Origin of the sequence: Microbispora bryophytorum (assembly GCF_006874465.1) — a bacterium.
In the GTDB taxonomy this organism is placed as follows: Bacteria; Actinomycetota; Actinomycetes; order Streptosporangiales; family Streptosporangiaceae; genus Microbispora; species Microbispora bryophytorum.
Genome location: NZ_VIRL01000018.1, coordinates 115,344 through 171,177, shown reverse-complemented (window position 1 = coordinate 171,177; position 55,834 = coordinate 115,344). Strand labels below are relative to the sequence as shown.

Here is a 55,834-nt window from a genome sequence, read left to right as displayed (position 1 = left end):
CGACCACGAGGGCCTCTTCGGCTCGGCCTGGGACGCGCTGTGGGGCGGCGCGCTCGTGCTGCTGATCACCGCCGTGCTCACGTTCTCCATGCGCGGCCGAGCCAAGGGCGCCTGACCCTGGCTAGGCCGCTCGCTCCGCCGCGCTGCGGCAGACGCAGAACTCGTTGCCCTCGGGGTCGAGGAGGGTGACCCAGCCGGCGCCGTCCGGCGTCCGGTGGTCCTCGTACGACGTGGCCCCGAGGGCGAGCAGCCGCTCCACCTCCTGGTCACGGGTGCCGTCACCCGAGGGGACGACGTCGAAGTGCAGGCGGTTCTTGACCGTCTTGCCGTCGGGCACCCGGATGAAAAGCAGGTGCGGCGGGCCGCCCGGGCGGTCCAGCACGACCTCGTCGTCCTCCGGCTCGGAGTCGACGAGCGGCCAGCCCAGGGCCTCGCTCCACCACTGGGCCAGCTCGTACGGCTGGGCGCAGTCGATCGTCATCGTGCTGATCTCAATCATGCGCCCAGCCAAGCGCGACACCGGAAAATGTGTCAAGCCGGTTACGTCGCCGTCCGCCGCGGCCGCAGGGACTGGACGAGGCCCACCGCGGACACGACGGCCCAGACCCCCTCCAGCAGCAGGAATCCCCAGTCGTCGTCCGCGTACGCGAGCCACGCGAGCACCGCGGAGCCGACGAGGTTGAGCGTGAGATAGACCTTCGAGCGGTTGTCCAGGACGTTCATCTGGGAGAGCAGGAACGCGCCGAGGATGAGCACGGCGCCGACGATCTGCAGGGCTTGGTCCATGTCCTTCCGCCCACCGTCTTCGCTGGTCCGGGTACGGCGGGCACCTCGTCCGGGAAGACCGCGGATCGCGGCCTTCTCACAACGGGACCATACCTGTTGTGCGCCACCAAACCGCGCGATCTGTGGCGCAGACCATGGATACCGCCGGTTACTCGCGGGTAGCATACGTTTAGAGTTACCGACCAGTACGTTAACCCCGGGTTCGGTTCTAGGAGCGCACACAGATGGGTCACTACAAGAGCAACCTCCGCGACCTGGAGTTCAACCTCTTCGAGGTGTTCGGGCGCAAGGAGATCCTCGGCACCGGCCCGTTCGCCGAGGTGGACGAGGACACCGCGCGAAGCGTGCTGGAAGAGGTGAACCGGCTCGCCACCGGTCCCATCGCCGACTCGTTCGAGGACGCCGACCGCCACCCGCCCGTCTTCGACCCCGCCACCCACAGCGTGACCATGCCGGAGAGTTTCAAGCGCTCCTACCAGGCCTGGGTGGACGCCGAGTGGTGGCGCCTGGAGCTGCAGCCGGAGCTCGGCGGCACACTCGCCCCGCGCAGCCTGGTGTGGGCCATGGCCGAGATGGTGCTCGGCGCCAACCCCGCCGTGTGGATGTTCGCCTGCGGCCCGGCCTTCGCCCACCTGCTGTTCGAGCTCGGCACCCCGGAGCAGAAGCGGTTCGCCGAGATGGCCGTCGAGCGGCGCTGGGGCGCGACCATGGTGCTGACCGAGCCCGACGCCGGCTCCGACGTCGGCGCCGGCCGGACCAAGGCGATCCAGCAGCCCGACGGCACCTGGCACATCGAGGGCGTCAAGCGCTTCATCACCAGCGCCGAGCACGACATGGCCGAGAACATCTTCCACCTCGTGCTCGCCCGGCCCGAGGGGGCCAAGCCCGGCACCAAGGGCCTGTCGATGTTCCTCGTGCCGAAATACCTGGTGGACGTGGAGACCGGCGAGCTGGGCGAGCGCAACGGCGTGTACGTCACCAACGTCGAGAAGAAGATGGGCCTGAAGGTCTCCACGACCTGCGAGCTCACCCTCGGCGAGAAGCACCCGGCCATCGGTTACCTCGTCGGCGACGCGCACGACGGGATCCGGCAGATGTTCATGGTGATCGAGCACGCCCGCATGATGGTGGGCGCCAAGGCCATCGCCACGCTGTCCACCGGCTATCTCAACGCGCTGGACTACGCGAAGAACCGCCTCCAGGGCGCCGACCTCACCCGCTCGGGCGACAAGACCGCCCCGCGCGTGGCGATCACCCACCACCCCGACGTGCGCCGCGAGCTCATGCTGCAGAAGTCGTACACCGAGGCGATGCGGGCGCTGGTCATCTACACGGCGACGATCCAGGACCAGATCCAGATCGCGGAGTTCGAGGGCCGCCGCGACCAGGCCGCCGAGGCGCTCAACGACCTGCTGCTCCCGCTGGTCAAAGGCGTCGGCTCCGAGCGGTCGTACGAGCTGCTGGCCCGTTCGCTGCAGACGCTCGGCGGCTCGGGCTTCCTACAGGACTACCCGATCGAGCAGTACATCCGCGACTCGAAGATCGACTCGCTGTACGAGGGCACGACCGCGATCCAGGGCCAGGACCTGTTCTTCCGCAAGGTCCTGAGGAACCAGGGCGCCGCCCTGGGGTCGCTGCTCGGCGAGATCAGGACGTTCGCCGGCTCCGAGGCGGGCAACGGGCGGCTGAAGGTCGAGCGCGGCCTGCTCGACGAGGCGGCCAGCGAGGTCAAGGCCATGGCCGACACGATGGCCGGCTGGGCGATCGCCTCCATGGAGACGCCGCAGGAGGTCTACAAGGTCGGCCTCAACACCACCCGGTTCCTCATGGCTCTGGGCGACCTGGTGCTGGGCTGGCTGCTGCTGCGCCAAGCCGAGATCGCGCTGAACGCCCTTTCCGCCTCGGAGGAGGACAATGCGTTCTACACGGGCAAGGTCGCGGCGGCCTCGTTCTTCGCCCAGACCGTGCTGCCCCGCCTGGCCGCCGAGCGCCGCGTGCTCGCCGCCACCGGCCAGGACCTCATGGAGCTGCCCGAAAACTCCTTCTAACCCCGGCCGTGATCTTGGAGTTTGTCGCAGTGACCCGCTCCCACCTGGGCAAGTACCGTCGGTGATCATGCAGAGTTTCCGTCAGCACCACGCACCACCTGCGAGTTCCGTCTGCGTGATCTTTCAATCGCAAGATCACGAATGATGTACGAGCAGGTCGCGGGCGTGCAGCGGGGATTACTGCATGATCACAGACGGTATCGCCCGAGGCCGAAGGCTTATGTGCGACAAACTACAAGATCACGCGGGGAGGTTAGGCGGGGGCGGGCGCGGGCGCGGCGGAGCGGCGTTCGAGGGTGGCCGAGAGGACGGCGAGCACGAGCGCGGAGGCGGCGAGGAGGGCGCCCACCCAGTTGGGCGCGGTGTAGCCCAGGCCCGCCGCGATGACGAGGCCGCCGAGCCAGGAGCTCAGGGCGTTGCCGAGGTTGAAGGCGCCAATGTTGACCGCCGAGGCCAGCGTCGGCGCGCCGTGGGCGAGATCGAGCACGCGCTTCTGCAGCGGCGGCACGGTGGCGAAGCCGAGCGCCCCCACCAGGGCGACGGTCACCGGGGCGAGGATCTTGCTGTGCGCGGTCAGCGTGAAGGCGGCGAGGACGACCGCGAGGGCGCCCAGCGAGACGTACAGCATCGGCATCAGCGCGCGGTCGGCGAACCTTCCCCCGATGAGATTGCCGGCCACCATGCCGAGACCGAAGAGGACCAGCAGCCAGGTCACCGCCCCTTCCGGGTAGCCCGTGACCCGGACCATCATCGGCGCGATGTACGTGATGGCCGCGAAGACGCCGCCGAACCCGAGCACGGTCATGCCCATCGCGAGCAACACCTGGACGTCGCGGAGTGCGGCCACTTCGTGACGCAGGCGCACGCCCGCGGGCCGCGGCATCTCGGGCACGAGCACGACGATGCCGATCAGGCCGACGACGCCGAGCCCGGCGACGATGGCGAAGGTCGTCCGCCAGCCGGCGACCTGGCCGACCAGGGTGCCCAGGGGTACGCCGACGACGTTGGCCACGGTCAGACCGGTGAACATCAGGGCGATCGCGCCGGCCCTCCGGTGCGGGGCGACCAGTTCGGCCGCGACCACGGAGCCGATGCCGAAGAACGCGCCGTGCGCGAGCGAGGCGATCACCCGGCCGGCCAGCATCACCCCGAAGCCCGGCGCGAGGGCCGAGAGCAGGTTGCCGGCGACGAACAGCGCCATCAGCAGCATCAGCACGCGCTTGCGGGACATGACCGTCCCCAGCACGGTCATCGGCGGGGCCCCGACCACCACGCCCAGGGCGTACCCGGTGACGAGCAGACCGACGGTCGGGATGGAGACGCCGAGGTCGGACGCCACCTGCGGGAGCAACCCCGTGATCACGAATTCGGTGGTCCCGATCCCGAAGGCCCCGATGGCGAGGGCTACGAGTGCGAGCGGCATGAACGTCCCCCAGCGATTGCACGAGCGAGTAACACGCGCCGACAATAGTTGCAGACGCTTTATATTTGCAAGCGCGGGCAATTGCAGGGGTGGAGTATCCTCGACTGAATCACACGCGAACGGAGGGAGAGCCGATGACGGCCACGGATCCTGCCCTCACCGCTCTCGCACAGGGCTGGTGCGCCCTCTCCCTGTTGCACGAGAAGATCGAGGCGCACATCGAGCGCGCCCTGCAGAGCGAGCACGGCCTGAGCGTGCGGGAGTACTCCTTGCTGGAGACGCTCAGCCGGCAGCACGACGGCCCCGGCGGACACCTGCAGATGAAGCAGGTCGCCGACGCCGTCGTGCTCAGCCAGAGCGCGACGACGCGCCTGGTGACCCGGCTCGAAGAGCGGGGACTGCTCACCCGCTACCTGTGCCCCACCGACCGTCGCGGGATCTACACGGACGTCAGCCCCGCGGGCCTGGCGCTGCTCGCCGAGGCCCGGCCCACGAACGACGCCGCCCTGCGGGAAGCCCTCGACCAGGCAGCCCGGAACCCCCGGCTTGCCCCTCTGGTCGAAGCGGTCGAATCACTGCACGTGCAGGGGTGACCCCGGACGCCCGCCGAGGGCGAGCAGGCACGCCTGCGCGCCCCTAGAGGACGTACTGCACCGCCGCGCGGTCGGCGAGGATCGGCGCGATGCACTCCTCGATCACCGCCAGGTGGGCCGGGTGGTCGCGGTAGACGACGTAGTCCTCGGGGGAGTCGAATTCGGCGACCACGGCGAAGGAGTAGTTGTCCTCGTTGACGCCCGCGTCGTGACCGATCCGGTAGGAGCGCACCTCGGGGATGGCATCCGGCAGCCCGCTCAGCCGCCTTGCCACCTCGGCCCGCTGCTCCTCGGTGGCGTCCTCGGTCCACTGCAGCAGCACGACGTGGCGGAACATGCACTCCCCCTGGGATGAGACGCACGCGGCCGGGCGGCCGCGTTCTTCGCGGCGCCCATCCTCTCATCATCGATGACGGAGGCGTAGGCGCGGTGGGTGTTCAGGTGCCGGCCATCAGCCGGAGCCCGCGTCAATCACCGGGCGGGTGGACCGACCGGCGAGCACTCCGGCCCTGCCACTGCTCCACGACCTGCCGGAACGCCGCGCTCACGAGGGACAGAAGTTCGGCGGAGGACTCGAAGCGGGCGCCCGCCAGGGTCGCGGCCCCGAGGATGTCGGCTCCGCGCTGGGATGCGGCCGCCAGGGCCTCGTTCATCCGCAGGGACGCGAGGATCGACCGGAGCCAGATCTCGTCGTCGATGACGTAGCGTTCGCGCCGCGCCCCGGGAACCCGTTCCCGCCTGAGCATCCCCTGCTGTTCGAGGAAGGCGACGGCGTGCGAGATCGAGGCAGGGCTGACGTGAAGCCGCTGGACCAGGTCGGCGGCGGTGAGAGTGCCGGAGTCCGTGACGTACAGGCAGGCCAGCACCCTGGCCTCCATCCGGGGCAGCCCCTGCTGAACGAGGAGGGCGATGAAGGACTCCGTGAAGTCCTGCACCGCCTGGGGGTCACGCCCATGGCCGCCGTCCGGGATCGGCGGCGCCGGAGGCCGAGCCCGCTTGTGCCGTCGCGCGCGGTGCCGCGTGGCCTCGTGCGCCCGCTCCGCCCCGTAATCGTCGGGTCCGCCGTTGCGAGTGACCTCTCGCATGACGGTCGAGGCGGGCCGCCCCAGACGCCGGCCGATCTCTGCGTATCCGAGCCCCTCGGCCAGCCCCGCGGCGATGTGCTGACGGTCCTCGTCGGTGAGTCTGCCTCCGGGCATCGGTGCTCGTCTCCTGTCTGCCGACGTGCGCGGAGCTCGGCGCCCGCGTGCCGCACAGTATGCATTCACTCGGAGGCCATTGCAATGCGCGCCCGACCGCTCGTTGCGTTCAGCCTCATAGTCATTGCAATATGTACTCTAAGAGCGCATTACGACGGGACATCCTGACTCTCTTAATTATTGACCAAACAGTGAATGCAATGTAGCGTCGCAGACGTTCAGAGATTCCCGAACACTTGCGGGTGCCGGTGGCAGCGCAGAGGGAGCCTCGATGGCAGATCGACCACGTGTATGAGGAGATTCAGGATGGAAATCGGCGACAGCGGCTTCTCCGCGACCGGGCTGCGCAGGGTCCGCGAGGTGCTGACGCGGTATGTGGAGTCGGGGCGGATTCCCGGGCTGGTCGCCCTGGTCAGCCGGGGCGACCAGACGCACGCCGTAGCGATCGGGACGATGCGTCATGACGGTGGCGCGCCGATGCGCCGGGACACGATCTTCCGGATGGCCTCGACCTCCAAGCCGGTCTCGGTCGCAGCGGCGATGGTCCTGCTGGACGAGTGCAGGCTGCGACTGGACGACCCGGTGGATCCGTGGCTGCCTGAACTGGCCGGCCGCCGGGTGCTGAAGCGGATCGACGGCCCGCTGGACGACACCGTGCCGGCGCGGCGGCCGATCACCGTGCGGGACGTGCTGACCTCCACGTTCGGGCTCGGCATGGACATGACCTCACTCGGCACCCCGATCATGAACGCGGTCTTCGAGCAGGGGCTCACGCCCAACCTGCCGGTGCCGATGCCCGAGCAGGACGAGTGGATGCGCCGCCTCGGCGAGCTCCCGCTGATGTACCAGCCCGGAGAGCGCTGGCAGTACCACATCAGCAGCGACCTGCTCGGCGTGCTGGTGTCCAGGGTCACCGGCCAGTCGTTCGAGGAGTTCCTGCGCGAGCGCATCTTCGATCCGCTGGGGATGACCGACACCGGTTTCCACGTGCCCGCCGACAAGATCGACCGGCTGCCGGCCCTCTACGCCCCCGACCCGCGGACCGGCGAGTTCCTCGTGTGGGACGAGGCCAAGGGCGGACGGTGGAGCGAGCCTCCGGCGTTCCAGGGTGGGGGCGGCGGGCTGGTCTCCACCGTCGACGACTACCACGCCTACTTCCAGATGCTGCTCAACGGCGGGACGCACCAGGGGAAGCGCATCTTGTCCCGGCCCGCCGTCGAGCTGATGACCACCAACCGTCTCACGCCCGAGCAGAACGCCGCCCGCACCGCCATGGCCGTCGACAACGTCCACATTTCGCACGGCCAAGGACAGCACGGCGGCTGGGGCTTCGGGATGGCGGTGCGCACCTACCGCGGCGACTACGCCCCCGTCGGCCAGTTCGGCTGGGACGGCGGAAGCGGCACCGCGGCCTACGCCGACCCGGCCAACCAGCTCACCGGACTCCTGCTCACCCAGGTCGGCGCGTCCACCCCGGACTCGATGCAGCTCGTCCACGACTTCTGGACCACGCTCTACCAGGCGATCGACGACTGACACCGGGCCCGCGTCCCGGCAGACCCGCCCTCAGCCCCCCTCAGCCCCTCAGCCCCCTCATGCCCGCCCCAAGCCCTTTCCCGGGCATCGGCGGGCCCCTTCCCCCATCCGTGCATCAGATGTAAAGGACCACGCGACCATGTCCGTCACCCTCACCGACCAGGACAAGATCACCCTGCGGACCGCCGCCTACGGCGCCGTCTCGCTGCTGGCCGCCGCCGGCGCCACCGGCTCGCCCCACAAGGTCGCCACCCAGGGCTCCATCGCCCTGGCCTCCGCGACCGGCCTCGTCGGGCACGTGCTCGCCGACAAGTCGACGGGTATGGACCTGAGCGGCAAGTCCGTCGCCGAACTCGCCGACCGTGTGCTGCCGGCCCTGACGGCGTCCGTGCACCTGCTCAAGCGGCAGGGGCCGGCCGAGGCCGACAACTTCCGCAGCACCGTCCTCGTCGCCGTCGAAGCGGCCGCCCGGGCCCAGAAGGGCGAGCCCGGCCCCACCATGGCCGACATGGCCCGCAAGATCACCGAAGCTCTCGACGCCGCCTGACGGGAGGTCCCGGGGTCCTCCCCGGACCCGGGACGCGGCGACGGCCGGCCCGCCCGCCGATGCCCGGCGTCCGGCCGTCGCCCGCGCTCAGTCAGGTCCTCACAGCCAGTGCCACTCGATGGAGGCCCGTCTGCGCCGGTCGGCGAGCCACTCGCCGAAGGCGGTCTCCCCCGCCGCGGCCAGCGTCTCCGGGTCGTCCCGCCCCGCCCGGCGCTCCAGCACGATCCCGGTCAGATAGCCGTCGCCGAGGGGCTCGCCGTCCTCCAGCGTCTCGTTCATCAGCAGGCACTGCTCGACGATCTCGTCGTGGACGTCGCGATCGCCGTACGGCCGCCTGGGCAGCAGCATGAGCGCCTCGGCGACGCGCAGGCGCACGCGGTCGACCGTGAGGACCGCGGCGAACGCCGTCACCGGCACGGCGGTCATGCCGCCGCCCAGGCGGCGGCGTCTCTGACCAGCGGCCCGGCGCGCTTCTCCACCGGCGCCGGCGCGCCGTCCGGATCGACCTCCGGGAGGAGGTGCTCGCCTCCGAAGGTCGCGGTCACCCGTGACCTGGCGGCGGACTCACCAGTGCCGCACCAGGTCACAGGCACGCCCCGGCGCTCGATCTCCGGAAGGACACGGCGCACGGTGGTGTCCTCCCGGTCGCTCAGTATGAGGATCACACGCGAACGGTAGAAAGCCGAGCTTGCGCCTCACTGGTTCGGATCTTGCATCCGACTTGAGTGGTCCCCGCTCAGCTCCAGGCGAGCATGCGGAGAGGGTCTTCCAGCATGGCGCCCACGTCGCGCAGGACGTACGACCCCAGCTCGCCGTCGACCACGCGGTGGTCGAACGACAGCGCCAGGGTGGTGACCTTGCGGACCGCGAGCTGCCCGTCGACCACCCAGGGCATGTCCCTGATCTGGCCCACGGCGAGGATCGCCACCTCCCCGGGGTTGAGGATCGGCGTGCCGGCGTCGACGCCGAAGACGCCCACGTTGGTGATCGTGATCGTGCCGCCGCTCAGCTCGGCGGGCTGGCACTTGCCGGCCCGCGCCCGCTCGGTGAGCTCGCCCAGTGCCCTGGCGAGCTCGGGCAGCGACATCACGTCGGCGTCCTTGACGTTCGGCACGATCAAGCCGCGATCGGTGGCGGCGGCGATGCCGAGGTTCACGTAGTGCTTGACCACGATCTCCTCGCCGGTCCACGTGGCGTTGGCCATCGGGTGCCGTTTCACCGCGGTGATCAGGGCCTTCGCCACGAGAAGCAGCGGGGAGACCTTGACCTCGGCGAACTCGGGCAGCGTACGCAGCCGCCGGACCGCCTCCATCGTCTCGGTCACGTCGACCTGCAGCCACTCGGTCACGTGCGGGGCCGAGAACGCGCTGGTCACCATCGCCTGCGCGGTCGCCTTCCTGACCCCCTTGACCGGGATGCGCTCCTCCCGCGCCCCGGATTCCCGCCGCGCCGCGGCCGGAACAGGCGCGGGCGCCGCGACCGCGGTCTCCACGTCGGCCCGGGTGATCGATCCCTGGGGGCCGGTGCCGGTGAGGGTCGTCAGGTCGACGCCCAGGTCCTTGGCGAGCTTGCGGACCGGCGGCTTGGCCAGGGCGCGCGCCCGTGTGGACACGGCGGAGCCGTTGTCCTGCGTCGCAGGAACATCTTCCGCCGCACGAACACCTGCGTCGACACCCCGTGCCGCACCGGCCGGAACAGAAGCGGCCGGCGCGGAAACTACCGAAGCAGAAGCGGCCGGTTTGCGGGGACGGCGGCGGGTGGCGCTCGTCTTGACGCCGTAGCCGACCAGCACCGGCTGGCGCTGCTCCTTCGCCGGAGCGCCGTTGCGCGCGTCCGGCACCATGTCGTCCGCCAGCGCCTCCCGGCCCGCGACGGCGCCACCACCACCCGCGCCGTCACCGCCCGCGCCGTCCTCGACCGCGATGATCGGGGCGCCGACGTCGACGGTCTGACCCTCGCCGGCCATCAGGGCGGAGACGGTGCCCTCGTAGGGGCACGGCAGCTCGACGACGGCCTTGGCCGTCTCGATCTCGACGATCGTCTGGTTGATCTTCACCGAGTCGCCCGGGGCCACGTGCCACCTGACGATCTCGGCCTCGGTCAGCCCCTCGCCCACGTCGGGGAGTCTGAACTCACGGAGCATGAGAAGTCCCTCCCCCTCAGTACGCGAACGAGCGGTCCACGGCGTCGAGCACGCGGTCCAGGTCGGGCAGGTAGTGGTCCTCCAGCCGCGACGGCGGGTAGGGCGTGGAGAACCCGCCGACCCGCAGCACGGGCGCCTCCAGACTGTAGAAGCAGCGCTCGGTGATCCGCGCCGCCAGCTCGGCCCCGAAGCCGGTGAAGACGGGGGCCTCGTGGGCGACGACGCACCGCCCGGTCCGCGTCACGGACTCGGTCAGGACGTCCACGTCGAGAGGGTTAAGCGAGCGCAGGTCGATGACCTCGATGTCCCGCCCGTCCTCCTCCGCCGCCGCGGCGGCCTCCAGGCAGGTCTTCACCATCGGCCCGTACGCGATCAGCGTGATGTCGCGGCCCTGCCGTACGGTGCGGGCGCGGTCGAGCGCCAGGCCGGGGGCGGCGAGGTCGATGTCGGCCTTGTCCCAGTAACGGCGCTTGGGCTCGAAGAAGATGATCGGGTCGTCGCAGCGGACGGCGTCCTGGATCATCGTGTAGGCGTCCACCGGGTTGGAGCACGCCACCACCCGCAGGCCCGCCGTGTGGGTGAAGTACGCCTCGGGCGACTCCGAGTGGTGCTCGACCGCCCCGATGCCGCCGCCAAAGGGGATGCGTACGACGACCGGCAGCTTGAGCGTGCCGAGCGACCGCAGCGGCATCTTGGCCAGCTGGGTGATGATCTGGTCGGCGGCCGGGAACACGAACCCGTCGAACTGGATCTCGCAGACCGGCCGGTAGCCGCGCAGGGCCAGGCCGATCGCCGTCCCGATGATGCCCGACTCGGCGAGCGGCGTGTCGATCACGCGGTCCTCGCCGAAGTCCTTCTGCAGGCCGTCGGTGACACGGAAGACGCCGCCGAGCTTGCCGACGTCCTCTCCCATCACGAGCACCTTGGGGTCGTCCTCCATCGAGCGGCGGAGGCCCTCGTTCAATGCCTTGGCGAGAGTGAGTGTGGTCATCGTTCGAACCCCGCCAGGTAGGTCAGGTACTGCTCGCGTTCCTCGTCGAGGAGTGCATGGGCTCCGGCGTACACGTGATCAAAGATAGCCCGGGGTGGTGGGTCGGGCAGCGCCAGGCACCGGCTTCGCACGTCCTTGCCGAGCGCGTCGGCCTCGGCGTCGATCTTCTCGAAGAACTCCTGGTCGGCGAGCTGGTTCTTGAACAGGTACGCCTTGACCCGCTCGATGGGGTCCTTCAGCTTCCACGCCTCCAGCTCGTGGGCGAGCCGGTAGCGGGTGGGGTCGTCGGAGGTGGTGTGCGCGCCCATCCGGTAGGTGAACGCCTCGATCAGCGTCGGCCCCTGCCCGTCGCGGGCGTTCTGCAGCGCGCGACGGGTCGCGGCGAGGCAGGCGAACACGTCGTTGCCGTCCACGCGGATCCCGGGGAAGCCGAAGCCGGACGCCCTCTTGTAGAGCGGGATCTTCGACTGCTTCTCCAGCGGCTCGGAGATGGCCCACTGGTTGTTCTGGCAGAAGAACACGATGGGGGCGTTGAACACCGAGGCCCAGATGAAGGCCTCGTTCACGTCGCCCTGGGAGGTCGCGCCGTCGCCGAAGTAGACGATGGTGGCCGCCTCGGCGCCGTCGCGCTGGATGCCCATGGCGTAGCCGACCGCGTGCAGGGCCTGGGAGCCGATGACGATCGTGTAGAGGTGGAAGTTGTGCTCCGCCGGGTCCCACCCGCCGTTGCTCACGCCGCGGAACAGGCCGAGCAGCTTGACCGGGTCGACGTCGCGGCACCAGGCCACGCCGTGCTCTCGGTAGGTGGGGAAGGCCATGTCGGCGTCGGTGAGCGCCCGGCCTGAGCCGATCTGGGCCGCCTCCTGCCCGAGCAGGGACGCCCAGATGCCGAGCTCTCCCTGTCGCTGGAGCGCGACGGCCTCCAGGTCAACGCGGCGGACGAGGACCAGGTCACGGTAGAGGGAGCGGACCTCCTCGGCGGTCAGCTCGATGTCGTAGTCGGGATGCTCGACCCGCTCCCCTTCCGGGGTGAGCAGTTGGACGAGTTCCGGGGGTGCGTCTACACCACGAGGGGCGTCGGCTGTCACGTGCCACTCCTGTGCGTGTCGGGCCCCCGCGGGTGGGGTCACCCCCGCAGGACGGCCGGGTCGTCGGGCGTACGGCCGCTGGGGTGGGCGACCGGGCGCATATGTGGACATCGTGGCAGAAGTCACGCCCCTTGGCGCAAGGCCCCGCCCGCCCGTCCATACCTCTTCCGATTCCCGGACTGTGCGACGCCACACCCGGGCGCCGCGTCCCGGGAGCGGCGGGACACCCGCCCGGCGCGGCATCCCGGCCCGTCGGGGACGAGCCGGCGAGGCGGCACTAGGCTTGGCCCAAACGGACCCCCGAACGGGCGGACCTCCCCGAATCGGCGGGCCCTCATTCGAATTGGAGGAACATCGTGGCGCGCGTCATCGTCGACGTCATGCTCAAGCCGGAGATCCTCGACCCGCAGGGCCAGGCGATCGCCCGGGCGCTGCCGCGACTCGGCTTCGCCGGGGTCTCCGGGGTACGGCAGGGCAAGCGGTTCGAGCTGGAGTTGGACGGCCCGGCCGACGAGGCCGCACTTTCGGATGTCCGAAAGATGGCCGAAACCCTGCTCGCGAACACGGTCATCGAGGACTTCACGATCCGCGTCGAGGGGTGAAGTGGCGCATTTCACACCACTGTTTCCGCGGCTTGTCTACCCCTAATCAGGCATCGGTCCGTCTCGAACCCACCTATCCCGTGCGTCCTGAATAACGCGGACGTGATTTTGCGGTTAGCCCTGATTCATCGGGGAAGCCTACCTTGGTGACCTTCGACACCGGGGAGGGGTCCGGTGGATATTGAGTTTTCACTGGCGATGCCACGGGATGCCATCGGCATCCCGATGGTCCGTCGAGTGGTGGGCGACGCGCTGCGGTCTCTCGGGGTGACCGAAGAGTGCGTGTCCGACATACTCCTGGCGACTTCCGAGGCGTGCGCCAACGCGGTGCGCCACGGTGGTCCAGCCAACCGCTACGAGGTCATGGCGACCATAGGCAACGGCCGCTGCGAGCTGCGCGTCGCCGACGAAGGCGAGGGGCTGCACATGATTCCCCGCCAGTACCCGCCGGCGGAGACCGAGAACGGCCGGGGCATTCTGATAATGCGCGCCGTCGTGGACGATCTGTCGTTCGACATCACGCCCGGGCGCGGCACGACCGTGCGCCTGAGCAAGGAACTCGACTGGGACGAGGACTCCATCGCCCGTCACCTCACTCTCGACCGTCATCTCGCCGGGGTCTGAGCACCCCGGCTCCGCACCACGCCGGGCTCGGGGAGCCCGGCGTGACGTGTGATCGGAAGTGAGCCTCCGCAGGGGATCCGGTTTGGCGGCTCCGATACCCTGTGGTGTACCGCCACAGACCGCCGTCCGGCCAGATGACGGTGGCGTACGGCTTGGCGGGGACCCTTGGAGGGAAAACTGTCATGAGCGCTGCCCGGGTGGGCGTCGTCACCTTCCCCGGAACACTCGACGACCAGGACGCCGCGCGAGCCGTACGGCTGGCCGGAGCGGAGGCGGTGCCCCTGTGGCACGCCGACCACGACCTCAAGGGAGTCGACGCCGTCTTCCTTCCCGGTGGGTTCTCCTACGGCGACTATCTTCGCTGCGGGGCGATCTCCCGGTTCTCCCCTCTCATGACCGAGCTGATCCCGGCCGCCCGGTCCGGGCTGCCCGTGCTCGGCACCTGCAACGGCTTCCAGATCCTCTGCGAGGCGCACCTGCTGCCGGGCGCGCTGACCCGCAACGAGGGCCTCCACTACATCTGCCGCGACCAGCGCATCCGCGTGGAGAGCACGCGTACGGCGTGGACGGCGGACTTCGCGGACGGCCAGGAGATCGTGCTGCCGATCAAGCACGGCGAGGGCCGTTACGTGGCCGACGCGGAAACACTCGCGGCGCTGGAGAGCGAGGGCCGGGTGGTCTTCCGCTACGCGGGCGGCAACCCCAACGGCTCGCTCAACGACATCGCGGGGATCACCAACGAGGCCGGGAACGTCGTCGGCCTCATGCCCCACCCCGAGCACGCGGTCGAGGACCTGACCGGCGCGCCGAGCGTGGACGGCCGGCACTTCTTCACCTCTATCTTGAAGCGGCTGGTGAACGCGTGATGGGGAGCGGTGAGCGACCTATGAACACCGACAGTGTGAGCCGTGCGCTGGAGACGCCGGACGAGCGCCAGCCGTACGCCGAGCTGGGCATGAAGGACGACGAGTACCAGCGCGTACGCGACATCCTCGGCCGCCGCCCGACCGGCTCCGAGCTGGCGATCTACTCGGTCATGTGGAGCGAGCACTGCTCCTACAAGTCGTCGAAGGTGCACCTGCGGCAGTTCGGGACCAAGGCGCCCGAGTCGGAGGCCCTGCTCGTCGGCATGGGTGAGAACGCCGGCGTGGTCGACATCGGCGACGGCTGGGCCGCCACCTTCAAGATCGAGTCGCACAACCACCCGTCGTACGTCGAGCCGCACCAGGGCGCCGCGACCGGCGTCGGCGGCATCGTGCGCGACATCATGTCGATGGGCGCCCGGCCGGTCGCGGTCATGGACGCGCTGCGCTTCGGCGGGGCCGACCAGCCCGACACGCGCCGGGTGCTGCCCGGGGTGGTCGAGGGCATCAGCCACTACGGCAACTGCCTCGGCCTGCCGAACATCGGCGGGGAGGTCGTCTTCGACCCCTGCTACATCGGCAACCCGCTGGTCAACGCCCTGTGCGTCGGCCTGTTGCGCAAGGACCAGATCAAGCTCGCCACCGCGCCCGGCCCCGGCAACAAGGTCGTGCTCTTCGGCGCCAGGACCGGCGCGGACGGCATCGGCGGCGCCTCGGTGCTGGCCTCGGCCACCTTCGAGGACGAGTCGCAGGCCAAGCGGCCCGCCGTGCAGGTCGGCGACCCGTTCATGGAGAAGCTGCTGATCGAGTGCTGCCTGGAGCTCTACCAGGCGGACGTGGTCGTCGGCATCCAGGACCTCGGCGCGGCCGGGGTGTCCTGCGCCACGACCGAGCTGGCCGCCAAGGGCACCGGCGGCATGGAGGTGAACCTCAACCTCGTCCCGCTGCGCGATCCCACGCTGCGGCCCGAGGAGATCCTCATGAGCGAGTCGCAGGAGCGCATGATGGCGGTCGTCACCCCCGACGACATCCCCGCCTTCATGGCCGTCTGCGACAAGTGGGACGTGCCGGCGACCGTGATCGGCGAGGTCACCGACACCGGCAGGCTCGTCATGACGTGGGACGGCGAGGTCATCGTCGACATCCCGCCGGGCACGGCCGCCGACGAGGGCCCGGTCTACGAGCGCCCGTTCCACGAGCCCGCCGGGCAGGCGGCGCTCAACGCCGACGGTCCCGAGCGCCTGCCGAGGCCCGAGGACCTGCGGGAGACCCTGCTCACCCTGCTCGGCTCGCCCAACCTCGGGTCCAAGGAGTGGGTGACCTCCCAGTACGACCGGTATGTACGGGGCAACACGGTCCTGGCCCAGCCCGCCGACGCCGGCATGCTGCGCATCTCCGAGGTCATGCCGGGCGCGCAGGAGACCACCCGGGGCATCGCGCTCGCCACCGACGGCAACGGCCGCTACGCGAAGCTCGACCCGTACACGGGGGCCCAGCTCGCGCTGGCGGAGGCGTACCGCAACGTGGCGGTGACCGGCGCGACGCCGCTCGCCGTCACCAACTGCCTCAACTTCGGCTCGCCCGAGGACCCCGAGGTCATGTGGCAGTTCTCCGAGGCCGTACGCGGGCTCGCCGACGCCTGCCGGACCCTGGGGGTGCCGGTGACCGGCGGCAACGTGTCCTTCTACAACCAGACGGGCTCGACCGCGATCAACCCGACGCCGGTGATCGGCGTGCTCGGCGTGATCGACGACGTGGCGCAGCGGGTCAGGTCCGGCTTCACGGCCGCGGGCCTGCGGGTCCTCCTGCTGGGCGAGACCCGCGAGGAGTTCGGCGGCTCGGAGTGGGCGCACGTCGTCCACGGCCACCTGGGCGGCCTGCCGCCGCAGGCGGACCTGGAGGCCGAGCGCGGCCTGGCCGCGGTGCTGACCGAGGCGGCGGCTCGCGGGCTGCTGGAGGGCTCCCACGACCTGTCCGACGGCGGCCTCGCGGTCGCCCTGGCGGAGTCGTGCCTGGCTCAGGGCGTCGGCTGCACGGTGACCCTGCCCGGCGAGGACGCCTTCGTCGAGTTGTTCAGCGAGTCGGCCGCGCGGGCGCTGGTGTGCGTGCGGCCCGAGGCGTTCGACGCCTTCGCCGACCTGTGCGTCCGCCACGAGGTGCCCTGCTCCGGGCTCGGCCTCACCGGCGGCTCCGCGCTCACGGTCGAGGGCGTCCTCGACGTCCCGGTGGAGGAGCTTCGCGAGGTGCACACCTCCGCGCTTCCGCGCGTCTTCGGCTGATTCCGATCGAGTGCAGGCCCTTCCGGACGGATCGTCCGGAAGGGCCTTCCTCGTGCGGGACGTCAGACGGCGTTGACGTGGCAGGTGGCGGTCGTCGTCTTGGTCGGGTCGCTCTCGGAGGTGGCCGTGAGCTTCACCGTGGCGTGCCGGCTGCCGCCCGCGGACTGCTGGGCGAAGACGGTGACGGTCTTCTTGCCGCCGAAGTCGACGGCCGCGAGGGCGTTGGGCGTGATCGTGGTCCAGCCGTTCCCTTCGGCCTCGGCCTTCAGCCGGTAGACGTCACCGTTAAGGTACGTCCTGACGTCCTCGGGGTGCTGCCCCTGAACGGAGGCGGCCTTGCCGGTGTTGGACAGCGGGAAGCTGCACATCGACACGCCCTTCTGCGCGGCGGGGACGCCCGCGCCCGGGAGCAGCTTCACGCCCCGCTTCTGCGGGCCCGCGCCGTCGAGGGACTTGATCGCCACCGTGTACGACAGGATCCCCTTGGCGTCGCGCTGCACGTCGGTAACGTAGAAGTGCAGGCGGTTGGCCTGGTCCACGTACTCGTACTCGCTGCCCGAGTCGGTGCCCGCGTGGAAGAGGGCGTCGGCGAGCTGCCGGTAGTCGCCGATCGTGATCGGGACCTCGGTGCTGTCGGGCAGCACGTAGTCGGTCATGTCGATGTCCTGCGGGTTGGCGTCGATCACCCACTCGAACGGCGCCCGGTCCTGGTCCTTGGTCTTGGCCAGGAGCACGCCGGAGTCGGGAGTGAAGGAGTCGCTGCCGATCCGGTCGACGACCTCCACGGTGTAGTTGTCGTAGCCGCCGCCGTCGCAGAGCGGGTCGGTCCGCTGGTTGCACGACCCGGTGGACTTGTCTCCGGTGTCGAAGGAGACGTTGACGCCCGTCAGGCCGTTCTTGCCCGGCTGGATCTCGCGCGCGGTCACCTTGGCGACGACCATGCCGGAGTCGCGCAGCGCCTCACGCGACAGGCGCAGGATGTTCTGCTCGTCCACCATGTTCAGCTTGATCTTGTTGCGCAGCATGTGCTGGGCGCCCATCGAGGCTCCCGCCGTCGGCGGAATCAGCCAGCGGCTGTGCGGGCCGCCGGGACCGTTGAAGCTGCCGCGGCTGAGCATCTCCCAGATGCCGGTGTAGGACCGGACCGGCGGGTTGCCGTACGGGTTGTTGTAGTTGTCCAGGACGCCCAGGATGTGGCTGAACTCGTGGGCGAAGACCCCCTGGCCGGAGCTCTCGGCCTGGACGGAGTCGACGCCGATGTTCGCGTTGGGCCAGAACGTCGAGCCGGCGGCCCAGGACGTCCAGTCCACGTAGCGGGTCTTGGACCAGTTGGGCAGGCCCGGGTCCGGCGGGCCGAAGTCGTCGGTGACGTCCTCCTTGGTGGGGAACTTCATCATGCCGAACTCCTGCCAGGTCGACGACTCGTCCTGGCCGGCGCTCAGGTAGAAGACGAAGTCGAACTGGGAGGCGACGTCCTGGCCGACGTCGGCGAGCCAGGCGGCCTTGCCGTCCGTGCGCAGGTTCCTGTTGCAGTTGTCCCCCGCCGGGCAGGCGTCGCGCTGGTACTCCATCGCGTACTCGTGCGACTTGCCCGGCATGGTGTAGGGGCCGAACGCGGTGAGGTCGACGCCGTACCGGCCGCCGGAGTCCTCCATCCAGTACTCGTGCAGGGTGTGGCCCTGGTTGAGCTGGCCGGGGGTGTTGAGGAAGTCCTGGTAGAACTTGGCGACCTGGTCACGGGGGATGTCGTGGGCCTGGGAGCTGGGGTTGCCGAAGACGGTCGAGTTCTGCGGCTGGGTGACCACGAACGGCTGGTTGGGGTAGTCCACCAGCACGAGCGCGCCCTTGAAGGTGCGCGCCGAGCCCTTCACGGCGGGGTTCGCCCAGTCGGTGCCCGGGATCTTCTTGTAGTCCGTCCACGTCATGTGGTCGGGGTTCTTCCAGTTCTGCGGGTCGATCGGCGCGACGACCCGCGACGCGCGGCCACGCAGGGCCTGCGCCTCGTCCGGCTGGTCGCGCTGCCAGGGCTGGACCTGGGGCCAGTGGTCACGACGCCAGGGCAGATCGGGGTCTCCGCCGGGGGCCGCGGAGGCGGGGGCCGCCGTCAGCGCGAGCGGGACGAGCGCGATGGCCGCCACCATGCCCGGGAACAGCGTTTTTGAGAGTTTCACGAATTATGACGCTATAGAGACTATTGAGGGAGATCATCGGTCACTTGTAGGGAAGACTGACGGGCCCGTCTCCTACAGGTGTCGAAGCGTCCAGGTGGAGGGCGAGTGGTGGATTTGCAGCGCATCGTGGACGACCTCGCCCTTCGTCTCGAAAGACCCCTCCTGCTTGAGGACGGCCGCCAGCGCGTCGTCGCCTACAGCGAGCAGGACGGGCCGATGGACGACGTCCGCCGCCACTCGATCCTGCGCCGCCACACCACCCCCGACGTGCGCGACTTCCTGCGCGCCGCGGGCATCCACGAGGCGACCGAGCCGCTGCGCACGCCCGGCGCCCCGGAGCTGGGGCTGCTGCCGCGGATCTGCGTCCCCGTACGGCACGACGGCCTGCCGCTCGGCTTCCTGTGGTTCATCGACACGGCTCCGGCCATGACCGAGCCGGAGATCGCGGCCGCGGCGGAGGCCGCGCCCACCCTCGCCCTGACCCTGTTCCACGAGAGCCTGGCCTCCGAACTCGCCTCGCGCCGCGAGCTGGAGGCCGTCACCGGACTGCTGCTCCGCGAGCCCGACGCCGACAGGACCCTGATCGAGGCGGGCGCGTTCCCTGACGGCGCGCCCGTGACCGTGGCGGTCGCCAGGCCGGTCGGCGGCGGGTCCGACGAGACCCTGCGGCTGACGATGGAGCGCGGGCTGCTGGCCCTGCGGCGGCGCCTGGCCAGGCACCATCCCCTGCACCTGGTGCGCTACGACCACGCCGTGCTGCTCACCGCGGGCACCCGCGCCTTCGCCGAGGAGATGCACGCGGCCCTCGGGACGCCGGTCCTGGTCGGGATCGGCTCGCCGCGCCCCTCGCTCTCCCGCACGGCCGAGTCGTACGAGGAGGCGCTGCACGCCGCCGAGGTCATCGCGAAGGTGCCGGAGTTCGGGCGCTCGGCGGAGTGGAGCCGCCTCGGCGCCTATCGCATGCTGTCCGGAGTGCCGCACGGCAACCTCCATCCGGGGCTGGCACGGCTGCTGGACGAGGCCCAGCACCAGCCGCTGCTGGAGACCCTGGAGATCTACCTCGACCTCGCCGGCAACGCCCAGGCCGTCTCCCGCCGCCTGCGCCTGCACCGTACGTCGCTCTACTATCGCCTCCGCCGGGTCGAGGAGCTGGCGGAGACCGACCTCAGGGACGGCGAGGAGCGGCTGAGCCTGCATCTCAGTCTCAAGCTCGCCCGCCTCTCCGGCCGCTACAGCCCCTCCCCCCTCCCCGCCGAGACCGAAAGCACGTGAAGTGGCCCGGCACCAAGGTCACCAAGGTCCGCATTCGGAGGGTCGATCCTGACCGGGAACCGCCGGAACGAAGGCCCTTCCGGTAACCCCTCCGGAAGGGCCTTCGCCATGCCGTACGCCAACGCCTCATCGCGTACGGCAAGCAAGGGAGGGCGCGTCTGGTGGAGCCCCCACGGACTCCACCACGCTCCCAAACTCCAACAGGCTCCGGCAGACTTACGAGATCTTCGCGCAGACGGCGTAGACGATGCCGTTGCTGCCGTTCCCGCCGCCGTTGCCCGTCAGCTCGACGGTCCAGCCGTTGCCGCTCATGTAGCTGCCCGTGACGGTCCTGCTCGAGCTGGTCTTGAAGCCGCCGCCGGTGACCCTCTCGTCGGCCGCGCAGGAGGCGGTCGCGCTGTTTCCGGAGATGGTCTGGCTCGACGTCCGCGTGCTCAGGGCGAGCGCGTCGCCTCCGCTGCCGCCCTGGCCCTTGAGCCACTTGAGGAAGTCGGCCTCGTCCTTGGAACTGCAGGCGTGCCCCTTCCAGATGTCGCAGGCGCTCTTGCCGTCGTCGCCGTTGAGGCCACGGTCGCCCTTCGCGCCCGCCGGGCCGGCGGGGCCGCGGTCGCCCTCGGGGCCGGTGAGACCGCGGTCGCCCTTCGCGCCCTGGGGACCCGCGGGGCCGCGCTCGCCCTGCGGACCGGCGGGGCCGCGGTCACCGTCCTTGCCATCCTTGCCGGGGGCGCCGTCCTTGCCCGGGGCGCCGGGCTCGCCCTTGAGGCCCTGCGGACCGGCCGGGCCGCGCAGGCCCTGCGGACCCCGCAGGCCCTGAGGACCGCGCAGACCGCGCGGGCCCTGCTCCCCGGTGTCACCCTTCGCGCCAGTGCCGCCGATACCCACCGGACCCTGCGGACCGGTCTTGTTCCACGACACCTTCGTCTCGGTCGCCTTACACCTCGTCGTGGCGTTGACCAGGCGCATATACCGCGTGCTCTTGTTCACACACGCGTAGAAGGCGGCGTCACTCGCCGACGAAGCGGTGGCCGCGCCACCCAGAACCAGGACCGATCCAGCCAGAGCACCAGCCGTCATCAGGCCGATGGTGCGTCCGCCCGGCAACTTGATAGCCACGGGACTTCCCTTGTCTCAGGCACACAGAGTGCGCGGAATACCGAAGTTACGCACGTGATTCACGCTTCAAGGGATACGTAGGTTGTCATGCCGCACATCACGTATGAGCATCTCCGCTATCGGTAAGCCCGGGCGGTCAAGAACGTTCCAATGGGTTGCCGGTCGATTCGGCAGCCGGCGGGGGCGCGCTCGTCGCTGATCCTGCTCGCCGGGCTCTACTTCCTCTTCGCGGCCGTGGCCTCGACGCCGGACATCAGGAGATCCAGGCCGAACGCGTAGTAGGCGTCGAGGTCGGGCTCATCCTCCATCGTCTTGGCGTACTCGACGATGCGGGGGAACTCGTCGGCGGGGAGCCGTTCCAGGGCCAGCCGCTTCTGCCGGCGCAACTCGGTCGCCTCCGCGGCGGTGAACGCGCCGGGGCAGCCGGGCTCGTTGTCGACCAGGGCCATCGCGCCGTGCAGCAGGTAGGTGGAGACGGCGTAGCCCTCGCGCAGCGTGAAACCCGCCTGGGAGAGCAGGTCGAGCGCGGTGTCGGTCGCGCGGCTGAAGCTCGGGAGCTCCTGCTTCTCGACCATCGCGACCAGCCCCGGCATGTACCGGTGCCGCCGCATCACCCCGATCAGCGCCTCCACCATCACCCGCAGCCGTGCGTTCCACGGCGCGGCCGGATCAAACTCGGCGGTGACCTCCGCCAGCAGGTGGTCGGCGACGCACACGAGCAACTGGTCCTTGCTCTTGACGTGCCAGTAGAGAGCCATCGGCGTCACCCCGAGCTCCTGGGCGAGCCGTCGCACCGTGACCGACTCCAGGCTCTCGGCGTCGGCCAGCTCGACGGCCTTCTCGACCAGACTCAGGCGGCTCAGCCGCTCCGCGTTCGCCATGGTGCGCAGCCTCCCTACCTCCTCGGCACTTGACAACTATACGCCGTACAAGGTCTCCTATGCACCGTACATGTACGCCGTACATGTACCTCGTACAAGAGGAGGACACATGTCCGGACGGTGGTGGGCGCTCGTCGCGGTGTCCCTCGCGACCTTCATGACCTATTTGGACAACAACGTGGTCAACGTGGCCCTGCCGACGATCCAGCGGGACCTGGCGCTGACGATCTCCGGCCTGGAGTGGATCGTGAGCGCGTACATCCTGGTGTTCGCGGGCCTGCTGCTCGCCGGCGGACGCCTGGCGGACGTCTTCGGCCCCAGGACGGCCTTCTTCGGCGGCCTGGCGGTCTTCACGCTCGCGTCGGTCGCGGCGGGCCTCGCCGGGAGCCAGGAGACGCTGATCGCGGCGCGGGCGGTGCAGGGGCTCGGCGCAGCGATGGTGACGCCGTCGACGCTGGCCCTGCTGCCGCGGATCTTCCCCAATCCGCGCGAGCGGGCGACGGCCGTCGGCATCTGGAGCGCGGTCGGCGCCCTGGCCCTCGCGATCGGCCCGCTCACCGGCGGGTTTCTCAGCGAGAACGCCGACTGGGGCTGGATCTTCCTGATCAACCTGCCGATCGGCGTGGTCGCGGCCGTGATCGGCCTGCGTTCGATCAGAGTCGAGCGGGCCTCGTCCGGGCGTGCGACCCTCGACCTGCCGGGCCTGGCCGCCTCCGCCGTGGCGCTGTTCGCCCTCACCTACGCGCTCATCGAGGGCGAGTCGCGTGGGTGGACCTCGGCGCCGATCCTCGGGGCGTTCGCGGTCTTCGCCCTGGCCGCCGTCACGTTCCTGGTCGTCGAGTCCCGTACGGCGCAGCCGATGATCGACCTCAGCCTGTTCCGCGAGCGGGTCTTCAGCGGCGGCCTGCTGTCGATGGGCCTGTGGTCGTTCGGCGTGTTCGGCATCTACTTCTTCACCGCGCTCTATCTGCAGAGCGCGCTCGGGTTCTCCCCCACGGCGGCGGGCGCGGGCTTCGTGCCCATGGCGCTGCTCATGGCGGTGCTCGCGAGCGTCTCGCCGCGGATCGCCGAGCGCTTCGGCAGCGCGGGCACGGTCGCCGTCGGGCTCGGCCTGATGGCGGTGGCCATCGGCGGGCTGTCGAGCGCGGGTGAGGGCTCGCACTACGGCGACCTGCTCCCCTGGTTCCTGCTATACGGCGCGGGCGCCGGCCTGCTCGTCCCGCTGACCAACGTGGTGCTGAACGCGATGCCCCCCGCGAGGGCGGGCGTGGCCTCGGGCGTGCTCAACGTCTCCCGCGAGGTCTTCGGCCTGCTCGGCATCACGATCCTCGGCGCGATCCTCAGCGCCCGGCAGAGCGCGATCGGCGGCGCTCCGCTGCACGCGTTCCTGGAGGCGTACCGGTTCACGCTGCTGATCGCGGCCGCGATCGTGCTGGTCGGCGTTCCGGTCAGCGTCTACTCCCTGCGCCGCACCCGGGCCGCCTCCACCTCCGCCTCGGCCGAGCCCAGCGAACCCGCCGTGGCCGAGCCGGTCGCCTGACTCCGGAGTGCGGGCGCCCGCCAGAGCGAAAACGATCGACTCCGGCTCCGGCGCGGGATCGGGGACAATGAGCCGGTGCCGGCACGCAGACTCGACCCAGGGAAGATCAGAGAGGCGCTCGACGCCCAGCTCGCCGATCTCGGGCAGCCACCGTTCGACGGTCCCGAGAGCGCAGCCGGCAACGCGTGCGTGCTGGCCGTGCTCGACGCCTACGAGGCCGGGCTCACACCGGTGAGAACCGCCGCCCGCGCCGCCGTACGGCACCTGCTGGAGGACCTGGCCGCGCGGGCGCCGGGACGGTCGGTGGAGGTGCGGGTCCCCCCGCACGCCGCGGTGCAGTGCGTGGAGGGGCCCCGGCACACGCGGGGCACCCCGCCCAACGTCATCGAGACCGACCCCCGCACCTGGCTCGAATTGGCCACCGGCCGGCTGTCGTGGGCCGACGCCACCGCCGCCGGGAAGATCGCGGCCAGCGGCGCCCGGGCCGACCTGTCCGCGCTGCTCCCCCTCTGGTGAACCCCGCCAAGGGTCACTGGAACTCGGAGATCTTGTCCTGCACGCAGCGCTGCGCATCCTCCTGGGTGGGGTAGACCCGGCGGTCGAAGCACTCGCCGACGTTACTGGTCGTGAACCAGTTGTAGAGCGCCACACCCACGATCAGGCCGATCAGCAGGGTCAGCGCGCTCAGCACCACCCCTCCGACCGCCCGGCCCCGGTTGGAGTTCCTGGCGATCGCCACGATGCCGAGGACGAGCCCGACGATCGCCACGAGCGTGCCGACGCCGCAGACCAGCAGCAGGACGATCGAGCAGATCCCGAGCACCAGCGCGGCCGTCCCGAGCCCGCCACCCGGCTGCGGCCCCCAGGGGCCACCGGGAGGTCCGCCGGGCCCCGGGGGCGGTGGCAGCGGCCCTCCATAGGACGGCTGCCCGTAAGGAGGCTGTCCGTAGGGGGGCGGCTGGCCGTAGGGCGAGGGCGGGCCGCCGTAGGACGGCTGGCCGGAGGGCGGGCCTGCGGGTCCTCCCGCCGACGGCTCCCGCTCCTCCGGAGTCCCCGGCCCGTACGGCTCCCGCGGGCGCCCGGGGTCGTCGGGTGTCGCCACGATCATCCCTCCCCGTACCGGTTGTGGGCCATATCCGATTCTCAGGGCCTGCCCGAAAGCCCAGGCTGCCCCGAAATCCGCGTGTGAGCAGGGCCGACACGGCAAAGGGCGGGTGATGCTTACGGCGCCGGACGGGCATGCCCGGGTTTGAGCAGCGCCAACGCCCAAATAGACTCGACTACGTGTTGAAGGGCGACGGCCGGCTGGGCCATGACCTCGACCCCCAGGACCGTGCTCCGAAGGACGCCTGTGGCGTCTTCGGTGTATGGGCCCCCGGGGAGGACGTGTCCAAACTCACCTACTACGGCCTCTACGCGCTGCAGCACCGCGGGCAGGAGTCTGCGGGCATCGCGGTCAGCGAAGGCAACCGCATACTCGTCTACAAGGACATGGGCCTGGTGGCCCAGGTCTTCGACGAGTCGATCCTGGGCACCCTTCGGGGACATCTGTCCATCGGACACTGCCGTTACTCGACTACCGGATCGAGCGTCTGGGAGAACGCGCAGCCCACGCTGAACTCCAGCGATGGCAAGGGGCTGGCGCTCGTCCACAACGGCAACCTGATCAACACCGCCTACCTCTCCGAACGGCTCCCGCCGGGCTCCACCCGGGCGACGACCGACACCGAGGTCCTCACCGCTCTCCTGGCGCAGGACTCCTCGCGCCCGGTCGAGGATGTGGCGGCCGAGCTGCTCCCGGAGGTCAAGGGCGCCTACTCGCTCGTCTGGATGAACGAGACGACGCTGTTCGCCGCCCGCGACCCGCAGGGCATCCGCCCGCTCGTGCTGGGCCGGTTGGAGCGCGGCTGGGTGGTCGCGTCCGAGACCGCCGCCCTCGACATCGTCGGCGCGTCGTTCATCCGCGAGATCGAACCCGGCGAACTGCTGACCATCGACGAGCGCGGGGTCCGCTCGCGGCGCTTCGCGTCGGCCGAGCCCAAGGGCTGCCTGTTCGAGTACGTCTACCTCGCCCGCCCCGACACCACGATCGCCGGGCGCGGCGTGCAGTCCACCCGGGTCGAGGTCGGCCGCGTGCTGGCCCGCGAACACCCGGTGAACGCCGACCTCGTGATCCCCACGCCCGAGTCCGGCACCCCCGCCGCCATCGGCTACGCCGAGCAGAGCGGCATCCCGTACGGCCAGGGCCTGGTGAAGAACTCCTACGTCGGCCGGACGTTCATCCAGCCGTCGCAGACCATCCGCCAGCTCGGCATCCGCCTCAAGCTCAACCCGCTGCGCGAGGTCATCGAGGGCAAGCGCCTGGTGGTCGTGGACGACTCGATCGTCCGCGGCAACACCCAGCGGGCCATCGTGAAGATGCTGCGCGAGGCCGGGGCCAGCGAGGTCCACGTGCGGATCTCCTCGCCCCCGGTCTCCTGGCCGTGCTTCTACGGCATCGACTTCGCCACCCGCGCGGAGCTGATCGCCGGGTCGCTGTCGGTCGAGGAGATCCGCTCCTCGCTGGGCGCCGACTCCCTCGGGTACATCTCCCTGGAGGGGCTCACCCGGGCGACGACGCTGCCGGCCGACCGGCTCTGCCGCGCGTGCTTCACCGGTGAGTACCCCATCCCGATCGAGGACGACCGGGTGGGCAAGTTCGTGCTGGAGGCTCAGCGATGACCAGCTACGCCGCCGCCGGCGTCGACATCGAGGCCGGCGACCGCGCGGTCGAGCTGATGAAGTCGCGGGTGGCGCGCTCCCGGCGTCCGGAGGTCGTGGACGACGCCAGCGGCTTCGCCGGCCTCTTCGACGCCTCGGCGTTCCTGCGCTACCGCAGGCCGCTGCTGGCCACGTCCACCGACGGCGTGGGCACCAAGGTCATGCTGGCCCAGCGGCTCGGCAAGCACGACACGATCGGCATCGACCTCGTCGGCATGGTCGTGGACGACCTCGTGGTCTGCGGGGCCGAGCCGCTGTTCATGACCGACTACATCGCGTGCGGCAAGGTCGTCCCCGAGCGGATCGCCGACATCGTGGGCGGCGTGGCCGAGGGATGCCGGCTCGCGGGCTGCGCGCTGGTCGGCGGGGAGACCGCCGAGCACCCCGGCGCGATGGGCCCCGACGAGTACGACCTGGCCGGCGCCGGCACCGGGGTCGTCGAGGCGGACGAGATGCTCGGGCCCGACCGGGTCGTGCCGGGTGACGTCGTGCTCGGGCTGGCCTCCAGCGGCGTCCACTCCAACGGCTACTCGCTGGTCAGGCACGTGATCAGGACCGCCGGGCTGGGCCTGGAGCAGGACCTGCCCGAGCTGGGCCGTACGCTCGGTGAGGAGCTGCTGGAGCCCACCCGCATCTATTCGCTCGACTGCCTGGCGCTCATCCGGGAGACCGAGGTGCACGCCCTGTCCCACATCACCGGCGGCGGGCTGGCGGCGAACCTGTCCAGGTCACTGCCCGGCACGGTGGACGCCCTTCTCGACCGGAACTCCTGGACCCCGCCCGCGATCTTCGACGTGCTGGCCGGGCGCGGCGGCGTGCCCCAGGAGGAGATGGACAAGACGTTCAACCTCGGCGTGGGCATGTGCGCGATCGTCCCGGCGGCGGAGGCCGACAAGGCGCTCGCTCTGCTGACCGGACGGGGTCTGCCCGCCTGGGTGCTGGGTGAGGTCGTCGCGGGCGAGGGACGGGCCCGTTTCCGTCAGTGACATCCGGGCCGTCCGGCCGGTGACAGCCGGCCCGGGCGGCCACGGCGGACTCTCCCGTGTTCGCCGCCGCGAAGCAGAGCACGACGGCCCGGCGGCGACTCGGCCCAGTGGCGAATCGGCACTGAGGAGATACGCCGAGGAGATACGCCGATCACACCGACCGGCCGTGACCGTGTCCGGCCACATATGGGGCCGACCGCAACGCCCTGGCATCACAACACCGCGTCACCAGAACGCGTCATCAGAAATTCGCCCCGCACCCGTCCCCGTAGCTGGGGTGGGGGGCTGACGGGAGAGCGGCTCGCGGACAGTGAGAGAACCCGGCGGGAAGGTCCCCGCCGGGTCACTCAACTGGCGATCAGAACCGGGTCAACGCCGCCCACGGCGATCGTCGTCGCCGTCGTCGTCGTCGACGGCCGCGTAATCGGCGTAGCGATCAGCCAACTCGTCGTAAGGGTCATGCTCGTCACTGTGGCCGGAATCGTCGGCGTCCACGACTCCGAGCTCCGCGCGCAGGCGCTCAAGATCCGTACCGCCGCTGTTGTACTTCAGCTGACGGGCGACCTTGACCTGCTTGGCCTTGGCTCGGCCGCGCCCCATTGGCTCGACCCCCTCATGCGGGGCCGTGCCCGACCCCTCGTCACTAACGCACCGCGCACCGACGCCACCTGACTTCAGGCGTCAGTCTCTCGTTCGCCTATTACCGTACCTGGTTTGTGCGCCGCTCGGTACGTCGTACGAGCGGCGGCGGTCAGCGCCGGAGCCAAATACCCCTTAGCCGACCGATTTCTGACATTCTCCGCTCTGCCAGCCTATCCGCTGCGACGGCGGGAGGGACGCCTTCCTCCTCGGCCGAGCGGAAGATTCTCAAGGTCGTGTCGAAGATCTTCGCCGCCCGGGCGCGGGCCCGGCCCATGTCGAAGCCCTCGATCTCGTCGGCCACCTGGATCACTCCCCCGGAGTTCACCACGTAGTCCGGGGCGTACAGCACACCCCGCTCGGCGAGTTGCTTCTCGACACCGGGATGGGCGAGCTGGTTGTTGGCCCCGCCACAGACGATTTTCGCCTTGAGCCGGGGGACGGTCTCGTCGTCCAGCGCGCCGCCGAGGGCGCAGGGCGCGTACACGTCGATGTCGGAGGCCGCGAGCGCGGCGGCGTCGGACACGGTCTCGACGGCGGGGTGGCGCTGCCGCACTCGTGCGACGGCCTGCTCGTCGACGTCGCAGACCACGACCTCGGCCCCGTCCTCGATCAGGTGGTCGACCAAGCGGTGGCCGACCTTGCCGACCCCCTCGACGCCGACCCGCTTGCCGCGCAGGGAGGACGCGCCGTACGCGTGGTCGGCGGCGGCCCGCATGCCCTGGAACACGCCGAAGGCGGTGAGGATGGAGGAGTCACCGGCGCCGCCGTGCGCCTGGGTGCGGCCGGTGACGTAGGAACACTCCCGCGCCACGACGTCCATGTCCTCGCTGTAGGTGCCCACGTCGCAGGCCGTGTAGTAGCGGCCGCCGAGCGACTGGACGAACCTGCCGTAGGCCCGCAGCAGGGCCTCGCTCTTGTCGGCCGAGGGGTCGCCGATGATGACGGCCTTGGCGCCGCCGAGGTCGAGGCCGGCCAGCGCGTTCTTGTACGCCATGGCCCGGGAGAGGTTGAGCACGTCGGCGAGCGCGGCCTGCTCGCTCTCGTAGGGATAGAACCGGGTGCCGCCGAGCCCCGGTCCGAGGGCGGTGCTGTAAATCGCGATGATCGCGTACAGGCCGCTGCGCTCGTCGGAGCAGAAGACGACCTCTTCGTGTCGCACCGGCTGGGCGGGGTTCGTGTCGCCGCCGGAGCTGGGGTCCTTGTGGGACAGCCCGAAAACGTCGGTCACGGTAGTGACTCCTGATCGTGTACGCCGCCTCGTTGCGGCGATCGGCCTTCAGCTTATCCGACACCCCCAACAAAACGATCATGAAAGCCCGAGACGGTGCTGCACAGACGCTCGGCCACGTGGCACGATTCTGGTGTGCTCCCCTACGCCGCCTATCTCCGTGTGTACGAGCCGCTGACCGCTTTCGCCCCGCGGGATCAGGCTCGGTGGGCCCGGTACGCCGAGTCGCGCGACCGGCCTCGCCGGGCCGGTGCGCTGGAGGTCGAACACGGCGAGGCGGTCCGCCGCCTGCTGCCGGTCCCGCCGCTCCCGGCGCCCGAGCGGGAGAGCCCCAACGCGTATCTGCGCCGGGTGGAGGAGACGCTGTACGTCTGCCCCTGGCAGAGCAGGCTGCGGTCGTGGCTGGCGTTCGCGTCGTTCCGGGGAAGCGTCCCTGTCAAGCTCGCCTCCCGCTTCGTGCCCCAGGCCATCGCGGAGCAGACCGCCGACGACTTCGACCGGTTCAAGCGGGGAGAGCAGTCCCTGCGTACGCACATCCGCGCCAGCACGTGGCATGTGCCGATCGCGTGGTTCGTGCCGTTCGACTCGGCCGAGCGCTGGCTCGTGCTGGGCTCGGAGCAGCCGGCCGAGGCGGGCGCGCAGACCACCGCCGCGCCGCCCAGGAACATGCTGTACGTCACCTCGATGGCGCAGGCCCGGCGCCGGGTGGCCCGGGCGCTGGTGGTGATCCGCAGGCACGTCGGGCAGGTGGCGGCCCTCACCGAGGTCGAGGAGGTGGGCCGCTGGCTGGAGGAGTTCCATCCCCACTCGCTGGTGGAGCTCGACTACGGCGGCCTCGTCCACCTGATGGACGACCGGACCCTTCAGGGCGACCAGTCCGTCGCCGAGGTGGCGACCGCCCTCGCGGGTTTGGACAACGGTCAGGAAGAACTTGCCTTCGCGATGTATCAGCGGGTGATCCTCCGCTGGAGGTCGATCCGAGCTTTGGAATCGGCAAACTGATAGTCATCAACGTGTTCTGACCTGCCGATTCTGGTCATGGCATAGTCGATCTCACATCTACGACCTGAGTAGTTTGCCGTTTTCACTGCGATACCACGAAACGTGTCGCTAGAATCACCGAGCGTGACATCAACCCGTGGTCGAGACGTTGTGCCCAGAGGGCTCGCCAATCGCACTACGTGGCTGTATGGTCACATCGGGTGATGCCGTAAATGGTCTTAGAAACCGCACGTTTTTGGATCATTGAAGGACATCCGTGACAGTGCCGCGACCGACAAGATTTGCCCGAACGCAGCGGTGTCCAGTGTGGTGCATCGCAAGGCGGAGGAGGAGCCGACACAGTGCTGCCGGCGACGACTCCGGGCCCGCGGAAGGTCCGCGCCTGCGAGAAGTTCTCGCGGGCGAGGCGGACGACGCCGCTCCGGCCGACGCGACGGGTCAGGGATTGGCGGAAGGGGCACTTGCGCCAGACAAGTCGCAGGATCGCTGCCGGCGGTCCACACGGAGGAGAGGCCGCACAAATGTCAGCTCGTACACCCGAGGCCGAGCCACTGCTCACCCCGGCGGAGGTCGCCACGATGTTCCGCGTCGACCCCAAGACCGTCACCCGGTGGGCGAAGGCGGGCAAGTTGACGTCCATCCGCACCCTCGGCGGTCACCGGCGGTATCGGGAGACCGAGGTCCGGGCACTGCTCGCGGGGATTCCGCAGCAGCGGTCCGAGTAGGACGTGGCCGTCACGCCACGGGGGAACGACGGCGCGCTCGCGTCGGGGATGTGAGCGCGTCCACCACACTCCCGTGACCACTACGGGTCATGGGAGGGGATCTGGGGTCGGCGCCGCCCGCCCGGCGCCTCCCCGCGTACACGGTCCGTTCACCCCCGGTGGTTCCCCCGCTCTCCCACGCGTACGCGCGGTGAGGGGTTCAGGGAACGGCCTCACAGTTCGCAGGTGCCGCGTGCACGGGCAGCAGGGTCTCCAGCAGCACCCGCATGCCGGGATCGTGCCCGCTCGCCGCCCGCAGGAGCGCGACCATCTGGTCCACCAGGAGGCGCTCCAGTTCGGCCCGCTCCATGTCGCGGTGCTCCAGCCAGTCGAGGCCGGCCGTCTCCACCGAGGCGATCCACGACCTCAGCGTGACGCGCAACGCCGGACCGGGCGCGTCGACCCCCATCTGATGGACGACCATGCGCAGCATGCGCTGCCGCACCTCGTCGACGATCTCGCCGATCTCTCCGGCGCGGTTGGCCGGCCCTCCCCTCAGCAACGCCGCGTAGCCGGCCGCGTGCTCCTCGACGAAGTCGAAGTAACGCGTCAGGCCCGAACTGAGCTGCTCCAGCGGCCCGCCCTCGCCCTGCGGCTGTAACCGCGCCCGTAGTTCGGCGGCCGCGCTGCGCAGAGCCGCCACGTAGAGCTCCTGCTTACCGCCGAAGTAGTGGTACACGAGCGCCCTCGACGCGCCCGCGGAGGCCGCCACGTCGTCGATCGAGACGTCTTCGGCGTCGTGCCTGCCGAACAGTTCGAGCGCGGCGGCGATGAGCTCTTCACGCCGCCGGTCCACGCTGAGCCTGCGGCGCGCCGGACGTGCCCCGTCTTCCGCCTGGCGTGTGGCACTCACACCCCGCACCCTAGCGAATCGGCCCCCGGAGAGGGGGATCGGCCAGATCAAGGGTTCCCCTTGGAACCCCCTCCCGGCTCCGCCGTCCTACCCGTGCTGCGGCTAACCTTCCCAACGCCCGATTAGAGGAAGGATCCTGTCTAACCGCGATCAACCCGTACCCTCAGGGCAACTCGATCGTTTGGTGTGTCAGGTGCACGTCCACGCATCGTGGGGAGAACCATGTCAGGACCGTCCATGCAGACCACTGCCCGGAAAGACGTCGGGGTCGCGATCCCCACCGGCGGACTGTCCGATGGGTTCAGCCCGCGGCCACGCCCGACGATCCGCAACGTGGCCGAGCGGGCAGGAGTCTCCAAGTCGCTGGTGTCTCTCGTGCTGCGAGGCTCTCCGCACGTGAGCGAGCACCGCAGAGAGGCGGTCCTCCAGGCCGCCCGTGAGCTCGGCTACCGCCCGAACGCGGTCGCCCGAAGCCTGGTCGAGGGGCGCACCCACCTGGTGGGCGCGCTCGTGGCCGACCTGCACAACCCCTTCTACGCCGAGTTCCTCGACGGCCTGCAGGAGAGCCTGCACGGCGACGGGCTGCGACTGCTGATCGGCAGCGGCCGCTGGGACCCGGCGTTCGAGGACGAGGCCGTCGAGGCGTTCCTCGAACTGCGGGTGGACGGCCTGGTCCTGCTCGGGGTCGCGCCGTCCAGCGACACGCTGGCCGAGGCCTCGGCCTACACGCCCACCGTGGTGGTCGGCGAGCGCGACGTCGAACTCGAGGGCGTGGACATCGTCGTCGACGACGACCAGCTCGGCGCCCGCTTCGCCGTGGACCACCTCGTGGAGCTGGGCCACCGGCGCATCGCCCACATCGAGGGCGCTCCGTCGTCCGCCGCCCGCTGCCGATGCGAGGGCTACCTGGTGGCCATGCGCCGCCACGCGCTGGCGCCGTACATCATGGTCGAGCACGGCGACTTCAGCGAGGAGGGCGGCCGGCGCGCGGCGCTGGCGCTGCTGAAGCGCGACCCCCGGCCGACGGCGATCTTCGCGGCGAACGACATCGTGGCCATGGGCGCGCTGACCGCGGCGAGCGAGCTGGGACTGCGGGTGCCCGAGGACCTGTCCGTCGTCGGATATGACAACACCCACCTCGCGGCCGTCACCCACATCTCGCTGACCAGCGTGGACCAGCCCCGGCGGGCCATGGGCCGCTCGGCGGCGGCGCTGCTGAGCGACCGCATCACCGAGCCGGGCAAGACCGCCCGGCTGCGGCAGGTCAGCCCGCAGCTCGTCGTACGGCGCAGCACCGGGCCCGCTCCAAGCGCCGGCCAAAGCTAGGTCAATCACCGACGTGTCCCCTCGCGGCCGGTGTTGACTTCAGCCGTGGCGCCGGCCCCCGGCGGGTCGCGGAAGGGCTGCCCGCGGGCCGGCGACCGGGAATCGGGGGGATTCATGCGTGATCCTGAGTTGGTCTCCTGCGCTCAGCGGGCCGCCGGCGAGCTGGAGCGGGCCTGGGCGCACTGGAGGGAGAGCCGGGGGCTGGGCAGCGAGGACGTCGCCGAGTCGGTGGCGAGCTACGTCGCCCACTCGATCGACCACCCCTGGGGACGGCCCCGCGTGGTGCTGGGCCTCGACGCCGAGGACGCCCGTGAGCTGGCCGCTCTCCTGCATCAGCAGGAGGTCCCCGAGCCGGCGTGGGTGGGCAGGTTTCCGGCATAACGGTCTGATCACGAGTCCGTTCCGGTTAGGTTGGGGAGACCACACCCCCGGGAAGGGATTTCGATCGTGATCAGACGACCACTCGCCGCCGCAGCCCTGGCCCTGTGCGGGGTCGGAGCCGTCGCCTGCGGCGGCGCTGAGGTCTCCGATTCGAAGGCCGCGGCCTCCGGCACCGCGCCCCGGCTCGGCCGGCCGGCCGCGACCCAGGACGGGGCCGCGGGCACGGCCCCCTCGGAGACGGCCGTCCCGACCACGCGTACGGCGGCCGCCTCCGAGACGGAGGCCCTGCCGCTGGCCGGGAAGGTCGTGGTGATCGACCCGGGCCACAACGGCGGCAACTTCCGCCACACCAAGGAGATCAACCAGCTGGTCGGCATCTCCAACCAGAAGAAGGCCTGCGACACGACCGGCACGTCGACGAACGACGGCTACACCGAGGCGGCCTTCACCTGGGACGTGTCCAACAGGCTCGCGAAGCTCCTGAAAGCCGAAGGGGCCACGGTCAAACTCACCCGGACGCGCAGCACCGAGTGGGGGCCCTGCATCAACCAGCGGGCCGCCGTCGGGAACAAGGCCAAGGCGGACGCGGCGATCTCCGTTCACGGCGACGGCGCGGCGGCCAACCTCCGCGGGTTCCACATCATCATGCCGAAGAAGATCGGAGGGCCGGTCGATCCGGTCGTGAAGGACTCGGCGCGGCTCGGTGCGAACGTGCGGGACGCCTTCCACAGCGGCACCGGCCTCCCGTACTCGAACTACATCGGCAAGCAGGCGCTGAACTACCGCAGCGACCTCGGCGGGCTCAATCTGTCGACGGTGCCGAAGATCTTCATCGAGTGCGGCAACATGCGCAACGCCAAGGACGCCGCCAGGTTCAAGGACTCCGCGTTCCGGGCGAAGATGGCGCGGTCGCTGGCGAAGGGCCTGGAGAACTACCTCACCTCGGCCCGCTGACCGCGCCTCGGCGGCCCTCAGGGGCCCTCAGGGGGCTGTGGACGGGGTGGCGGAACGCCGGTGGGGTTTGGTGGGGTTTGGCATCATCGGCGGCATGAAGCATCTCCTCCCCGCACCGAGGCACGCCGCGACGGGCTCGGGGTCGGCCGAGATCTCGCCCGGGTCCGCCGTGTCGGGCCCGGCCCCGCTCGCCGACGCCGTACGGCTCGCGCTTCCCGTGCTCGACCTCGGTCCTGGTGACGCCGCCGTGGCGGCCGTGCGGGTGGAGGAGGATCCCCGGCTCGGGCCGGAGGCGTACGCGATGACGATCGCGGGCGACGGCGTGAACATCACGGCCGGGGACCGGGCGGGCGCCTTCTACGCCGGGCAGACGCTGCGGCAGCTCCTGCCGGCCGAGGCGTTCCGGTCGGCCCTCGCGCCCGGGACGTCCTGGACGCTCCCCTGCGGGCGGGTGGAGGACGCGCCCGGGTTCTCCTGGCGCGGCGCGCACGTCGACGTGGCCCGCAACTTCCTGCCGAAGCGGGAGGTGCTGCGGATGATCGACCTGATGGCGCTGCACAAGCTGAACCGGCTGCATCTCCACCTGGCCGACGACCAGGGCTGGCGGGTGGAGAGCAGGGCGTTCCCGCTGCTGCACGAGGTGGGCTCGCACCGCCCGCGGACGATCACCAGTCGCAAGGGGGAGGAACTCGCCTTCGACGGCGTCCCCCACGGCGGCTACTACACGCTCGCCGACCTGACGGAGATCGCGGCGTACGCCCGGGCCCGGGCGGTCACCGTCGTGCCGGAGATCGACGTGCCGGGGCACGCCTGCGCCGTGCTGGCCGCCTATCCCGCGCTGGCGTCCCGGCCGCAGGAGCGCTACAAGGTGCTGGACCGGTGGGGCATCTCGCCGGCGATCCTGTCCCCGCTCCCGGCGACCGTCGACTTCCTGACCACCGTGTTCGGCGAGATCGCCGACGCCCTGGGCGACGTGCCCTACTTCCACATCGGCGGCGACGAGTGCGTGCTCGACGACTGGGCGGCGTCGGCCGAGATCTCGGCGTACCAGGCCTCGCTGGGCCTGGAGAGCACGGGTGACCTGCACGCGTGGTTCCTGCGGCGGCTCGCCGACGCGCTGGCCGAACGCGGCAGCCGCACGGTGGTGTGGGACGAGGCGTTCGTCAGCGGCAGGCTGAGGCCGGACACGATCGTGATGCCCTGGCGCGGCGAGCACGTCGCCCGGCGGGCCGCGGCGGCGGGACACGACGTGGTCGCGACGCCGGTCTTCCCGATGTACTTCGACTACGCCGAGGCGGCCTCGCCCGAGGAACCGGCCGGCCTCGGAGACGCGATCACCGTGGCCGACGTGGCGGCCTTCGCGCCCGCGCCGTCCGAGTGGCCGGAGCAGGAGCGTGCCCGGGTGACCGGCGTCCAGTTCCAGCTGTGGAGCGAGCGCATCCCGGACGGCCGTACGCTCGACTACCGCGCCTGGCCCCGGGGCTGCGCGGCGGCCGAGATCGCGTGGACCGGCGGGCCGGCCGGCCCCGAGGACTTCTTCCGCCGCCTCGACGCCCACCTCGCCCGGCTGGACGCGTTCGGCGTGGACTACCGCCCGCTGTCCGGGCCGCGGCCCTGGCAGCGGGGCGGCACCGGGTGGCGCCGCCACCGCCCGGGCGCCGTCGCCGTGCACGACGTGATGCGCCACCTGCACGAGCTCAGCCTTTCGGCCGACTCCACCCGGCCCAGCCTCTGACCCCGCACCGCTAACCCCGCACCGCTAACCCCGCACCGCCCCGGCGACGCGCCGCACGCGGGAACGCTCGTACAGCGCGTCGGTGCTGTCGACGTACTGGTCCACCGCGCCGGTCAGGGGCAGCCGCCGCACCTCCGGATCGGCGATGGTCTCCAGCAGCGCCTCGGTGAAGCGCTCGGCGTGCAGCACCCGGAAGGGGCGGCTGTGGTACGGCCGGGTGCGCGGATCGACGGGCGCGGTGAGGCCGAGGTCGTTGTGCAGGGCCGCGAGAGCCTCGTAGGCGGTGGCGAGGTGGCGCTCGCGCTCCCGCCAGCCGGTGGCCGACACGGCCGCCCTGAGCACGGGCGCCAGAGCCGGGCCGCACGGCAGGGCGGCGAAGGCGCTGCCCAGCCACTTGCCGTACGGCGGGTAGCGGCGGTGCATGAGCAGGGCGAGCCGGATGAGGTCCCGCACCAGACGGGCGCAGGTGACGGCCGAGCCCAGTTCGTCACCGGCTTCGCCGGCGCGGCCCACGAACGCCTCCTCCTGGCATATCCGCCGCCATTGGCAGGCCACGACGTAGCGCCAGACGTCGCCGGGATACCAGGCGAGGCGCCGCCGGACCGGCAGGAGCACGCCCAGGCCGTCGTGGAAGACCTCCCCCGCCGTGATCTCCGCGAGCGTCTGGGTGGGCGTCGCCAGCCAGTCGGACAGGCCGACGCCCGCGGTCGGGTCGAAGCCGAGGTGCCCGGTGAGCCATGCGGTCGGCTCAGCCACCACCACCTCGTGCCGGACCGGCCCGTCCGCCGGCTCCATGTGCCGGGTGCCGTTCCCCCCGGCCGGGCCGAAGTTCGTGGGATAGCCGAGGAACCACGGCGGCAGGCTCCCCGCGAGCATCGCGTCCACGGCCTCGCCGTCGGCGGCGACGTCCTCGGGGCTCAGGAACAGCTGCAGCCGTGGGCCCCAGTCGTGGTCGGTGGACCGCTCGGTGTCGTACCCGAGCACCTCCGAGCCCGGGCCGAGAAGGGCCGCCGTGTGCGTGAGACCGCCGAAGCGCCGCGCCAGCAGCGGCGCCACCGCCTCCAGGTAGAACCGCCGCGACAGCTCAAGCCCGCGCACGTGCCCGTCTCCCATGGCCGACATCCTCCGCGGGCTCCGTCGCCCGGGGCAACGGCTTTTCCCCGCGTCGCCGCTTTTCCCTGGGCGGGGTGTCAGGCTCCGTCGAGGACCTCGGCGACGATGGCGGCCGCGAGCTTCTCCGGGTCGAGGCCCTGGTAGGTGTCGATCACTTCGCGGATCCTCGCGGTCAGGCGCAGGTCTGCCTGTTCCGCGTCGCCGATGTGGCGCCCGGCCACCGCGACCGCGGCGGCGAACTCGTAGGCCTCGGCGGGCCCGAGACCCTGCGGATCGACCTCGACGAGGACGCGTGCGCCGTTCTTCGGCGAGACGCGGACCTTCCACCGTCCGGACGGGCCGGAGACCGACAGCGTGTCCTTCCGCAGGGCCGGTGGGAACAGGACGACGGCCATCCGGCCCGCCGCGGCGAGGACCCGCTCGGCGAGCCTGCGCACGTCCTTCTTCGCGACGACGATCCTCCCGGAGCGGTTGATGATGCTCACGGAATCACCGCTGTCGGCCACGGCGATCCGCTCGCCGTCGGCCTGGTCGTAGATGGCGCTCATGAGGGGTCGCTCGCTTAGCTTTGTCGGGGCGGGCTGCGAGACTCCGCCCATGCATGATCTCGTACTTTCGGAGCGCATGATCGTGATTCGCCTGTCCGCAGGCGACGGCGGCGGCGGGCGGGCCGCGTGAGCAGGTCCGAGCGGTTCAGCCTGCGGCCGAGCCCGGAGGAGTGGCGGCGAGACCGGATCGCCCGCGGTGAGCTGCGCGACCAGCGGTTCGAACTGCCGCCCGACCTCCGCGAGGAGCTGTTCGAGGCGCTCAGGGGCACATCCAGCAGTACATTCCCTGGTTGAGCCGTACGGCCGCGCGGGCCAGGTCCCGCAGGGCCGTGACGCGAATCATGACAAGGGCCCGGCCGACGTTCAGACGAGGGTGTAGCCGGCCTCCTCGACGGCCTTGCGCACGGCGTCGTCCGCGACGTCGCCGGAGACGTCGAGGCGGCCGCTGTCGAGGTCTACCTCGACGCCGGTGACGCCGGCGATCTCGCCGACCTCCTCCTTGACCGAGCTCACGCAGTGGCCGCAGGTCATGCCCTGCACGGTGTAGGTCTTGACGCTCATGGCGCTCTCCATTCTCGGGAGAAGGGGATTCATGCGGTGCGGCCGACGATCTCGCGGACCGAGCCGTAGCCGTGCCGCCGCAGCCGGCGGGCGAGCTGGCGGTTGATCCGGGACGGCCAGAAGGGGCCTTCGTAGATCAGGCCGGTGTATCCCTGCACGAGGGTGGCGCCGGCCAGCAGCCGCTCCCAGACGTCGTCGACGTCCTCCACGCCGCCGACGGAGACGAGCGTGAGCCGGTCGCCGGCCTTCTGACGCAGCCGGCGCAGCACCTCCAGCGAGCGGGCCTTCAGCGGCTGTCCGGACAGGCCTCCCGCCTCGGTGCTCGCGACGCCCTCGCGGCTGATCGTGGTGTTGGTCGCGATGACGCCCGCCAGCCCGAGCTCGGCGGCGAGCTCGGCCACGGCGTCCACGTCCTCGTCCGCCAGGTCCGGCGCGATCTTCACGAGCAGCGGGGTGCGCCCGGCCGCCTCCTTCACCGCCGACAGCAGCGGACGCAGGCGGTCCACCGCCTGCAGATCGCGCAGGCCCGGAGTGTTGGGCGAGCTCACGTTGACCACGAGGTAGTCGGCGAGCGGCGCGAGCCTGCGGGCGCTGTCCACGTAGTCGCGCACGGCCTCGGACTCGGGCACGACCTTGGTCTTGCCGATGTTGACGCCGACCACGGCCGGGATGTGGCGCACCCTGCGCAGCCGCTTGGCGGCGGCCGCCGCCCCGGCGTTGTTGAAGCCCATCCGGTTGATGATCGCCCGGCTCTCGAGCAGGCGGAACAGCCGCGGCCGGGGGTTGCCGGGCTGGGCGTGCGCGGTGATCGTGCCGACCTCGACGTACCCGAATCCGAGCGCCGCCAGCGGCTCGGCGCATCCGGCGTCCTTGTCGAACCCGGCGGCGAGCCCGAACGGCGAGGCGAAGTGGACGCCGAACGCCTGGACGCGCAGCGACTCCGCCCGCGGCGCGAGCAGCCGATGCAGCAGCCGCACGAGGAACGGGAACATCCCGAGCAGGCGGAGCAGCCTGATCGTGAGGTGGTGGACGGCCTCCGCGTCGAGGCGGCTCAGGACCTGCGTGAACACGAGTCGATACATCACGGCAAAGACTATCGCCCGGTCACGGCCCACCTCGGTCCACCTCTCGTCCCGCCGGGCGTACGTCCGGTCAGTTGGGCCGGGGGCGGGCCTCGGCCGTGGGCTGGGGCAGCGGCACGCGCGACGCCGTACGGATGGACAGCGCGGAGTCGAAGCCCAGCAGCCGCAGCAGCCGCAGCACCTGCGGGGCGGGGCGGACGAAGGTCACGCCGCCGCCCCACTCCCGCACGCGCGCGTCGGCCCACAGGAGGCTCCGCGCGCCCGCGCAGTCGAGGAAGCCGACCCCGGCGAGGCCGACCTCGACGTTTCCGGGCCGGTAGGTCCCCAGCACCTGTCGCAGGCAGGCATGGAACTCCGGCACCCCCGACACGTCGAGGTCGCCGTTCACTGCCATCCGGATGCCGGCCTCAGACGACGTGGTCTGGATTCGCAACATTCCTCTGGCCCTGCTCGCCCAGTAGTTCCGCCGCGAGCTCGGACACCTTCCGTCTACTGTCCCTGGCCTGCTTGCGCAGCCCGGTGAACGCCTGCGAGGCCGTCAGATCGTGCTTGCCCATGAGATAACCGATGGCCCGCTCGATCACGACCCGGTAGTCCAGGGCGTACTGGAGCTGGTCGGCGAGCACCGCCTTCTCGTCCGCCTCCATCGACGCCACGAGGACCTGCTCGATCACGTGGGCGTACGCGTGGAGGGCCTGGGCGTCGCTCTCCTGCCACTCGTGCGGCGCGTCCTGGTAGACGTTGAGAGTGCCCACGGGCACGCCGCCGAGCCGGATCGGCACTCCCGCCACCCCGCGCACCTCGGGGTGCAGCAGCTCACGCAGGGCCGGCCACCGCCGGTCGGCCCGCACGTCGGCCGTCGTCACCGCGGTGTCGCCCGCGTACGCCGCCACACAGGGGCCCTGGCCCGTCACCGCCTGAGCGCGCTCGAGGCTGCGGCCACGCTCGTCGGTAGCGAAGAGGTAGCGAAGTGTGCGGTCCTCCTCGGCGAACATCAGACCGGCGCCGGAGTATCCGAAAAGCCGGTCGACCACTTGGACGATGCGCTCAAGGTGGTGCACGATCCCGGTCGCCGCCCTGTCCTTCTGCAGACGTCGCAGGCTGGCGACAAGAGCCTCAGGATCGATATGGGTCATTCCGTATCCTCTCGTGAACCTCACCTCGCACCGCCGTGGCCTGGGGGAGAGGTGCCGATTCGGCCATCACAACTGCCCGGAGGGGGCCCGATCAGTCCTGATCTCTGCCAGGACCTGGAGAACGATGACCATCAGCTCGCCGAGGCGTGCTCCGGCCTCCGCCTCCGTTCGGTCCCAGACGCGCCCGTCACGGGCGTAGAAGTCGAGGACGCCGATGAGCTCGCGATCCTCGATGAGCGGTACGGAGAGGACGGCCCGGACCGGCGGGGCGTGGACGGCCACGTTCGGGAACCCCACGGGCCTCGCGGCGTGCAGATCGGGAATCGCGACGAGGCCGCCGCTGGCGGCGCTCTCGATGGCGGGCCCGTCGCCCACGGACTCCTGGGCGGACTCCAGCAGTACGCCGTCGTCGTCGGTCGCCCCGATCGCGCGGAGGCGGTCCTGGCCGTCGAGCAGCATCAACGCGGCGCCGTCGACCCCGGCGAGGTCGGCCATGCCGGTGAGGATGTTCTCGAGAACAGACGGCGCGTCCGATGCCATCGCGAGCCCACTTTCAATGATGAAGCGGCCGCGGACACAGGGCGGAGTGCCCCTAAGCCTAGTGGGCTCCGAGCAGTGGTAGCCAGGTGATCCCCAGGGTTGCCGGAAGGGTTGGCCGGCAGAGCCGGAGAGGACATGAGAAATCCGCCCTCCTGCGGGGAAGGCGGATCGGAAACGGAACGCCGGACGAGCGCGAGCAGTTGTCGGCTCTGCTCGCCCGGCTGCCGCGCAGCATGGCCGTGCTCCGGACTAGCGCTTGGCCTTCTTGCCCTCGGGAGTGACGGCGTACCACTCGGCGCCGAAGTCCTTCAGGTCCTGGCCGAGCACGTCGCCCGCCTTCTGGTCCTTGATGTAGTAGTAGAGCGGGTGCTTGTTGTAGGTCACCTGCGTGGTGCCGTCCTCCCGGTGGAGCGTCCCGAGCAGGTTCGGGCGCACGCCCGTACCCGCCTGGGGTGCGCCGACGGTCAGCACGGGCGGCCACGCGGCGGCGCACGCCTGGGTGCAGGCGGACGCGCCGCCCTTGTCCTTGGTGAACAGATACACCGTGCGGCCCTCCACGCCGACCAGCACGCTGCCGAGCGAGGTGGGCGCCGCGTCGATGCGCGCGGGCCCCGTGGGGGACGCCTGGACGGGAGATGTCGGCGACGCGGATCCGGTGGCGGACGGCGTCGTCCCCGAGGGGTACTCGGAGGGCTCGGGCGTCTGCGACTCGTTGAGCTGGTCGTTGGCGACGCGGCTGGCGTCGTCGCCGGCACCGCCGCATCCGGCGGCCAGCAGGCTGATCGCGACCGCGCCGGCATACAGCAGTTTCCTCATGTTCGGCCTCCTGGGAAGTGAGCGAGTCGGCTCCCAGGAGACACGCGGCGACGGCGGCCCCGCCGCCCGGACGGGAAGATCCAGGACAGGCCTTTGCGGTTTCGTGGGTTGCGCCTCATGGATCTCTCGCCGCCCTCGGGGTGAATCAGCGATCGATGCGGATGAACCGCTGAATTCGGGGAAATCGGGGTAAGCCGTACGGGCACGGCGGTGCGCCCCGACACGTGAAGCGATCGCAGGGAGGTGCCGAGGTCACCGGCGCGTGCGATGCGATGCTGATGCTGCGACGCCCGCACGACGCGGCCGTCCGGCCCCGCGGGGCGGCCTCCCTGGCGGACCGCCCCTACCGCCCGATCTCGCGTGACAGACCGTGACAGACCGTGACAGACAAGGAGCGTCCGGATGGCCGAGCGCACGCAACCGCCCACCGCGGAACCGTCCCAGCTGAGGCGTGGCCTCGGCCGTACCGGAGTGTGGCTGTCCTCTCTGGCGGCGACCCCGGCGGCAGAGGCCAGGAAGGCCGCGGCGGAGATCGAGGCGCTCGGATACCCGGCGCTGTGGATCGGTGAGATCCCGACCGGACGCGAGGCGTTCACGCACGCCGCGCTGCTGCTGTCGGCCACCAGGCGGCTGCACGTGGCCACGGGCATCGCCAACGCCTACGGCCGCGACCCCGTCGCCGCCGCCAACGGCGCCGCGACCCTCGCCGAGGCGTGGGACCAGCGGTTCGTGCTCGGCCTCGGCGTCAGCCACAAGCCCCTGGTCGTCCCTCGCGGCCACGACTACTCCGCACCGCTCGCCTACATGCGCGACTATCTCGACGCGATGGACCAGGCGTCGATCGAGCTGCCGCAGGCGCAGACGCCGCCCCGGATGCTCGCGGCGCTCCGGCGCCGGATGCTCGAACTCGCCGCGCGGCGCACCCAGGGCGCCCACACCTACTTCGTGCCGCCCGAGCACACCGCGAAGGCCCGCGAGATCCTCGGACCGGACCCGGTCCTCGCCCCCGAGCAGGCCGTGGTGGTCGAGACGGACGCGGACCGCGCACGCGAGATCGCCCGCGAGTACGCCGCCCTGTACCTCTCCCTGCCGAACTACACCAACAACCTGCGCGAGCTCGGCTTCTCCGACGACGACCTCGCGGGCGGCGGCAGCGACCGGCTCATCGACGCGATCGTGGTCTGGGGCGAGCCGGAGACGATCGCCGAGCGGGTACGCGCCCACCACGACGCCGGGGCCGACCACGTGTGCGTCCAGCCTCTGGCCGACTCCGTCGGCACGCAGATCGAGCACCTGCGGCTGCTGGCCCCCGCCCTTCTGCGGTGACGGCGTGACCGCGGCGGCTCCCGGGCGGGGGCGCGGAGAGCAGGGCGGGCAGGGCGGGCAGAGCGGGCAGGACCGACTGACCCCGCCGGACCCGACGGGCCTGGAGGCGTGGATACGTCAGGTGCTCGGCCTGGCGGGCGCACGGGCCTCCGCGTTCGCCCCGCCCCTGCCGACCACACCGCTCCTGCCGACCGCACCGCCCCTGCCGACCGCCCCATCCGCCGGCCCGGACCCCGACGGGCAGGCCGAGTAGCCGAGTAGCCGAGTAGCGCGGGCAGCCGATCAGGCCGCCTGACGCACCTGCTCGGCCAGCCGTTCGAGGCTGTCGTTCAGCGCCTGCTCCACCGCCTCGGCCGGGGGCGCGTGCCGCTCGTCGAAGAAGGACAGGTGGACCGTCACATCGCTGCTGTCGTCGTCGATGCCGGCGACCTGCAGCCATCCGGCGTACCGGTCCACATCGCGCGTGCCCCACTCCATCCGCAGCTGGTCCTGCTCGGCCCGCAGCAGCGCGCGTTCGTCCTGTCCCGTCTCGTCCTCGTGGACGGTGACCGCGGGCGGCTCCTCCGCGTGTACGTGCAGCTCACGGGGCATCCATAGGTCGAGTTTGCCGACGTCGCACGCCTGGCGGAACACCTGGTCGGCCGGCGCGGGCATCCTGCGGGACCGTTCGAACTCGGTCATGATCCGTCACTCCTCCCTCTGACGACGTAGGCAGCCCCTACCCGCCGCGGTCCGGTCCATCCTCCGCACCCCCTCCCCGGAGACGGATGCGCGCGACGGCGTAGGGTCCGTCCATGACCGATCATTACGATGTCGTGGTCCTCGGCGCCGGGCCCGGCGGCTACACCGCCGCGGTCCGTTCGGCCCAGCTCGGGCTCAGCACAGCGGTCGTCGAGGAGCGTTACTGGGGCGGTGTCTGCCTCAACGTCGGCTGCATTCCCTCCAAGGCGCTGCTGCGCAACGCCGAACTCGCCCACATCCTGACGAACGAGACCAAGACGTTCGGCATCCAGGCGGACGGCCCCATCACGCTCGACTACGGCGCGGCCTTCCGCCGCAGCCGCCAGGTGGCGGACGGGCGCGTCAAGGGCGTCCACTACCTGATGAAGAAGAACGGCATCGCGGAGTACGACGGCCGCGGCACCTTCACCGGCCCGGACTCCCTGGAGGTGCGCGGCGCCGACGGCTCGGTGCGCACGGTGACGTTCGACCACTGCATCATCGCCGCCGGGGCGACGACCCGCCTGCTGCCGGGGACGTCCCTGTCCGAGCGCGTGGTGACGTACGAGGAGCAGATCCTCAGCGAGGCGCTGCCGGACAGCGTGATCATCGCCGGTGCCGGGGCGATCGGCGTCGAGTTCGCGTACGTCCTGCACAACTACGGCGTGAAGGTCACGATCGTCGAGTTCCTCGACCGGATGGTCCCGCTGGAGGACCAGGAGGTCTCGGCGGAGCTGGCGCGGCGCTACCGGCGGCTGGGCATCGAGGTGCTGACCTCCACCCGGGTCGAGTCGATCGACGACAGCGGCGACAAGGTGCGGGTCACGGTCTCCAGGAACGGCGAGACCTCCGTGCTGGAGGCCGGCAAGGTGCTGCAGGCCATCGGCTTCCAGCCGCGTGTCGAGGGATACGGCCTGGAGCGCACCGGCGTACGGCTGACCGAGCGCGGCGCGATCGCCGTGGACGGCCGCTGCCGCACGAACGTGCCGCACATCTTCGCCATCGGGGACGTCACCGCGAAGCTCATGCTGGCGCACGCCGCCGAGTCGATGGGCATCATCGCCGCCGAGACGATCGCGGACGCGGAGACGATGGAGCTCGACTACGTGATGATCCCCCGGGCCACCTACTGCCAGCCGCAGATCGCGAGCTTCGGCTACACCGAGGCCCAGGCGCGTGAGCAGGGCTTCGACGTGAAGGTGGTCAAGTTCCCCTTCACGGCCAACGGCAAGGCGCACGGCCTGGGCGACCCGAACGGGTTCGTCAAGGTCCTCAGCGACGCGAAGCACGGCGAGATCCTCGGCGCCCACCTCATCGGGCCCGAGGTGACCGAGTTGCTGCCCGAGCTGACCCTGGCCCAGCAGTGGGACCTCACCGTGCACGAGGTGGCGCGCAACGTCCACGCCCACCCGACCCTGGGCGAGGCGGTGAAGGAGGCGATCCACGGCCTGGCCGGACACATGATCAACATGTGATCAGGTCAGGGGGTCGTAAGGTCCGGTCAGCCGCCGGTGGGCGGCCCGTCAGCGCCGGGGGTGACGCTCCTCCCATGGCCGCGCACCAGCGCGGCCTCGGATCACAGGAGCGCGACATGACGACCCGATCGGTTCTGATCTCCGGCGCGAGCATCGCCGGCCCCGCCCTCGCCTACTGGCTGCGCCGGCACGGCTTCGCCCCCACCGTGGTCGAGCGGGCCCCCGCCCTGCGCGAGGGCGGCCAGGCGGTCGACTTCCGGGGGGCGGTGCACATGAGCGTGCTGCGGCAGATGGGCGTCCTGGACGAGATCCGCCGCCTGCGCACCGACCCCGGCCCGTGGCGGGTGGTCGACGCGCGCGGCGACCAGGTCGTCGGGCTGCCCGTGGAGTTCGCCGGCGGCGAGGTGGAGATCCTGCGCGGCGACCTCGCCCGGGTGCTGTACGACCGGACCAGGGACGACGTGGAGTACGTCTTCGGCGACTCCATCGCGTCCATGACCGAGACCCCGGATGGCGTGGAGGTGACCTTCGAGCGCGGAGCGCCCCGGACGTTCGACCTCGTGGTCGGCGCGGACGGCCTGCACTCGAACGTGCGGCGGCTGGCCTTCGGCCCCGAGTCGCGGTTCGTGCGGCCGTCCGGCCACCACGTCGCGATCTACAGCGCCCCCGACCACCTGGGGCTCGGCCGCGACACGGTGCTCTACAACGAGCCCGGCCGCGGGGTGGGGGTCTCGGGCGCCAGGGACGGGGCGACCGCCGGGGTGATGTGCGTCTTCCACGCCCCAGGGCTGGAGTTCGACCACCGCGACGTGGCGCGGCAGAAGAGGATCGTCATGGATGCGTACGCGGGGGCGGGCTGGGAGGTCCCCCGGCTGATCGAGGCCGTCCCGGACGCGTCCGACTTCTACTTCGACTCGATCAGCATCGTCCGCATGGACCACTACACGACCGGGCGGATCGCGCTGCTCGGCGACGCCGGCTATGGCGCCACCTGCGGCGGCATGGGGGCCGGCATGGCCGTCGTGGCCGCGTACGTGCTGGCGGGCGAGCTCGCCGCCGCCCGGGGCGACCACCGCGTCGCGTTCGCCGAGTACGAGCGACTGATCAAAGGGTTCGCCAAGGCGTGCCAGCGGGTCGCGGGCAACGCGGGCTCCTTCCTCGCCCCGGTGACGCGGGGCGCGATCCGGCGGCGCGATCTGACTTACCGGGTGCTCACGGCCGGGCCGCTGATGCGCGTGCTCGACAAGCTGAGCACCAAGGCGGCCACCTCGATAACACTCAGGGACTATGCGGCCTGAAATGCGGAAATGCCGATTACCGAACAGGTATTCGCCTTCCGCCGCCATTCACACGGGAAACACTTCTCACGGCGCCGATGAATGGTCGGCTACGCTGGGAATCAGGCCGTGCGCGAAACGCCGTGGCCGCGTACGGGCGAAATGCGAGGGCGGCCCGATGGCGAGGGACGACGCGGAAAACACCGGCTCCCCGGTCGGCGCGAACACTTTGCTGACCCTCATGCGCGAACTGGTCTTCCCGCCGTGCGCGATCGAACGGTCCTCGGTGGTGCCGCAGGACGTCACCCGGCGCGAGAACGACGCGGAGCACTCCTTCGCCCTGGGCCTGGTCGCGGTATGCCTCGCCCCGCTGATCGACCCGGCCCTGGACCCGGGCAGGATCGCCAGGTACGCGCTGGTCCACGACCTGCCGGAGGTCCACGCGGGGGACGTCTCGGTCTACGCCGACCCGGCGGAACGGGAGAAGAAGGCCGTACGTGAGGAGGAGGCACGGGAGATCATCACCCGTGACTTCGGCGGGACGTTCCCCTGGCTGGTGGAGGACCTGTACGGCTACAAGGCGCAGCACGACGCGGAGAGCAGGTTCGTCTACGCCCTGGACAAGCTGCTCCCCCACGTCAACGTGCTGCTGGCCGGCCATCACCCGCTGCGGCCGACCTGGGCGGCGTACAAGCACACCGAGATCACGGCCAGGCGGAAGATACGCCTGAGCTGCCCGGCACTGCTGCCGTTGTTCGACGAGCTGTGCCGGGAGTTCGCGCGGCGCCCGCACCTGTTCTCCGGTGGGGTGTCACCTGGCGTGGGAGATGACGATGTTCGCGACGGCGAGCAGGGTCGCCCCGCAGACGGCGCACAGCACCCTCACGGGCAGGTCGGCTCCCGGCCCGAGCACGGCGGGCAGGGCGACGAGGACGGCTCCGGCCGCGCCGGCCGACACCCGCGTGAACAGGCGCGACCGCGAGCGGCGCACGACCACGGGAAACCCGGCGCTCGTCGTCAGTGAGTCGCCTCCCGGCAGCGGGTCCGCCCGGGTGTCGGCCGCCAGCGTGATCCCGACCCGCGCGAGCGCGTCGAAGCCCAGCATCTCGGGCCGCAGCCAGAACTCCACGGTGTCATATCGCGACGCCACGTCGTAGGAGTCGTCGGACGCGATCTTGAGGAAGGTGCCGTCGGTCGTGCAGACGAGCCGCTTCGCGGTGGGCGTGTAACCGTCGGAGTAGAAGCTGACCCGCATCCTCACCGAGTCGCCGTCGCTCAGGTGCAGCCGGCCCTCGTCGTCGAGCCCGCCCGTCCTGTCCCCGCCCAGCAGCGGTTCCTCGGTGCGGACGAAGTAGGAGGACCTGTAGGTGGGATGCCGGGCGAGCCGGCGGGCCACCCCGAGCCACGCGACGGGGTCGTCACCCGGCCGCTCGTGCAGGTGGAGGTCGGGGAAGCGGGTGGTGGCCGGATACCACCGCCCGCCGTTGGCCTCCGCGAGCCTGTCCACGAACCAGCCGCCCCTGGCCCTGATGTCCGCCTCGGCCAGCGGGAAGTCCTCCAGGTTCGCGTAGTCGTCCACCCTGAGCCGGAACACGGCCATGTCGGCCACGCAGGCGGTCGCCACCACCGTGGCGAAGCGCACGGGCACGACGAACGGCTCGGTCTCGGGCGACTCCCGGTCCGCGAGGAAGGCCACGAGGCACCGCCTGCCGACGGCGGAGCCGTTCGCGATCGCCTGTTGCAGGGCGCCCGCCACGTAGTCGGTCTCGTACCGGAACTGGATGATCGCCCCTCTGGGCAGGGCCAGCGCCCTCAGGACGTCCTCCGCGTACCGCCGCCTGCTGTCGGACGACAGCAGCAGCACCGAGGGCCGGACCCCGGTCATACCCGTGCTCATGCCCGTGCTCATGCCCGCGCTCATGCCCGTGCTCATGGCTGCCTCCGGGGCTCTTCCAGGTCGCGCAGGCGGTCGTCGAGCGCGAGGAAGCGCGGCCACACCCGGTCCTTCGGCAGTTCGTCGAGGCGCAGGCTGGCCGCGGTCTCGTATCGCAGCCCCCGGTCCGCCAGCGCCCGGTGCTCGCCCAGGATGATCGGCTCGCGGACGGCGTCCGACTGGTCGCCGGTCAGGTCGATGACGAACCGCCGCGGATCGTCGGCCGGGCCGATCTCGACCCAGCAGTGGTGGCTCACGTCCTCGGCGTCGTCGCGGCCGACCCGCAGCCGCCCGTAGCAGTAGACGGGTTCGAGCAGCAGGTCGGCGCGGAGCCTGCGGGCGAGCCAGACGGAGGTGACCCCGCACTGGCCCCGGGGGTCGCCCGCGGCGACCGGCGGCTCCTGATAGCGCGGATGGACCGTGCGGTCCGACCAACAGGACTCCAGCAGGCGGCGGTAGCCGAGCAGGCGCTCGGTCCACTGCGGCGAGGTGAAGTCGGCCGGGACGGGCCTCACGTGGCCGCCGCCCGAGTGGGTGCGGCGCGGCACCCTGATCAGGCTCTCGATCCCGGCGACGCTCCGCTTCGCGGCCGAGGTGGCCCCGAGGACCATGAGCACGTTGTCCGGCGTGTCCAGGAGTTGCGGCACCGACGCCCCGGCTATCCGGCGGGTCTGGAAAAGGCCTTTGTCGTCGTAGCGGTACGCCACGGGTGACAGGGCGATCGGCCGGAATCCCGACGCGAGAAACGAGGTGCCGCCGAAACCGAGCATGGGATTGTATGCCGTGATGACATAATCCCCGGCGTTTACCGCCCTGATCTCCCGGACCGCACGGGCGATCGTCAGGCTCATGAGATTCGCCGGAATTCCCGCCAGCCCGTGCATTCTTGTCAGGACCATTATCCGGTCCGGATTCACATCCAGCCCGTGCCCGGTGAGCGCGTCCATGACGTACTGACGGTCGCATCGGGAGAAGGCGGCGTACGTGATCGGCATCGTCGCGCCCGGCAGGAAGAGCCCGAACTGGAGGACGGTGTCGGCCCTCTCACTGTGCAGGTAGTGCAGCCTCGACTGGACCAGATGGCCGATGCTCGGCCTGACCTCGGCGAAGCGCAGGCGGGTGCGGTAGCCGTCGCCGAACGACAGGCTCAGATCCCGGTGCGCCTTGTTCACGTTGAGGAGGACGGAGGCGTGGGCTTGGTGGGCGGCGTCCTCCGCGGACTGGCGCACCTGGGCCGCCCGGACGACGGCCTGCAGCCGTATCTCCTCGTACACCTTGTCCGGAGACCAGCCGGCGACGGCCGGCCTGCTCAACCGGGGCAGGTGCAGTCTTACCTGGATCTCCAGGGTCCGGAGGCCGACTCCGACCGTCTCGGCGTCCGCGCGCATGCGCGTCCCCATCGCGCCGACGAAGGTCTCGACATCCGGATCACGAAGCCCGTCCACTCGCGCGCCCTCGCTTCGCGCTTTCTCCCTTAGCGGCGTACGCGTGGTCTTGGGCACTTCTTCTCCCGCAATCGCGAGAATCTTGTCAGTGACGCCGTCAAGGATAGAACTCGGACCGCACGCTGTCAGGGCGCTCGCCGAGTTGGTATCGGCTTCTGTCTGTTTGCGCAATTGCAGACGCCTTTCATTCGACCCTCGGCGGTCGGGCCACCCCTCTCCCACCGTGTTCCGCCTGAACGGCACGGTCGGCTGACGCTGTGACCGGCGATTCTTGGAGCGGTCATGGAACCGCCTTGCACCCGGCCGTGCGGGCCGGATGAAAGACTCCTGAGCAAGCGCCTGCCGCGTCAGGCGCGAACCCCGCGGCTCATCGCCAGAAAAAGCCGCCCGGTGTGGTAACGGCGAATCCGCTGGAAGCCCGCCCTCCTCGCCGCGAAGGCCGAGGAGGGCGGAGCCCACATCGAGGGAGCGCGTCAGGAGTGGCCGCCCTCCGGGGGCCCGTATCCCCCGCCGCCGGGCGTCTCGATCTCCAGCACGTCGCCCGGCTCGACCTCGACCGAGTCGCATCCCGCCAGGTGGACGACGCTTCCGTCCGCGCGCCGCACCCGGTTGACGCCCAGCGCGCCGGGGGCGCCGCCGGCCATGCCGTACGGCGGCACCCGGCGGTGGCCGGACAGCACGCTGACCGTCATCGGCGCACGGAACCGGATGCGGCGCACGGCCCCGTCCCCGCCGCGCCATCGTCCGGCTCCTCCGCTGCCGCGCCGGACGGCGAACTCCTCAAGCAGCACGGGGAACCGCCATTCCAGCACCTCGGGGTCGGTCAGCCGGGAGTTCGTCATGTGGGTCTGCACCGCCGCCGCCCCGTCGAAGCCGTCTCCCGCGCCGGACCCCGAGGCGACGGTCTCGTAGTACTGCCGCCGTTCGTCGCCGAAGCTGACGTTGTTCATCGTCCCCGACCCCTCGGCCTGCACGCCCAGCGCGGCGTAGATCGCGCCGGTGATCGCCTGCGAGGTCTCGACGTTGCCGGCCACCACGGCCGCGGGGTACGCCGGGGCCAGCATCGACCCCTCCGGCACGACGATGCGCAGGGGCCGCAGGCAGCCGTCGTTAAGCGGGATCTCGTCGGCCACCAGCGTGCGGAAGACGTACAGCACGGCGGCGGTGACCACGGCGGACGGCGCGTTGAGGTTGGTGCCGAGCTGGGGCGAGGTGCCGGTGAAGTCGATCGTCGCGGTGCGGCGGGCGCGGTCCGCCGAGACGCCCACCGAGATCACGGCGCCGGAGTCCATCTCGTAGCGGTAGCGGCCCTCGCCGAGTGTGTCGATCACCGCGCGGACCGCGCTCTCGGCGTTGTCCTGCACGTGCCGCATGTAGGCCCGCACGACGTCGAGGCCGAAGTGACCGATCATCGCGCCGGCCTCCTCGACGCCCTTGACGTTCGCGGCGATCTGCGCGCGCAGGTCGGCCAGGTTGGTCGCGGGGTCCCTGGACGGGTACGGCCCCTCGGTGAGCAGCCGCAGCGTCTCCTTCTCGCGCAGGCCGTCACGGTCCGCCAGCAGCCGGCAGTCGAACAGCACGCCCTCCTCCCGTACGCTCCGGCTCCCCGCGGGCATCGAACCGGGCGTCAGCCCGCCGATCTCCGCGTGGTGCCCGCGCGAGGCCACGAAGAACAGGATCTCCCGGCCCGTGCCGTCGAAGACGGGCGTGACGACCGTGATGTCCGGCAGGTGGGTGCCGCCGTGGTAGGGGTCGTTGATCGCGTACACGTCGCCGGGCCGCATCCCGTCGCCCCGGCGGCGGATCACCTCCTTGACGCTCGCGCCCATCGACCCGAGGTGCACCGGGATGTGCGGCGCGTTGGCGACGAGATCGCCGCCGGAGTCGAACAGCGCGCAGGAGAAGTCGAGCCGCTCCCGGATGTTCACCGACTGCGCGGTGGCCTCCAGCCGGGCGCCCATCTGTTCGGCGACGGACATGAAGAGGTTGTTGAAGACCTCCAGCAGCACGGGATCGGCCTCGGTGATCACGCCGGCGGCCCGGGGACGTTCCCGCACCCGTTCCAGGAGCAGGTGCCCGTACGCGGTCACCCCGGCCCGCCAGCCGTCGTCGACGACGGTGGTCGCGTCGGCCTCGGCCACGATCGCCGGGCCGCCGAGCGTGTCGCCGGGACGCAGCCGTTCCCGCCGGTAGAGCGGCACCTCGCGCCACGCGCCGCCGGTGTACATCCGCACGGTGTTCATTTGCACGGTGTGCATCCGCACGCCGGTCGCCGTCCGCGCCTCGCCGGCGGATCCGGAGGCGAGGCCGGAGAGGTCGGGCTGCTCGGTCAGGCCCACCGCCTCGACGGAGACCGCCTCCGCGACCAGCGGCCGGTCCATGAGGAAGGAGTACGTCCGCAGGTGGGCGGCCTCGAACGCCGTCACCATCGCGTCCGTCGCGGCCAGGTCCACCTGCAGCGACGTGTCGGTGCCGTCGTAACGCAGCCGCACCCGCCGGGTCACCCGGATTCGCCTGTCTGCTACCCCCTCGTCCAGCAGGGCGCGGCGGGCCGCCGCCTCCAGGGAGTCGGCGAGGCCGGTCAGGCGCCGCGTCGTGGCGGGCTCCAGCCGGGCCTCGACCGACTGCTCCCGCAGCACGGTCGTGTCGGCCAGCCCGATGCCCAGCGCGGACAGCACGCCCGCCATCGGCGGCACCAGCACGGTGCGGACGCCGAGCGCGTCGGCCACCGCGCAGGCGTGCTGCCCTCCGGCCCCGCCGAACGTGGTGAGGGCGTATTCGGTGACGTCACGGCCCTTCCGCACGGAGATCTGCTTGATCGCGTTCGCGATGTTCTCGACCGCGACCCGCAGGTAGCCCTCGGCGACCTGCTCGGGACCGCGCTGGTCGCCGGTGCGCCCGCGGATGTCCGCGGCCGTCTCCGCGAACCGCCGCCGCACCTCGTCCGCGTCCAGCGGCAGGTCGCCGTCCGGGCCGAAGACCTCGGGAAAGTGGCCGGGCTGGATGCGGCCGAGCATCACGTTGGCGTCCGTGAGGCACAGCGGGCCGCCGTTGCGGTAACAGGCCGGGCCGGGGTCGGCGCCCGCGGAGTCCGGGCCGACCCGGTATCGCCCGCCGTCGAAACGCAGGACGGACCCGCCGCCCGCCGCCACCGTGTGGACGGCGATCATCGGCGCGGACAGCCGTACGCCGGCCACCTGGGTCTGGACCACCCGCTCGTACGCGCCCGCGTAGTGGGACACGTCGGTCGAGGTGCCGCCCATGTCGAAGCCGATCACCTTGTCGAGACCGGCCAGCCGGGACATGCGCGCCATGCCGACGATGCCGCCGGCCGGGCCGGACAGGACCGCGTCCTTGCCGCGGAAGCGCCCGGCCTCCGCCAGCCCGCCGTTCGACTGCATGAACATCAGCCGTACGCCGGGCAGTTGCCCGGCCACCGCCTCGACGTACCGGCGCAGGACGGGAGAGAGGTAGGCGTCGGCCACGGTGGTGTCCGCGCGCGGCACCAGCTTCATCAGCGGGCTGACCTCGCTGGAGCAGGACACCTGCGTGAAGCCCGTGCGCCTGGCCAGGCTCCCGATCGCCCGTTCGTGCGCCGGGTGCAGGTGGCTGTGCAGGCAGACCACCGCGACCGCCCGGACGCCGTCCTCGCGCAGCCGCCGCAGCCGCGGCGCGAGCCCTTCGAGGTCGGGCGGCCGGAGCACCGTGCCGTCGGCGGCGATCCGCTCGTCCACCTCGGCCACACGCTCGTACAGCATCTCCGGCAGCACGATCCGCCGGTCGAAGATGCGCGGGCGGTTCTGGTAGCCGATGCGCAGCGCGTCGCCGAACCCCTTGGTGATCACCAGCGCTGTGCGCTCGCCCCGGCGCTCCAGCAGTGCGTTGGTGGCGACCGTGGTGCCCATCCGCACCGACTCGATCCGCTCGACCGGGATCGGCTCGCCCGCGGGGACCTCCAGCAGGGCGCGGATGCCCGCCACCGCCGCGTCGGGGTAGCGGGCCGGGTTCTCCGACAGGAGCTTGCGCGTCACCAGCCGCCCGTCCGGGCGCCGGGCGACGACGTCGGTGAACGTCCCGCCGCGGTCCACCCAGAACTGCCACCGGTCACCAGGCATCGGACCCCCTCCGCGCGCCCGTATCTCCCTTGTATCAGGGCCGCACGCCCCGGCTTCAAATAGGGAGACGCAGCACCTGACGCCGGACATATCATCAGGTGTCGTTTTCCGGATCACTCCGGACCGGGCGTGACGCGAAGGTGGTTGCGGCTGTGCTGTCCGAGCGGAGTGCGAAGCGCGGTGGGATCGTCGGCGCCCTCGTCGTCAGCAACCTGCTCGGCGGCGTCGCGGTCGCCTCCGGCATCGCGGTGGGCGGGCTGCTCCTGGAGCGGTTCGGCGGCACGTCCCTCGCGGGGCTCGGACAGGCCGCGAGCGTGCTCGGCGCGGCGGTCGCCGCGGTGCCGCTGGCCGGCGTCGCGGCCCGGCACGGACGGCGCCGTTCACTCGCCCTCGGGTACGCGATCGCCGTGCTCGGCGGCGCGTTGATCGTCGGGGCCGCCGTCGTCGCACAGCTCGTCGTGCTGCTGGCCGGGCTGGCCTTGTTCGGCGTCGGGCAGGCGGTGAACCTGCAGTCACGGTACGCCGCCGCGGACGGCGCGGCTCCCGGCGCCCGGGCCAGGGCGATGTCCATCGTCATCTGGGCCACCACGATCGGGTCCGTGGCCGGGCCCAACCTCAGCGAGGTGGCCGACCGGTTCGGCCGGTGGCTCGGGCTGCCCGGCCTCACCGGTCCCTACGTGCTGTCGGTCGTGTCCTTCGCCCTGGCGGGTGTGGTGGTGGCGGTGTTCCTCCGGCCCGGCGCACGGTCGTCCGCGCCGGTCGCCAACCAGGCGGACACCGGCGAGGCGGACAAGACCACCAGGACGGTGGGAGCGGTGGCGGCGCTGCGCTGGGCGGCGGCCGACCCGGCGGCGCGGTTCGCGGTCGTGCTCGTCGCGGTGGCGCACGCGATGATGGTCATGGTCATGGTGATGACGCCGCTGCACATGCAGCACCACGGCATGTCACTGCAGCTGGTGGGCGTGGTGATCAGCGTGCACGTGCTCGGCATGTACGCCCTCAGCCCGGTCTTCGGCTGGCTGACCGACCGGCTCGGCGCGGTCCGCATGGCGTGTGCCGGGATGCTGATGCTCGCGACGGCCGTCGCGCTCGGGTTCGTGGCCGCCTCCGCCGCGGAGGGCAGCGCCCTCACCGCGCTCGCGCTGACCGTCCTCGGCCTGGGCTGGTCGGCGTCGGTGATCTCCGCGTCCGCGCTGCTCGCGGGCACCGCCGCCGACCATGTCCGGGTGCCGCTGCAGGGCGCCACCGATGCCGGCATGAACTACGCGGGCGCCGCCGCGGCCGCGCTGGCCGGGCCGATCCTCGCCGCCGGCGGCTTCCACGCGGTCAACGTCGCGGCGGCGGTCATCCTGGTGCCCGCCGTCGCGGCGGCGACCGCCGCCGTGCGCCGGAATCCGGGGATCCCGGCGCACGCGGG

55 protein-coding genes and 1 riboswitch (2 of these 56 only partly in view) are annotated in these 55,834 nt (G+C 71.1%); of the genes, 27 read left to right on the top strand and 28 right to left on the bottom strand.

Translation table 11 applies throughout. The features are described from left to right. Positions 1 to 115, top strand: the 3' end of a protein-coding gene (locus FLX07_RS27850) for a hypothetical protein (protein ID WP_142574635.1). 335 nt of this gene lie to the left of the window's left edge; only the last 115 of its 450 coding nucleotides appear in the window; its start codon lies off the left edge, out of view; it ends in the stop codon at positions 113 to 115. A gap of 6 nt (positions 116 to 121) precedes the next feature. Here FLX07_RS27850 and FLX07_RS27845 read toward each other — a convergent pair whose 3' ends face one another. After that, positions 122 to 499: a VOC family protein gene (locus tag FLX07_RS27845; RefSeq protein ID WP_142574634.1), complete on the bottom strand. Its 378-nt coding sequence runs from the start codon at positions 497 to 499 to the stop codon at positions 122 to 124. A 41-nt stretch (positions 500 to 540) separates the two neighbouring features. Beyond that, positions 541 to 786, bottom strand: a complete 246-nt coding sequence (locus FLX07_RS27840; RefSeq protein WP_142574633.1) for a CBU_0592 family membrane protein — start codon at positions 784 to 786, stop codon at positions 541 to 543. A gap of 5 nt (positions 787 to 791) precedes the next feature. Further along, a riboswitch (guanidine-III (ykkC-III) riboswitch) is annotated at positions 792 to 863 on the bottom strand. Between the two features lie 147 nt (positions 864 to 1,010). Here FLX07_RS27840 and FLX07_RS27835 point away from each other — a divergent pair. Next, entirely contained in the window at positions 1,011 to 2,834 is a 1,824-nt protein-coding gene (locus tag FLX07_RS27835) for an acyl-CoA dehydrogenase (protein WP_142574632.1), read from the top strand. Positions 2,835 to 3,087: 253 nt separating this feature from the next. Here FLX07_RS27835 and FLX07_RS27830 read toward each other — a convergent pair whose 3' ends face one another. After that, positions 3,088 to 4,257: an MFS transporter gene (locus FLX07_RS27830; protein ID WP_142574631.1), complete on the bottom strand. Its 1,170-nt coding sequence runs from the start codon at positions 4,255 to 4,257 to the stop codon at positions 3,088 to 3,090. Between the two features lie 134 nt (positions 4,258 to 4,391). On the opposite strand from FLX07_RS27830, the gene FLX07_RS27825 reads away from it, so the two are divergent. Continuing rightward, complete coding sequence (locus FLX07_RS27825; protein WP_076438759.1) at positions 4,392 to 4,850, top strand: MarR family winged helix-turn-helix transcriptional regulator; 459 nt, start codon at positions 4,392 to 4,394, stop codon at positions 4,848 to 4,850. 43 nt (positions 4,851 to 4,893) lie between these two features. Here FLX07_RS27825 and FLX07_RS27820 read toward each other — a convergent pair whose 3' ends face one another. Together FLX07_RS27820 and FLX07_RS27815 are read right to left on the bottom strand one after the other, a co-directional pair. Next, complete coding sequence (locus FLX07_RS27820) at positions 4,894 to 5,187, bottom strand: Dabb family protein (RefSeq protein WP_142574630.1); 294 nt, start codon at positions 5,185 to 5,187, stop codon at positions 4,894 to 4,896. A gap of 130 nt (positions 5,188 to 5,317) precedes the next feature. Next, complete coding sequence (locus FLX07_RS27815) at positions 5,318 to 6,049, bottom strand: GbsR/MarR family transcriptional regulator (protein WP_142574629.1); 732 nt, start codon at positions 6,047 to 6,049, stop codon at positions 5,318 to 5,320. Between the two features lie 306 nt (positions 6,050 to 6,355). Here FLX07_RS27815 and FLX07_RS27810 point away from each other — a divergent pair, with 306 nt between their 5' ends. Both FLX07_RS27810 and FLX07_RS27805 read left to right on the top strand, forming a co-directional pair. Then, the gene (locus FLX07_RS27810) at positions 6,356 to 7,585 is read left to right on the top strand and encodes a serine hydrolase domain-containing protein (protein WP_142574628.1); all 1,230 of its coding nucleotides are present in this window, start codon (positions 6,356 to 6,358) and stop codon (positions 7,583 to 7,585) included. 139 nt (positions 7,586 to 7,724) lie between these two features. Further along, positions 7,725 to 8,132, top strand: a complete 408-nt coding sequence (locus tag FLX07_RS27805) for a hypothetical protein (protein ID WP_142574627.1) — start codon at positions 7,725 to 7,727, stop codon at positions 8,130 to 8,132. Between the two features lie 99 nt (positions 8,133 to 8,231). Here FLX07_RS27805 and FLX07_RS27800 read toward each other — a convergent pair whose 3' ends face one another. From FLX07_RS27800 to pdhA, 5 genes are all read right to left on the bottom strand, one after another. Then, positions 8,232 to 8,558, bottom strand: coding sequence for a hypothetical protein (locus FLX07_RS27800; protein ID WP_142574626.1), 327 nt, complete (start codon positions 8,556 to 8,558; stop codon positions 8,232 to 8,234). Next, a complete protein-coding gene (locus FLX07_RS27795) occupies positions 8,555 to 8,797 on the bottom strand; it encodes a hypothetical protein (protein ID WP_142574625.1) in 243 nt (80 codons plus the stop codon). Before FLX07_RS27795 ends, FLX07_RS27800 begins: the two co-directional genes overlap by 4 nt. 71 nt (positions 8,798 to 8,868) lie before the next feature. Then, on the bottom strand, positions 8,869 to 10,275 hold the full coding sequence (locus FLX07_RS27790; RefSeq protein WP_142574624.1) for a dihydrolipoamide acetyltransferase family protein: 1,407 nt from the start codon (positions 10,273 to 10,275) through the stop codon (positions 8,869 to 8,871). Positions 10,276 to 10,291: 16 nt separating this feature from the next. Next, entirely contained in the window at positions 10,292 to 11,266 is a 975-nt protein-coding gene (locus FLX07_RS27785; protein WP_142574623.1) for an alpha-ketoacid dehydrogenase subunit beta, read from the bottom strand. Further along, on the bottom strand, positions 11,263 to 12,354 hold the full coding sequence (gene pdhA, locus FLX07_RS27780) for a pyruvate dehydrogenase (acetyl-transferring) E1 component subunit alpha (protein WP_229689916.1): 1,092 nt from the start codon (positions 12,352 to 12,354) through the stop codon (positions 11,263 to 11,265). The genes FLX07_RS27785 and pdhA overlap by 4 nt, the downstream gene beginning before the upstream one ends. A gap of 356 nt (positions 12,355 to 12,710) precedes the next feature. Here pdhA and purS point away from each other — a divergent pair, with 356 nt between their 5' ends. From purS to purL, 4 genes are all read left to right on the top strand, one after another. Beyond that, entirely contained in the window at positions 12,711 to 12,956 is a 246-nt protein-coding gene (gene purS, locus FLX07_RS27775; RefSeq protein ID WP_142574621.1) for a phosphoribosylformylglycinamidine synthase subunit PurS, read from the top strand. Positions 12,957 to 13,154: 198 nt separating this feature from the next. Further along, on the top strand, positions 13,155 to 13,580 hold the full coding sequence (locus tag FLX07_RS27770; RefSeq protein ID WP_223853996.1) for an ATP-binding protein: 426 nt from the start codon (positions 13,155 to 13,157) through the stop codon (positions 13,578 to 13,580). 182 nt (positions 13,581 to 13,762) lie between these two features. Continuing rightward, positions 13,763 to 14,446 (top strand): phosphoribosylformylglycinamidine synthase subunit PurQ, encoded by a 684-nt coding sequence (purQ, locus tag FLX07_RS27765; protein WP_142574619.1) that lies wholly within the window; start codon positions 13,763 to 13,765, stop codon positions 14,444 to 14,446. Further along, positions 14,446 to 16,722: a phosphoribosylformylglycinamidine synthase subunit PurL gene (gene purL, locus FLX07_RS27760; protein ID WP_373292622.1), complete on the top strand. Its 2,277-nt coding sequence runs from the start codon at positions 14,446 to 14,448 to the stop codon at positions 16,720 to 16,722. Before purQ ends, purL begins: the two co-directional genes overlap by 1 nt. A 62-nt stretch (positions 16,723 to 16,784) precedes the next feature. On the opposite strand, the gene FLX07_RS27755 is transcribed toward purL, so the two are convergent. Beyond that, positions 16,785 to 18,893, bottom strand: a complete 2,109-nt coding sequence (locus FLX07_RS27755) for a M6 family metalloprotease domain-containing protein (protein WP_229689914.1) — start codon at positions 18,891 to 18,893, stop codon at positions 16,785 to 16,787. Positions 18,894 to 18,998: 105 nt separating this feature from the next. On the opposite strand from FLX07_RS27755, the gene FLX07_RS27750 reads away from it, so the two are divergent. Further along, positions 18,999 to 20,165 (top strand): PucR family transcriptional regulator, encoded by a 1,167-nt coding sequence (locus tag FLX07_RS27750; RefSeq protein ID WP_142574617.1) that lies wholly within the window; start codon positions 18,999 to 19,001, stop codon positions 20,163 to 20,165. 216 nt (positions 20,166 to 20,381) lie between these two features. Here FLX07_RS27750 and FLX07_RS27745 read toward each other — a convergent pair whose 3' ends face one another. Next, positions 20,382 to 21,278, bottom strand: a complete 897-nt coding sequence (locus FLX07_RS27745; protein WP_208762420.1) for a collagen-like domain-containing protein — start codon at positions 21,276 to 21,278, stop codon at positions 20,382 to 20,384. A gap of 215 nt (positions 21,279 to 21,493) precedes the next feature. Beyond that, positions 21,494 to 22,159, bottom strand: coding sequence for a TetR family transcriptional regulator (locus FLX07_RS27740; RefSeq protein WP_142574616.1), 666 nt, complete (start codon positions 22,157 to 22,159; stop codon positions 21,494 to 21,496). A 109-nt stretch (positions 22,160 to 22,268) separates the two neighbouring features. On the opposite strand from FLX07_RS27740, the gene FLX07_RS27735 reads away from it, so the two are divergent. Together FLX07_RS27735 and FLX07_RS27730 are read left to right on the top strand one after the other, a co-directional pair. Continuing rightward, positions 22,269 to 23,699 carry an MFS transporter gene (locus FLX07_RS27735; RefSeq protein WP_142574615.1) on the top strand — a complete coding sequence of 477 codons (1,431 nt, stop codon included), beginning with the start codon at positions 22,269 to 22,271 and terminating at the stop codon, positions 23,697 to 23,699. A 75-nt stretch (positions 23,700 to 23,774) separates the two neighbouring features. After that, positions 23,775 to 24,215: a sterol carrier family protein gene (locus FLX07_RS27730; protein ID WP_142574614.1), complete on the top strand. Its 441-nt coding sequence runs from the start codon at positions 23,775 to 23,777 to the stop codon at positions 24,213 to 24,215. 13 nt (positions 24,216 to 24,228) lie between these two features. On the opposite strand, the gene FLX07_RS27725 is transcribed toward FLX07_RS27730, so the two are convergent. Beyond that, positions 24,229 to 24,801 carry a DUF4190 domain-containing protein gene (locus tag FLX07_RS27725; RefSeq protein WP_142574613.1) on the bottom strand — a complete coding sequence of 191 codons (573 nt, stop codon included), beginning with the start codon at positions 24,799 to 24,801 and terminating at the stop codon, positions 24,229 to 24,231. A 182-nt stretch (positions 24,802 to 24,983) separates the two neighbouring features. Between FLX07_RS27725 and purF the strand changes: the two genes are divergently transcribed. Both purF and purM read left to right on the top strand, forming a co-directional pair. After that, the gene (gene purF, locus FLX07_RS27720; protein ID WP_142574612.1) at positions 24,984 to 26,420 is read left to right on the top strand and encodes an amidophosphoribosyltransferase; all 1,437 of its coding nucleotides are present in this window, start codon (positions 24,984 to 24,986) and stop codon (positions 26,418 to 26,420) included. Then, positions 26,417 to 27,445 (top strand): phosphoribosylformylglycinamidine cyclo-ligase, encoded by a 1,029-nt coding sequence (purM, locus tag FLX07_RS27715; RefSeq protein ID WP_142574611.1) that lies wholly within the window; start codon positions 26,417 to 26,419, stop codon positions 27,443 to 27,445. Before purF ends, purM begins: the two co-directional genes overlap by 4 nt. 369 nt (positions 27,446 to 27,814) lie before the next feature. On the opposite strand, the gene FLX07_RS27710 is transcribed toward purM, so the two are convergent. Both FLX07_RS27710 and FLX07_RS27705 read right to left on the bottom strand, forming a co-directional pair. Further along, entirely contained in the window at positions 27,815 to 28,045 is a 231-nt protein-coding gene (locus tag FLX07_RS27710) for a DUF3073 domain-containing protein (RefSeq protein WP_079315184.1), read from the bottom strand. Between the two features lie 151 nt (positions 28,046 to 28,196). After that, positions 28,197 to 29,315 (bottom strand): Leu/Phe/Val dehydrogenase, encoded by a 1,119-nt coding sequence (locus FLX07_RS27705; protein WP_142574610.1) that lies wholly within the window; start codon positions 29,313 to 29,315, stop codon positions 28,197 to 28,199. A 135-nt stretch (positions 29,316 to 29,450) separates the two neighbouring features. Here FLX07_RS27705 and FLX07_RS27700 point away from each other — a divergent pair, with 135 nt between their 5' ends. Together FLX07_RS27700 and bldC are read left to right on the top strand one after the other, a co-directional pair. Next, a complete protein-coding gene (locus FLX07_RS27700) occupies positions 29,451 to 30,317 on the top strand; it encodes a DUF8083 family protein (protein WP_142574609.1) in 867 nt (288 codons plus the stop codon). Between the two features lie 521 nt (positions 30,318 to 30,838). Then, positions 30,839 to 31,042, top strand: coding sequence for a developmental transcriptional regulator BldC (gene bldC, locus FLX07_RS27695; protein WP_013133571.1), 204 nt, complete (start codon positions 30,839 to 30,841; stop codon positions 31,040 to 31,042). A 199-nt stretch (positions 31,043 to 31,241) separates the two neighbouring features. Here the strand turns inward: bldC and FLX07_RS27690 are convergent, their stop codons facing one another. After that, positions 31,242 to 31,934, bottom strand: a complete 693-nt coding sequence (locus FLX07_RS27690; protein ID WP_229689913.1) for a TetR/AcrR family transcriptional regulator — start codon at positions 31,932 to 31,934, stop codon at positions 31,242 to 31,244. 222 nt (positions 31,935 to 32,156) lie between these two features. On the opposite strand from FLX07_RS27690, the gene FLX07_RS27685 reads away from it, so the two are divergent. The 4 genes from FLX07_RS27685 to FLX07_RS27670 all read left to right on the top strand — a co-directional run bounded on the left by FLX07_RS27685 (position 32,157) and on the right by FLX07_RS27670 (position 36,330). Beyond that, positions 32,157 to 33,260, top strand: coding sequence for a LacI family DNA-binding transcriptional regulator (locus FLX07_RS27685; protein ID WP_142574608.1), 1,104 nt, complete (start codon positions 32,157 to 32,159; stop codon positions 33,258 to 33,260). Positions 33,261 to 33,374: 114 nt separating this feature from the next. Further along, a complete protein-coding gene (locus FLX07_RS27680) occupies positions 33,375 to 33,641 on the top strand; it encodes a hypothetical protein (RefSeq protein WP_142574607.1) in 267 nt (88 codons plus the stop codon). A gap of 66 nt (positions 33,642 to 33,707) precedes the next feature. Next, the gene (locus tag FLX07_RS27675; RefSeq protein WP_229689912.1) at positions 33,708 to 34,595 is read left to right on the top strand and encodes an N-acetylmuramoyl-L-alanine amidase; all 888 of its coding nucleotides are present in this window, start codon (positions 33,708 to 33,710) and stop codon (positions 34,593 to 34,595) included. A 94-nt stretch (positions 34,596 to 34,689) separates the two neighbouring features. Next, the gene (locus FLX07_RS27670; protein ID WP_142574606.1) at positions 34,690 to 36,330 is read left to right on the top strand and encodes a beta-N-acetylhexosaminidase; all 1,641 of its coding nucleotides are present in this window, start codon (positions 34,690 to 34,692) and stop codon (positions 36,328 to 36,330) included. Positions 36,331 to 36,354: 24 nt separating this feature from the next. Here FLX07_RS27670 and FLX07_RS27665 read toward each other — a convergent pair whose 3' ends face one another. Next, positions 36,355 to 37,443 carry a DUF4037 domain-containing protein gene (locus FLX07_RS27665; protein ID WP_142574605.1) on the bottom strand — a complete coding sequence of 363 codons (1,089 nt, stop codon included), beginning with the start codon at positions 37,441 to 37,443 and terminating at the stop codon, positions 36,355 to 36,357. A gap of 77 nt (positions 37,444 to 37,520) precedes the next feature. Continuing rightward, positions 37,521 to 37,991, bottom strand: a complete 471-nt coding sequence (locus FLX07_RS27660; RefSeq protein ID WP_142574604.1) for a hypothetical protein — start codon at positions 37,989 to 37,991, stop codon at positions 37,521 to 37,523. Positions 37,992 to 38,117: 126 nt separating this feature from the next. Between FLX07_RS27660 and FLX07_RS36695 the strand changes: the two genes are divergently transcribed. Next, entirely contained in the window at positions 38,118 to 38,285 is a 168-nt protein-coding gene (locus FLX07_RS36695) for a hypothetical protein (protein ID WP_167748412.1), read from the top strand. A 69-nt stretch (positions 38,286 to 38,354) separates the two neighbouring features. Here the strand turns inward: FLX07_RS36695 and FLX07_RS27655 are convergent, their stop codons facing one another. From FLX07_RS27655 to FLX07_RS27630, 6 genes are all read right to left on the bottom strand, one after another. Beyond that, positions 38,355 to 38,552, bottom strand: a complete 198-nt coding sequence (locus FLX07_RS27655; protein ID WP_142574603.1) for a heavy-metal-associated domain-containing protein — start codon at positions 38,550 to 38,552, stop codon at positions 38,355 to 38,357. A gap of 29 nt (positions 38,553 to 38,581) precedes the next feature. Then, the gene (locus FLX07_RS27650) at positions 38,582 to 39,634 is read right to left on the bottom strand and encodes a quinone-dependent dihydroorotate dehydrogenase (protein WP_142574602.1); all 1,053 of its coding nucleotides are present in this window, start codon (positions 39,632 to 39,634) and stop codon (positions 38,582 to 38,584) included. Positions 39,635 to 39,704: 70 nt separating this feature from the next. Further along, complete coding sequence (locus FLX07_RS27645) at positions 39,705 to 40,028, bottom strand: STAS domain-containing protein (RefSeq protein WP_167748411.1); 324 nt, start codon at positions 40,026 to 40,028, stop codon at positions 39,705 to 39,707. 13 nt (positions 40,029 to 40,041) lie between these two features. After that, a complete protein-coding gene (locus FLX07_RS27640; RefSeq protein ID WP_142574600.1) occupies positions 40,042 to 40,770 on the bottom strand; it encodes a GAF and ANTAR domain-containing protein in 729 nt (242 codons plus the stop codon). 66 nt (positions 40,771 to 40,836) lie between these two features. Further along, on the bottom strand, positions 40,837 to 41,310 hold the full coding sequence (locus FLX07_RS27635; protein ID WP_142574599.1) for a GAF domain-containing protein: 474 nt from the start codon (positions 41,308 to 41,310) through the stop codon (positions 40,837 to 40,839). 249 nt (positions 41,311 to 41,559) lie between these two features. Further along, positions 41,560 to 42,126, bottom strand: a complete 567-nt coding sequence (locus FLX07_RS27630; protein WP_142574598.1) for a COG4315 family predicted lipoprotein — start codon at positions 42,124 to 42,126, stop codon at positions 41,560 to 41,562. Positions 42,127 to 42,528: 402 nt separating this feature from the next. Between FLX07_RS27630 and FLX07_RS27625 the strand changes: the two genes are divergently transcribed. After that, positions 42,529 to 43,452, top strand: a complete 924-nt coding sequence (locus FLX07_RS27625; protein WP_142574597.1) for a TIGR03620 family F420-dependent LLM class oxidoreductase — start codon at positions 42,529 to 42,531, stop codon at positions 43,450 to 43,452. 4 nt (positions 43,453 to 43,456) lie between these two features. Then, on the top strand, positions 43,457 to 43,705 hold the full coding sequence (locus FLX07_RS27620; RefSeq protein WP_142574596.1) for a hypothetical protein: 249 nt from the start codon (positions 43,457 to 43,459) through the stop codon (positions 43,703 to 43,705). Positions 43,706 to 43,734: 29 nt separating this feature from the next. Here FLX07_RS27620 and FLX07_RS27615 read toward each other — a convergent pair whose 3' ends face one another. Then, complete coding sequence (locus FLX07_RS27615) at positions 43,735 to 44,133, bottom strand: SRPBCC family protein (protein ID WP_142574595.1); 399 nt, start codon at positions 44,131 to 44,133, stop codon at positions 43,735 to 43,737. 113 nt (positions 44,134 to 44,246) lie between these two features. On the opposite strand from FLX07_RS27615, the gene lpdA reads away from it, so the two are divergent. The 3 genes from lpdA (at position 44,247) to FLX07_RS27600 (ending at position 47,948) form a co-directional block, all read left to right on the top strand. Next, positions 44,247 to 45,647 carry a dihydrolipoyl dehydrogenase gene (gene lpdA / locus FLX07_RS27610; RefSeq protein ID WP_142574594.1) on the top strand — a complete coding sequence of 467 codons (1,401 nt, stop codon included), beginning with the start codon at positions 44,247 to 44,249 and terminating at the stop codon, positions 45,645 to 45,647. A gap of 116 nt (positions 45,648 to 45,763) precedes the next feature. Next, positions 45,764 to 46,945: an FAD-dependent monooxygenase gene (locus FLX07_RS27605; RefSeq protein ID WP_142574593.1), complete on the top strand. Its 1,182-nt coding sequence runs from the start codon at positions 45,764 to 45,766 to the stop codon at positions 46,943 to 46,945. A gap of 157 nt (positions 46,946 to 47,102) precedes the next feature. Beyond that, positions 47,103 to 47,948, top strand: a complete 846-nt coding sequence (locus FLX07_RS27600) for an HD domain-containing protein (protein ID WP_167748410.1) — start codon at positions 47,103 to 47,105, stop codon at positions 47,946 to 47,948. Positions 47,949 to 48,853: 905 nt separating this feature from the next. On the opposite strand, the gene FLX07_RS27595 is transcribed toward FLX07_RS27600, so the two are convergent. Together FLX07_RS27595 and FLX07_RS27590 are read right to left on the bottom strand one after the other, a co-directional pair. After that, the gene (locus FLX07_RS27595) at positions 48,854 to 50,302 is read right to left on the bottom strand and encodes a hypothetical protein (RefSeq protein WP_142574591.1); all 1,449 of its coding nucleotides are present in this window, start codon (positions 50,300 to 50,302) and stop codon (positions 48,854 to 48,856) included. Between the two features lie 473 nt (positions 50,303 to 50,775). Further along, positions 50,776 to 54,417, bottom strand: coding sequence for a hydantoinase B/oxoprolinase family protein (locus FLX07_RS27590; protein ID WP_142574590.1), 3,642 nt, complete (start codon positions 54,415 to 54,417; stop codon positions 50,776 to 50,778). Positions 54,418 to 54,569: 152 nt separating this feature from the next. On the opposite strand from FLX07_RS27590, the gene FLX07_RS27585 reads away from it, so the two are divergent. Next, positions 54,570 to 55,834, top strand: partial view of an MFS transporter gene (locus FLX07_RS27585; RefSeq protein ID WP_142574589.1) — the 5' portion only. 19 nt of this gene lie beyond the right edge of the window; the window shows 1,265 of its 1,284 coding nt (coding positions 1-1,265); it begins with the start codon at positions 54,570 to 54,572; its stop codon lies off the right edge, out of view.

Bases quoted from the DNA above. Each gene is read 5' to 3' on its own strand.
- FLX07_RS27845 (WP_142574634.1), bottom strand. From the start codon at position 499: ATGATTGAGATCAGCACGATGACGATCGACTGCGCCCAGCCGTACGAG.
- FLX07_RS27840 (WP_142574633.1), bottom strand. From the start codon at position 786: ATGGACCAAGCCCTGCAGATCGTCGGCGCCGTGCTCATCCTCGGCGCG.
- FLX07_RS27835 (WP_142574632.1), top strand. From the start codon at position 1,011: ATGGGTCACTACAAGAGCAACCTCCGCGACCTGGAGTTCAACCTCTTC.
- FLX07_RS27830 (WP_142574631.1), bottom strand. From the start codon at position 4,257: ATGCCGCTCGCACTCGTAGCCCTCGCCATCGGGGCCTTCGGGATCGGG.
- FLX07_RS27825 (WP_076438759.1), top strand. From the start codon at position 4,392: ATGACGGCCACGGATCCTGCCCTCACCGCTCTCGCACAGGGCTGGTGC.
- FLX07_RS27820 (WP_142574630.1), bottom strand. From the start codon at position 5,187: ATGTTCCGCCACGTCGTGCTGCTGCAGTGGACCGAGGACGCCACCGAG.
- FLX07_RS27815 (WP_142574629.1), bottom strand. From the start codon at position 6,049: ATGCCCGGAGGCAGACTCACCGACGAGGACCGTCAGCACATCGCCGCG.
- FLX07_RS27810 (WP_142574628.1), top strand. From the start codon at position 6,356: ATGGAAATCGGCGACAGCGGCTTCTCCGCGACCGGGCTGCGCAGGGTC.
- FLX07_RS27805 (WP_142574627.1), top strand. From the start codon at position 7,725: ATGTCCGTCACCCTCACCGACCAGGACAAGATCACCCTGCGGACCGCC.
- FLX07_RS27800 (WP_142574626.1), bottom strand. From the start codon at position 8,558: ATGACCGCCGTGCCGGTGACGGCGTTCGCCGCGGTCCTCACGGTCGAC.
- FLX07_RS27790 (WP_142574624.1), bottom strand. From the start codon at position 10,275: ATGCTCCGTGAGTTCAGACTCCCCGACGTGGGCGAGGGGCTGACCGAG.
- FLX07_RS27785 (WP_142574623.1), bottom strand. From the start codon at position 11,266: ATGACCACACTCACTCTCGCCAAGGCATTGAACGAGGGCCTCCGCCGC.
- FLX07_RS27770 (WP_223853996.1), top strand. From the start codon at position 13,155: ATGCCACGGGATGCCATCGGCATCCCGATGGTCCGTCGAGTGGTGGGC.
- purQ (WP_142574619.1), top strand. From the start codon at position 13,763: ATGAGCGCTGCCCGGGTGGGCGTCGTCACCTTCCCCGGAACACTCGAC.
- purL (WP_373292622.1), top strand. From the start codon at position 14,446: ATGGGGAGCGGTGAGCGACCTATGAACACCGACAGTGTGAGCCGTGCG.
- FLX07_RS27740 (WP_142574616.1), bottom strand. From the start codon at position 22,159: ATGGCGAACGCGGAGCGGCTGAGCCGCCTGAGTCTGGTCGAGAAGGCC.
- FLX07_RS27735 (WP_142574615.1), top strand. From the start codon at position 22,269: ATGTCCGGACGGTGGTGGGCGCTCGTCGCGGTGTCCCTCGCGACCTTC.
- purM (WP_142574611.1), top strand. From the start codon at position 26,417: ATGACCAGCTACGCCGCCGCCGGCGTCGACATCGAGGCCGGCGACCGC.
- FLX07_RS27710 (WP_079315184.1), bottom strand. From the start codon at position 28,045: ATGGGGCGCGGCCGAGCCAAGGCCAAGCAGGTCAAGGTCGCCCGTCAG.
- bldC (WP_013133571.1), top strand. From the start codon at position 30,839: ATGTCAGCTCGTACACCCGAGGCCGAGCCACTGCTCACCCCGGCGGAG.
- FLX07_RS27685 (WP_142574608.1), top strand. From the start codon at position 32,157: ATGTCAGGACCGTCCATGCAGACCACTGCCCGGAAAGACGTCGGGGTC.
- FLX07_RS27680 (WP_142574607.1), top strand. From the start codon at position 33,375: ATGCGTGATCCTGAGTTGGTCTCCTGCGCTCAGCGGGCCGCCGGCGAG.
- FLX07_RS27670 (WP_142574606.1), top strand. From the start codon at position 34,690: ATGAAGCATCTCCTCCCCGCACCGAGGCACGCCGCGACGGGCTCGGGG.
- FLX07_RS27665 (WP_142574605.1), bottom strand. From the start codon at position 37,443: ATGGGAGACGGGCACGTGCGCGGGCTTGAGCTGTCGCGGCGGTTCTAC.
- FLX07_RS27660 (WP_142574604.1), bottom strand. From the start codon at position 37,991: ATGAGCGCCATCTACGACCAGGCCGACGGCGAGCGGATCGCCGTGGCC.
- FLX07_RS27655 (WP_142574603.1), bottom strand. From the start codon at position 38,552: ATGAGCGTCAAGACCTACACCGTGCAGGGCATGACCTGCGGCCACTGC.
- FLX07_RS27650 (WP_142574602.1), bottom strand. From the start codon at position 39,634: ATGTATCGACTCGTGTTCACGCAGGTCCTGAGCCGCCTCGACGCGGAG.
- FLX07_RS27645 (WP_167748411.1), bottom strand. From the start codon at position 40,028: ATGGCAGTGAACGGCGACCTCGACGTGTCGGGGGTGCCGGAGTTCCAT.
- FLX07_RS27640 (WP_142574600.1), bottom strand. From the start codon at position 40,770: ATGACCCATATCGATCCTGAGGCTCTTGTCGCCAGCCTGCGACGTCTG.
- FLX07_RS27635 (WP_142574599.1), bottom strand. From the start codon at position 41,310: ATGGCATCGGACGCGCCGTCTGTTCTCGAGAACATCCTCACCGGCATG.
- FLX07_RS27630 (WP_142574598.1), bottom strand. From the start codon at position 42,126: ATGAGGAAACTGCTGTATGCCGGCGCGGTCGCGATCAGCCTGCTGGCC.
- FLX07_RS27625 (WP_142574597.1), top strand. From the start codon at position 42,529: ATGGCCGAGCGCACGCAACCGCCCACCGCGGAACCGTCCCAGCTGAGG.
- FLX07_RS27615 (WP_142574595.1), bottom strand. From the start codon at position 44,133: ATGACCGAGTTCGAACGGTCCCGCAGGATGCCCGCGCCGGCCGACCAG.
- lpdA (WP_142574594.1), top strand. From the start codon at position 44,247: ATGACCGATCATTACGATGTCGTGGTCCTCGGCGCCGGGCCCGGCGGC.
- FLX07_RS27605 (WP_142574593.1), top strand. From the start codon at position 45,764: ATGACGACCCGATCGGTTCTGATCTCCGGCGCGAGCATCGCCGGCCCC.
- FLX07_RS27600 (WP_167748410.1), top strand. From the start codon at position 47,103: ATGGCGAGGGACGACGCGGAAAACACCGGCTCCCCGGTCGGCGCGAAC.
- FLX07_RS27590 (WP_142574590.1), bottom strand. From the start codon at position 54,417: ATGCCTGGTGACCGGTGGCAGTTCTGGGTGGACCGCGGCGGGACGTTC.